At 64.4% G+C, this 57,295-nt stretch carries 49 protein-coding genes (1 of these 49 running past the window's edge); 22 read left to right on the top strand and 27 right to left on the bottom strand.

Translation table 11 applies throughout. The features are described from left to right. Window positions 1–567: the 3' portion of an enoyl-CoA hydratase/isomerase family protein gene (locus ABXS05_RS27710; RefSeq protein WP_367626092.1), read on the top strand. 204 nt of this gene lie to the left of the window's left edge; only the last 567 of its 771 coding nucleotides appear in the window; the start codon falls outside the window, past its left edge; it ends in the stop codon at window positions 565–567. A gap of 220 nt (window positions 568–787) precedes the next feature. Here ABXS05_RS27710 and ABXS05_RS27705 read toward each other — a convergent pair whose 3' ends face one another. Together ABXS05_RS27705 and ABXS05_RS27700 are read right to left on the bottom strand one after the other, a co-directional pair. Beyond that, entirely contained in the window at window positions 788–1,261 is a 474-nt protein-coding gene (locus ABXS05_RS27705; RefSeq protein ID WP_367626091.1) for a MaoC family dehydratase, read from the bottom strand. Next, complete coding sequence (locus ABXS05_RS27700; RefSeq protein WP_367626090.1) at window positions 1,258–2,274, bottom strand: aldo/keto reductase; 1,017 nt, start codon at window positions 2,272–2,274, stop codon at window positions 1,258–1,260. The genes ABXS05_RS27705 and ABXS05_RS27700 overlap by 4 nt, the downstream gene beginning before the upstream one ends. 157 nt (window positions 2,275–2,431) lie before the next feature. Here ABXS05_RS27700 and ABXS05_RS27695 point away from each other — a divergent pair, with 157 nt between their 5' ends. The 5 genes from ABXS05_RS27695 to ABXS05_RS27675 all read left to right on the top strand — a co-directional run bounded on the left by ABXS05_RS27695 (window position 2,432) and on the right by ABXS05_RS27675 (window position 7,520). Then, entirely contained in the window at window positions 2,432–3,577 is a 1,146-nt protein-coding gene (locus ABXS05_RS27695) for an acyl-CoA dehydrogenase family protein (RefSeq protein ID WP_149249484.1), read from the top strand. Beyond that, entirely contained in the window at window positions 3,574–4,356 is a 783-nt protein-coding gene (locus ABXS05_RS27690; RefSeq protein ID WP_367626089.1) for a 3-ketoacyl-ACP reductase, read from the top strand. The genes ABXS05_RS27695 and ABXS05_RS27690 overlap by 4 nt, the downstream gene beginning before the upstream one ends. A gap of 10 nt (window positions 4,357–4,366) precedes the next feature. Further along, the gene (locus ABXS05_RS27685; RefSeq protein WP_367626088.1) at window positions 4,367–5,512 is read left to right on the top strand and encodes a dihydrodipicolinate synthase family protein; all 1,146 of its coding nucleotides are present in this window, start codon (window positions 4,367–4,369) and stop codon (window positions 5,510–5,512) included. A gap of 9 nt (window positions 5,513–5,521) precedes the next feature. Further along, the gene (locus ABXS05_RS27680) at window positions 5,522–6,382 is read left to right on the top strand and encodes a sugar phosphate isomerase/epimerase family protein (protein ID WP_367626087.1); all 861 of its coding nucleotides are present in this window, start codon (window positions 5,522–5,524) and stop codon (window positions 6,380–6,382) included. Between the two features lie 358 nt (window positions 6,383–6,740). After that, entirely contained in the window at window positions 6,741–7,520 is a 780-nt protein-coding gene (locus tag ABXS05_RS27675; protein ID WP_367626086.1) for a tellurite resistance TerB family protein, read from the top strand. A 45-nt stretch (window positions 7,521–7,565) separates the two neighbouring features. Here the strand turns inward: ABXS05_RS27675 and ABXS05_RS27670 are convergent, their stop codons facing one another. Then, entirely contained in the window at window positions 7,566–8,504 is a 939-nt protein-coding gene (locus ABXS05_RS27670) for an AEC family transporter (RefSeq protein ID WP_367626085.1), read from the bottom strand. A gap of 92 nt (window positions 8,505–8,596) precedes the next feature. On the opposite strand from ABXS05_RS27670, the gene ABXS05_RS27665 reads away from it, so the two are divergent. Then, window positions 8,597–9,514, top strand: a complete 918-nt coding sequence (locus tag ABXS05_RS27665) for a LysR family transcriptional regulator (RefSeq protein WP_367626084.1) — start codon at window positions 8,597–8,599, stop codon at window positions 9,512–9,514. Between the two features lie 69 nt (window positions 9,515–9,583). On the opposite strand, the gene ureG is transcribed toward ABXS05_RS27665, so the two are convergent. From ureG to ABXS05_RS27590, 15 genes are all read right to left on the bottom strand, one after another. Then, on the bottom strand, window positions 9,584–10,219 hold the full coding sequence (ureG, locus tag ABXS05_RS27660; RefSeq protein WP_367626083.1) for an urease accessory protein UreG: 636 nt from the start codon (window positions 10,217–10,219) through the stop codon (window positions 9,584–9,586). Next, window positions 10,216–10,905, bottom strand: coding sequence for an urease accessory protein UreF (locus tag ABXS05_RS27655; RefSeq protein WP_367626099.1), 690 nt, complete (start codon window positions 10,903–10,905; stop codon window positions 10,216–10,218). The genes ureG and ABXS05_RS27655 overlap by 4 nt, the downstream gene beginning before the upstream one ends. Next, window positions 10,862–11,329: an urease accessory protein UreE gene (locus ABXS05_RS27650; protein ID WP_311936454.1), complete on the bottom strand. Its 468-nt coding sequence runs from the start codon at window positions 11,327–11,329 to the stop codon at window positions 10,862–10,864. Before ABXS05_RS27650 ends, ABXS05_RS27655 begins: the two co-directional genes overlap by 44 nt. Before the next feature lie 191 nt (window positions 11,330–11,520). Further along, complete coding sequence (gene ureC, locus ABXS05_RS27645) at window positions 11,521–13,233, bottom strand: urease subunit alpha (protein ID WP_367626082.1); 1,713 nt, start codon at window positions 13,231–13,233, stop codon at window positions 11,521–11,523. Then, a complete protein-coding gene (locus ABXS05_RS27640) occupies window positions 13,233–13,538 on the bottom strand; it encodes an urease subunit beta (RefSeq protein ID WP_068281454.1) in 306 nt (101 codons plus the stop codon). Before ABXS05_RS27640 ends, ureC begins: the two co-directional genes overlap by 1 nt. A 3-nt stretch (window positions 13,539–13,541) precedes the next feature. Beyond that, a complete protein-coding gene (locus tag ABXS05_RS27635) occupies window positions 13,542–14,126 on the bottom strand; it encodes a HupE/UreJ family protein (RefSeq protein ID WP_367626081.1) in 585 nt (194 codons plus the stop codon). A gap of 163 nt (window positions 14,127–14,289) precedes the next feature. Further along, the gene (locus tag ABXS05_RS27630; protein WP_311936445.1) at window positions 14,290–14,592 is read right to left on the bottom strand and encodes an urease subunit gamma; all 303 of its coding nucleotides are present in this window, start codon (window positions 14,590–14,592) and stop codon (window positions 14,290–14,292) included. 14 nt (window positions 14,593–14,606) lie between these two features. Further along, window positions 14,607–15,449, bottom strand: coding sequence for an urease accessory protein UreD (locus ABXS05_RS27625; RefSeq protein WP_367626080.1), 843 nt, complete (start codon window positions 15,447–15,449; stop codon window positions 14,607–14,609). Then, window positions 15,424–16,119: an urea ABC transporter ATP-binding subunit UrtE gene (gene urtE / locus ABXS05_RS27620; RefSeq protein WP_367626098.1), complete on the bottom strand. Its 696-nt coding sequence runs from the start codon at window positions 16,117–16,119 to the stop codon at window positions 15,424–15,426. The genes ABXS05_RS27625 and urtE overlap by 26 nt, the downstream gene beginning before the upstream one ends. Window positions 16,120–16,127: 8 nt before the next feature. Continuing rightward, window positions 16,128–16,877, bottom strand: coding sequence for an urea ABC transporter ATP-binding protein UrtD (gene urtD / locus ABXS05_RS27615; protein WP_367626079.1), 750 nt, complete (start codon window positions 16,875–16,877; stop codon window positions 16,128–16,130). Further along, a complete protein-coding gene (gene urtC, locus ABXS05_RS27610; protein WP_367626078.1) occupies window positions 16,874–18,040 on the bottom strand; it encodes an urea ABC transporter permease subunit UrtC in 1,167 nt (388 codons plus the stop codon). Before urtC ends, urtD begins: the two co-directional genes overlap by 4 nt. Then, window positions 18,037–19,653, bottom strand: a complete 1,617-nt coding sequence (gene urtB / locus ABXS05_RS27605; protein ID WP_437178702.1) for an urea ABC transporter permease subunit UrtB — start codon at window positions 19,651–19,653, stop codon at window positions 18,037–18,039. Before urtB ends, urtC begins: the two co-directional genes overlap by 4 nt. A gap of 177 nt (window positions 19,654–19,830) precedes the next feature. Then, the gene (gene urtA / locus ABXS05_RS27600; RefSeq protein ID WP_311937478.1) at window positions 19,831–21,078 is read right to left on the bottom strand and encodes an urea ABC transporter substrate-binding protein; all 1,248 of its coding nucleotides are present in this window, start codon (window positions 21,076–21,078) and stop codon (window positions 19,831–19,833) included. Window positions 21,079–21,363: 285 nt separating this feature from the next. Continuing rightward, window positions 21,364–23,649 (bottom strand): penicillin acylase family protein, encoded by a 2,286-nt coding sequence (locus ABXS05_RS27595; RefSeq protein WP_367626077.1) that lies wholly within the window; start codon window positions 23,647–23,649, stop codon window positions 21,364–21,366. Window positions 23,650–24,148: 499 nt separating this feature from the next. Continuing rightward, complete coding sequence (locus ABXS05_RS27590) at window positions 24,149–25,405, bottom strand: ROK family transcriptional regulator (protein WP_311936429.1); 1,257 nt, start codon at window positions 25,403–25,405, stop codon at window positions 24,149–24,151. 330 nt (window positions 25,406–25,735) lie between these two features. On the opposite strand from ABXS05_RS27590, the gene ABXS05_RS27585 reads away from it, so the two are divergent. The 4 genes from ABXS05_RS27585 to edd all read left to right on the top strand — a co-directional run bounded on the left by ABXS05_RS27585 (window position 25,736) and on the right by edd (window position 30,685). After that, window positions 25,736–26,770: a sugar ABC transporter substrate-binding protein gene (locus ABXS05_RS27585; RefSeq protein ID WP_311936426.1), complete on the top strand. Its 1,035-nt coding sequence runs from the start codon at window positions 25,736–25,738 to the stop codon at window positions 26,768–26,770. 105 nt (window positions 26,771–26,875) lie between these two features. Then, window positions 26,876–27,958: an ABC transporter permease gene (locus ABXS05_RS27580; RefSeq protein WP_311936424.1), complete on the top strand. Its 1,083-nt coding sequence runs from the start codon at window positions 26,876–26,878 to the stop codon at window positions 27,956–27,958. Continuing rightward, entirely contained in the window at window positions 27,958–28,740 is a 783-nt protein-coding gene (locus ABXS05_RS27575) for an ATP-binding cassette domain-containing protein (protein ID WP_367626076.1), read from the top strand. Before ABXS05_RS27580 ends, ABXS05_RS27575 begins: the two co-directional genes overlap by 1 nt. Before the next feature lie 133 nt (window positions 28,741–28,873). Next, the gene (gene edd / locus ABXS05_RS27570; RefSeq protein ID WP_367626075.1) at window positions 28,874–30,685 is read left to right on the top strand and encodes a phosphogluconate dehydratase; all 1,812 of its coding nucleotides are present in this window, start codon (window positions 28,874–28,876) and stop codon (window positions 30,683–30,685) included. A 7-nt stretch (window positions 30,686–30,692) separates the two neighbouring features. Here edd and ABXS05_RS27565 read toward each other — a convergent pair whose 3' ends face one another. Further along, window positions 30,693–32,036 (bottom strand): aminotransferase-like domain-containing protein, encoded by a 1,344-nt coding sequence (locus ABXS05_RS27565; protein WP_367626074.1) that lies wholly within the window; start codon window positions 32,034–32,036, stop codon window positions 30,693–30,695. 173 nt (window positions 32,037–32,209) lie between these two features. On the opposite strand from ABXS05_RS27565, the gene ABXS05_RS27560 reads away from it, so the two are divergent. The 4 genes from ABXS05_RS27560 (at window position 32,210) to ABXS05_RS27545 (ending at window position 36,230) form a co-directional block, all read left to right on the top strand. Beyond that, window positions 32,210–32,449, top strand: a complete 240-nt coding sequence (locus ABXS05_RS27560) for a DUF1127 domain-containing protein (protein WP_367626073.1) — start codon at window positions 32,210–32,212, stop codon at window positions 32,447–32,449. A 70-nt stretch (window positions 32,450–32,519) separates the two neighbouring features. Continuing rightward, the gene (locus tag ABXS05_RS27555) at window positions 32,520–33,278 is read left to right on the top strand and encodes a sulfite exporter TauE/SafE family protein (RefSeq protein WP_367626097.1); all 759 of its coding nucleotides are present in this window, start codon (window positions 32,520–32,522) and stop codon (window positions 33,276–33,278) included. Window positions 33,279–33,462: 184 nt separating this feature from the next. Further along, on the top strand, window positions 33,463–34,596 hold the full coding sequence (locus tag ABXS05_RS27550) for an HlyD family secretion protein (RefSeq protein WP_311936404.1): 1,134 nt from the start codon (window positions 33,463–33,465) through the stop codon (window positions 34,594–34,596). Then, window positions 34,593–36,230 carry an MFS transporter gene (locus tag ABXS05_RS27545; RefSeq protein WP_367626072.1) on the top strand — a complete coding sequence of 546 codons (1,638 nt, stop codon included), beginning with the start codon at window positions 34,593–34,595 and terminating at the stop codon, window positions 36,228–36,230. The genes ABXS05_RS27550 and ABXS05_RS27545 overlap by 4 nt, the downstream gene beginning before the upstream one ends. Window positions 36,231–36,457: 227 nt before the next feature. On the opposite strand, the gene ABXS05_RS27540 is transcribed toward ABXS05_RS27545, so the two are convergent. The 8 genes from ABXS05_RS27540 to ABXS05_RS27505 form a co-directional block, all read right to left on the bottom strand. After that, entirely contained in the window at window positions 36,458–39,289 is a 2,832-nt protein-coding gene (locus ABXS05_RS27540) for an autotransporter outer membrane beta-barrel domain-containing protein (protein ID WP_367626071.1), read from the bottom strand. 656 nt (window positions 39,290–39,945) lie between these two features. Continuing rightward, complete coding sequence (locus ABXS05_RS27535) at window positions 39,946–41,601, bottom strand: glycerol-3-phosphate dehydrogenase/oxidase (RefSeq protein ID WP_367626070.1); 1,656 nt, start codon at window positions 41,599–41,601, stop codon at window positions 39,946–39,948. A 40-nt stretch (window positions 41,602–41,641) separates the two neighbouring features. Next, the gene (locus ABXS05_RS27530) at window positions 41,642–43,165 is read right to left on the bottom strand and encodes an FGGY-family carbohydrate kinase (RefSeq protein WP_367626069.1); all 1,524 of its coding nucleotides are present in this window, start codon (window positions 43,163–43,165) and stop codon (window positions 41,642–41,644) included. A gap of 69 nt (window positions 43,166–43,234) precedes the next feature. Further along, window positions 43,235–44,101 carry a DeoR/GlpR family DNA-binding transcription regulator gene (locus ABXS05_RS27525; protein ID WP_367626068.1) on the bottom strand — a complete coding sequence of 289 codons (867 nt, stop codon included), beginning with the start codon at window positions 44,099–44,101 and terminating at the stop codon, window positions 43,235–43,237. Window positions 44,102–44,240: 139 nt separating this feature from the next. Then, window positions 44,241–45,188: a D-ribose ABC transporter substrate-binding protein gene (locus ABXS05_RS27520; RefSeq protein ID WP_068281436.1), complete on the bottom strand. Its 948-nt coding sequence runs from the start codon at window positions 45,186–45,188 to the stop codon at window positions 44,241–44,243. Window positions 45,189–45,294: 106 nt separating this feature from the next. After that, a complete protein-coding gene (locus ABXS05_RS27515) occupies window positions 45,295–46,338 on the bottom strand; it encodes an ABC transporter permease (protein WP_367626067.1) in 1,044 nt (347 codons plus the stop codon). 129 nt (window positions 46,339–46,467) lie between these two features. Further along, window positions 46,468–48,012, bottom strand: coding sequence for a sugar ABC transporter ATP-binding protein (locus tag ABXS05_RS27510; protein ID WP_367626066.1), 1,545 nt, complete (start codon window positions 48,010–48,012; stop codon window positions 46,468–46,470). Then, window positions 48,009–48,665 (bottom strand): DUF2291 family protein, encoded by a 657-nt coding sequence (locus ABXS05_RS27505; RefSeq protein WP_149249581.1) that lies wholly within the window; start codon window positions 48,663–48,665, stop codon window positions 48,009–48,011. Before ABXS05_RS27505 ends, ABXS05_RS27510 begins: the two co-directional genes overlap by 4 nt. Before the next feature lie 725 nt (window positions 48,666–49,390). Between ABXS05_RS27505 and ABXS05_RS27500 the strand changes: the two genes are divergently transcribed. From ABXS05_RS27500 to curA, 7 genes are all read left to right on the top strand, one after another. After that, on the top strand, window positions 49,391–50,992 hold the full coding sequence (locus tag ABXS05_RS27500) for an FGGY-family carbohydrate kinase (protein WP_367626065.1): 1,602 nt from the start codon (window positions 49,391–49,393) through the stop codon (window positions 50,990–50,992). After that, window positions 50,989–52,527, top strand: a complete 1,539-nt coding sequence (locus tag ABXS05_RS27495) for a glycerol-3-phosphate dehydrogenase (protein WP_367626064.1) — start codon at window positions 50,989–50,991, stop codon at window positions 52,525–52,527. The genes ABXS05_RS27500 and ABXS05_RS27495 overlap by 4 nt, the downstream gene beginning before the upstream one ends. A 7-nt stretch (window positions 52,528–52,534) precedes the next feature. Beyond that, entirely contained in the window at window positions 52,535–53,467 is a 933-nt protein-coding gene (locus ABXS05_RS27490) for a sugar phosphate isomerase/epimerase family protein (RefSeq protein ID WP_367626063.1), read from the top strand. Continuing rightward, on the top strand, window positions 53,460–54,449 hold the full coding sequence (locus ABXS05_RS27485) for a sugar-binding transcriptional regulator (protein WP_367626062.1): 990 nt from the start codon (window positions 53,460–53,462) through the stop codon (window positions 54,447–54,449). Before ABXS05_RS27490 ends, ABXS05_RS27485 begins: the two co-directional genes overlap by 8 nt. Before the next feature lie 64 nt (window positions 54,450–54,513). Next, window positions 54,514–55,281 (top strand): triose-phosphate isomerase, encoded by a 768-nt coding sequence (locus ABXS05_RS27480; protein WP_367626061.1) that lies wholly within the window; start codon window positions 54,514–54,516, stop codon window positions 55,279–55,281. A 45-nt stretch (window positions 55,282–55,326) separates the two neighbouring features. Beyond that, window positions 55,327–55,764 (top strand): D-erythrulose-4-phosphate isomerase, encoded by a 438-nt coding sequence (derI, locus tag ABXS05_RS27475; RefSeq protein WP_149249587.1) that lies wholly within the window; start codon window positions 55,327–55,329, stop codon window positions 55,762–55,764. Window positions 55,765–56,088: 324 nt separating this feature from the next. Further along, window positions 56,089–57,123 (top strand): NADPH-dependent curcumin/dihydrocurcumin reductase, encoded by a 1,035-nt coding sequence (curA, locus tag ABXS05_RS27470; protein ID WP_367626060.1) that lies wholly within the window; start codon window positions 56,089–56,091, stop codon window positions 57,121–57,123. The last annotated feature ends 172 nt before the right edge of the window (window positions 57,124–57,295 follow it).

Below are 57,295 nucleotides of genomic sequence, written 5' to 3'. Positions count from 1 at the left end.
GAGGCCTGGAGCCGGGAGACACCCGAGGATTTCGGCCGGTTCTGGGTGCGCGAGGGGCACGCGGCCTTCGACGCGCTGGCCCGGCTGCGCCAGCCCCTGATCGCCGTGCTGAACGGCCATGCCTTGGGCGGCGGCCTGGAGCTTGCCGCCTGCGCGGACTATCGCATTGCGGAGGCTCACGCCAAGATCGGGCAGCCGGAGACCGGGCTCGGTATCATTCCGGGTTGGTCGGGCACCCAGCGCGCGACACGCCGCTTCGGTGCCCAGGCCGTGCGGCGCATGGCTATCTTCGGCGAGATACTGACCGCGAAGGAAGCGCGCGAACTCGGCATCGTGGACGAGGTGGTGGAGAGCGGCCAGGGGCTTGCCCGGGCCATGGAGGTCGCGGAAAAGGTGTGTGCGCGCGCCCCCCTGGCAACCGAGATGACGAAGATGCTGGTGAACGCCGCCGAAGCGGAGGAGACGGAACGGGTCTTCGATTGCCTGGCCGGCATGGCCGCCGCGCAGTCGAAGGAGTTGCAGGCTGGCCTCGCCGCCTTCCGCGAAAGGCGGCCGCCGAAATTCTGAAGGCTGGATTTACCCTCCCCTGGAGGGGTCGACCATTCCTCTTGGAATGGTCTGGGGTCGACGCGTAGCGGCGGGGTGGGGTGACGTTCTTGCTGAGACCCTTTTTCCTCATCGGAATCTTTGCCGTTTTCACCCCACCCCGGCCTTTCAGGCCGACCCTCCCCCTCCAGGGGAGGGTAAGACATTCAGATCGTCGATAAGAGCTATCTTTGCCGTCGTCTCAGCGATAGACTATCAGCTGGTTCTCCCCGGATTGGACGGTCTCCCCGGTCTGCTTGCGCACGCAAAAGCCCAATGTGAGGATGCCCCGGTCCGGCCGGGATGTCGTCCGCTTGTCCTTGATGCGGACGCGGGCGGTAATCGTGTCACCGGCCAGGATCGGACGCTCGAAGCGAAAGTTCCAGCCCAGCGAGGCGATGGCGAGGAAGCGGGCCTGCGCCTGGTTCTTCAGCCCGTCGACGAGGGACAGGATCAGGAGGCCGTGGGCGACACGCGAGGGAAAGCCATGCGCGCGCGCCGCATCGTCATCCATATGGATTTCGAAGCGGTCGCCGGTCAGTTCGGCGAAGGCATCGATCAGTTCGGTGCCGACATGCCTTGCCGGTGTGTCGAACCAATCCCCGATGGACACATCCTCATAGCGCAGTCCGGTCGCCGCCAGGCGGCGACCGGTGTCGGGTGCGATGTCGTTCATGCCGGCACCGGCGCGTCCTCGCGCAGCAATTGCTTGCTTTTCAGCTCGGCCCAGAAATCCGGGGGGATGGGGTGGCTGAACCATGCCAGGTTCTGGTCGAGCTGCTCCACCGTGCGTGTTCCCGCGCAGAAGGCCGGGATGGCGGGGTGGGCGACGACGAATTGGAGCGCTGCGGCGGCAAGCGGCACCTTGTGGTCCCGGCACACCGCCTCGATCCTGGCGACCTTTTCCATCACCGCGGCCGGGGCGGGGGCGTAGTTGTACTTCGCACCGGGTACCGCCCCGGTTGCGAGGATCCCGGAATTGAAGCCGCCGCCGACCAGCACGGCAGCGCCGCGCTCCTGGCAAAGCGGCAGGAAGCCGTCGAGGGCCTCCTGTTCGAGCAGCGTATAGCGACCGGCCAGGAGGAAGCAGTCGAAATCGCGCTGCTTGAGTGCCTCGTGGCAGACTTCCCATTCATTGACGCCGACGCCGATCGCCTTCACCGCGCCTTCCGAGCGCAGGCGCTCCAAAGCGCGCCAGCATCCGTCCATGGCCTGCCGGAAGACTTCGGGCTGGTCGTCGCCGCGGGTGAAGCGGTCGATGTCGTGGATGAACAGCATGTCGATGCGTTCGAGTGCGAGCCGCTGCAGGGAATCCTCGAAGGCCCTCATCGTGCCGTCATAGCTGTAGTCGAAGCTCATCACATTCGGCGCCGCATTCACCCAGGGCGCGAAGTCGATCTGGGAGCGCCGGGCCGGGCGCAGGACGCGCCCGACCTTCGATGCGACGACGAAATCGTCGCGGTTCTTCCAGCGCAGCGCCTGCCCCAAGCGCAGTTCCGAAAGGCCATGGCCGTACATCGGCGCGGTGTCGTAGAAGCGCACGCCGGCATTCCATGCGTGCTGCACCATTTCGTCGGCAACCGGTTCGCTGATCTCGCGCAGGAAATTCCCGATTGGCGCCGTCCCGAAGGCAAAGGCGGTGACGTCGATGTTGCTGCGGCCGAATTTCTGCTTTTCCGATGGCTTCATGGTTTCCTCCCTTGGCATCGCTCTTTTGGCTAGCCCGACCTGACCTCGCCTCGATCTGGCAATCCACCGATCGATTTCGAGGGAATCGTCAGGCTTGACCCGTTTGATCCACGTGCGTTATAGCAGTAACTAGATAGTTACAAAAGGGGAGAAGCGCATGTATCCGAGCGAGACGCAGATGCAGGTGCGCGACATGGCGCGGCAGTTCGCCGACGAGGTCGTCAAACCGCTGGCCGAGGGGCTCGATCGCGAGGAGCGTTTCCCCCACGAGATCTATGAGCAGATGGGCGAGCTCGGGCTGTTCGGCATCGGCGTTCCCGAAGCCATGGGCGGCCCGGGGTTCGATACGCTGACCTACGCGCTCGTGATGGAGGAGCTTTCGCGCGGCTATGCCTCGGTTGCCGATCAATGCGGCCTGGTCGAACTCATCTCCACGCTGCTGGTCAGGCACGGCACGCCGGCCCAGCGCGAAACCTGGCTGGCGCCGGCGATGCGCGGAACCAAGCGCGTGGCCTATTGCATCACCGAGCCGGAAGCCGGCACGGATGTGTCCGGCATCAGGACCACGGCAGAACGGGACGGAGAGGGCTGGCGCCTCAACGGTGGCAAGATCTGGATTCACAACGCGCCGGTCGCCGATGTCGGTTTCGTGCTGGCCCGGACGGACAAGGATGCCGGCCACCGCGGCATGAGCATCTTCATCGTCGATCTCAACGCCAAGGGTGTCGAGCGTGGCCCCAAGGAGCACAAGATGGGGCAGCGCGCCAGCCAGGTCGGCGCGCTCAATTTCACCGATGTCGTGCTCGGGCCGGATGCCCTGCTGGGAGAACTCGGCAAGGGCTTCCACATGATGATGAGCGTGCTCGACAAGGGGCGCGTCGGCATTGCGGCGCTCGCGGTCGGCATCGGCCAGGCTGGCCTGGAGGCAGCCGTCGACTATGCCCGCCAGCGCAAGCAGTTCGGAAAGGCGATCGCCGAGTTCCAGGGTGTGCAATGGCTGATTGCCGACATGGCCAAGGATATCGAGGCGGCCCGCCTTCTGGTGCACAGCGCGGCGGTGAAGATCGATCGCGGGGACAATGCGACGAAGGCCTGCTCGATCGCCAAATGCTTTGCGGGCGACATGGCGGTTGCCCGCACGGCCGACGCCGTCCAGGTCTTCGGTGGTTCCGGCTACATCCGCGGCTTCGAGGTCGAGCGCCTTTATCGCGACGCCAAGATCACCCAGATCTATGAAGGCACCAACCAGATCCAGCGTATGATCATCGCCCGCGAATTGTTCAAGCATGGAGCGCTGGCATGAGCACACCACTCCGGCAGGCGGCCTTCATCACCGGCTCGAGCCGCGGGATCGGCCTGGCGGCCGCCATCGAACTGGCCAGGAGCGGGTTTGCGATCGCCTTGAACGGGCCCGTCGACGATGCGGAGCTAAAGGCTGCCGAGGAACGCGTGCGCGCTTTCGATGTGCCCGTCACCCGCGTCGCCGGCGACATCGCCGACATCGGTGCGCATGAGGCGATGCTCGACCTGGCCGAAAAGGCACTAGGGCCGCTCTCGACGCTCGTCAACAATGCGGGCGTATCGGTTCTGAGCCGCGGCGATCCGCTCGATGTCAGCGAGGAAAGCTACGACCGCTGCCAGGCTGTGAATGCCAAGGCGCAGTTCTTCCTGTGCCAGAAATGGGCGAGGCGCGTCCTCGCGCGCGACCGCAATGACGGGCGCTTCTACTCGATCGTGAACGTGTCGTCGTCGAATGCCGATGCGGTCGCCGAGCCGCGCGCCGAGTATTGCATCTCGAAAGCGGGCTCGGCCATGGTCAGCAAGATATTCGCCGTTCGCCTGGGGCGCGAGAACATTGCCGTCTACGATATCAGGCCGGGCCTGATCGAGACCGCCATGACGCAATCGGTGACCAGCCAATACCAGCGGCGCATCGATGAAGAGGGCCTGACCCTGATGCGGCGCCTGGGCCGGCCGGAGGATGTCGGCACCGTGATGGCGACGCTCGCCACCGGCAAATTGCCCTATACGACGGGCCAGGTGATCGCCGTGGATGCCGGCATGCTGGTGCCGAGATTTTGAGGAAACTACGATGATCCGTCTTCCCGACACCAAGGGCGTTTTCTCCGACTATCGGCTCAGCGGCAAGGTGATCCCGGCCGCCCGCCTGTCCGCCGGCGCGGCACGCGTCGTCTTCTCGGCGGCCCATGTCGTGGCCGATCCGTTCACCGCCAACGATCCTTCCGGCTCGGCCACGGTCGATTGGAAGGCAACGATGGCGTTTCGTCACCATCTGAACGATCTCGGCCTCGGCATTGCCGAAGCGATGGACACCGCCCAGCGCGGCATGGGCCTGGACTGGCCTCGGGCGCTCGAGCTTATCCGGCGCACCCGCGAGGAGCTTCCGCAGGCGCTGGTCTTTAATGGATGCGGCACCGATCAACTCGAGCCGATTGAGGCGCGAGGGCTGGACGACGTCCGTCGCGCCTATTTCGAACAGGTCGAAGCCATCCAGGCTCTGGCAGGGCGCCTCATCCTGATGGCGAGCCGAGCCCTTGCTGCGGTGGCCGGCTCGCCGGAAGACTATGTGAAGGTCTATGGCGATGTCCTGGCCCGCTGCGACCAACCCGTCATCCTCCACTGGCTCGGTGATATGTTCGACCCGGCGCTGAGGGGTTACTGGGGCAGCGACAGTTTCGAGGCCGCCATGGAAGTGGCGCTGCGTGTCATCGAACAGAACGCGGCAAAGGTGGACGGCATCAAGATTTCGCTCCTGGACAAGGACAAGGAAATCGCGATGCGGCGGCGCCTGCCCGCCGGCGTCAAAATGTATACGGGTGACGACTTCAACTATCCGGAATTGATCGCCGGCGACGAGATCGGCTTTTCGCACGCCCTTCTCGGCATTTTCGATCCCCTCGCGCCGGCTGCGGCCTTCGCCATCCAGAAACTGGGGGAGGGCGACAGGCAAGCCTTCCATGCGACGCTGGATCCCACCGTTCCGCTGGCACGGCTCATCTTCCGGGCGCCCACCCAGTTCTACAAGACAGGCGTCGTCTTCCTCGCCTGGCTCAATGGCTTCCAGGAGCATTTCGTCATGCTGGGCGGAGCGCAGGCCATGCGGCCGCTGCCCTATTTCGTCGAGCTCTTCAAGCATGCGGATGCCTGCGGCCTGCTGCGCGACCCGGAGCTGGCAACCGATCGCATGCGTAGGCTGCTTGCCCTTTACGGCGCCTGAGAGGTCGCGATGCGCGATTTCTCGACGGATCACTCGGCGCTCGCCCTGAATACCGCGACGCTCGGGCACAATCTGGATGGGCATGGCGCCGGCTGGTCCGTCGAGCGCGTCATCGATGCCTGCGCCGAGCGCGGCTTTGGCGGGATCGTGTTCTGGCGCCGGGAAATCGGGGACCGAGCCATCGAGATCGGCAATCGTGCCCGTCAGGTGGGCCTCGAAGTCGCAGGCCTGTGCCGCAGCCCCTTCCTGGTGGGGCCGATGGCGCCGCGGCCTCTATCCGCCCTCCGCGACGACTTCCGGGCCTCGATCGACATGGCGGCGGGGCTCGGGACGTCGATCCTCACCATCGTCGTTGGCGGGGTCGAGCCGGACAGCCTCGGGGTGGAGGAAAGCCTGAAACGCGTGGCGGAGCGGGTCGCTGAAGCCGCGCCCTACGCGGCGCAGCGGGGCGTTCGCCTCGCGCTGGAACCGCTCAACCCGGTCTATGCGGGCAATCGTTCGTGCCTGGTGACGGTGCGTGACGCGGTTGATCTCTGCGAGGTGATCGGGGAGGCCAATGTCGGCATCGCCGTCGATGTCTATCACGTCTGGTGGGACACTTCGCTTGCGCGCGAACTCCAGCGCGCCGGCAAGGAGCGCATCCTGGGATATCATTTGTGCGACTGGCTCGCCGAGACGCGTGATGTCTTGCTCGATCGCGGCATGATGGGGGATGGCGTCGCCGATCTCAGATCGCTGCGCGCGGCGGTGGAAGAGGCAGGCTATCGCGGCTTGTGCGAAGTCGAGATCTTTTCGGCCGGGAACTGGTGGAAACGTGATCCTGCCGAGGTGCTCGACACCTGCGTCGAGCGCTTTCGGTCCGTTTGCTGAAGCTTCCGCCGGTCGGCAATGGGGGCTCGAAAGGCCCTTATATTCCATCGGCAGGATTGCGCTCGAAGAGGCAATTCGCCTCCAGGCTGGTGAGGCCAGTGAATTCATCCTCGAGCCCGGCGATCCATCATCTGGACTGTCGCTCTTGCTGGCGGCGGGGACATGCCGATGCCGGCTGCCGCGAAAATTCCAGGCAAATCGGCCGTTGCATCCATGGCCCGCCCTGTTGACGCTCATGCGTCGCCCCTTCAAACATCGACCAGTCGCAATCGTCGAGGCCGATGGCCGCAGCCTTTCCGGTCCAGGGTTGCAGCCACCTGATTCCCGTCACCCGGCGCCATGTGTCGAGAGGTCACCAATGCCCCAGAGAACGGGACCTCCTCGACCGCCCGGATCCTCGCCCGATAAGGCAGGGCCGCCTTCGGGTGGCGCGGGCGTCAACGGCCTGCTCCTTGTCATCGAATATCAGGACGCGGCCGGCCGCCGACGGTTTCGGCCGGTCACGCTCTGGTCGGTCAAGCCGGGGCGCGACGGCATTCCACGTCTTCTCGGCTACAGCCACGATCGAGGCGACCTTCGCTCCTTCCGTCTCGACAGGATCCTGTCGATCGCCGACGCCGATGGCGTACTGCAGGAGCCGCTGGATGAGTTCTATCGGCAGGTGCTCGGCCTGTCCTGGCCGCAGGCGCGTGCCAGGCCTTCCACGGAGGAACAGGCGGGAGAGCGCTGGGCCGTCATTCGCAGGGTCGCGCGCGAAAGCGGCCTCGTCCTCGCCGTGGCGGTCGGCAGGGCCGACCTGCAAATGTCGGGCGAGGAGGTCAAGGTCATGCTCGATCATGTCGCGGCGGCCTGTGCCGCGGAGGGCATCGACCTGGACGCGGGCGAGATCGAGCGCGCCCGCCAATGGATCCGGCGCATGAGGCCATCGACCGACGCGGTGAAGACAAGCTTGGGCGAGCTGGACGCGGCAGCACCGGCCGTAAAGGCTAGGCTGATCGAAATCTGTCTGGCGGTGGCGGACAGCGATGGTTTTCGTCATCATCGAGAGCTCGCGCTCATCGATGAATTCTCGCGGGCACTTCTCGGCGAAAGCCTGCTGTCGCGCGGCCCGCCGCCGAGTGACGGCAAATCCGGCTGAAACGCCGAATGACGTCGAGAATCCGGTGCCGGGCGTAGAGCCTGCCTATCGTGAAACCGCGAGATACAGGGAGAGCGTCGCGACGGACAGGATCGTCGTGGCCAGGACGACACGGCTGGTGACCAGGGCCTGGCGTCCGTAGAATTCGGCCAGCATGAAGGGGCCTGTCCCGGTCGGCAGGGCCGCGAGGAGGACGGCAGTGTGGACCGCGTCCGGCGTGAGGCCGAGGATGGGCGCGGCAATCACCCAGGTCGCGACGGGGTGGGCCACCAGCTTCAGCCCGATCAGCAAGGCCTCGACCTTGCGCCCTGCCTCCGCCGCCCTGCCGGTGTTCTCCGCCAGGAAAAGGCCGAGCGCGATGAGCGCGCAGGGCGAGGCGGCGGCGCCGAGCAATTTGAGAAACCGGTCCAGCGTCTGGGGAAGGGGCCAGCCCGAAACCATCACCAGCGCCCCCAGGGCCGGTGCGACCAGCAGGGGATTGCGGATCAAGGCGAGCAGCGTCTTGCGAGCGATATCCCGTCGACGGGCTTGGGACTGCAGGCTGGCTTCGATCAGGACGATGGCGACGGCAAACAGGACACAGACGGTCACGATGGTCGCGACCAGGGTCGGTGCCATGCCGGATTGGCCGACCACTGCGAGGATCAGCGGGAAGCCCATGAAGCCGGTATTGGCGTAGCCGGCATTGAGGCCGTCGATGGCCGCATCGGCGAGATGGCAGCCCTGCCGCAGGCGGATCGTCAGGGCGAGGACGAAGATGAGGGCGCAGCCCAGGGCAAAGGCCAGAATGAAGCCGGGCTGCCAGATCCGGGCTGGGTCCGCGTTGGCCATGATGTCGAACAGCAGCGCCGGGAGCGCCAGATAAACCACGAGCCTGTTCACCTCGCGCGTGGCGTGCGGGCCGAGCGCATTGCTGCGCCGCGCGAGCCAGCCGGCGAGGATCAGGGCAAAGACGGGCAGGACGATGAGAAGGTTGGAAAGCATGGCAGGCCGATTGGGATGCCGTCTTTCATAGAAGAGGCAATCGATATAATCCAATCCAATGCATGGCCATTATCAATGCCCTGGAGGTATCGATGGATTCGCGCCAGATGCGCTATTTCGTGGCTCTCGCCGAGACCCTGCATTTCGGCCGAGCCGCTGCACGACTGCACATGACCCAGCCGCCCTTCAGCCGGCAGATCGCCAATCTGGAGCGTGAACTCGGCGTGCAACTGGTCGAGCGGAACTCGCGCCACGTCACCCTGACCCAGGCTGGGGAAAGGTTCCTGGCTGACTCACGCGCGGTCCTCGCCCAATTCGAGGATGCCTGCCGCGATGCGAGGCTGGTCGCTGAAGGCCAGAAGGGCGAGTTGCGCCTGGGCTTCATGATGCATGCCGCCCATCGCATCGTGCCGCAGATCGTCAGTTGCTATGCCGGGTTGAGGCCGGACATTCGCATCGTTCTCCTGGAGACGACGCCGGCCGAGATCGAGCACAGGCTTCTCGGCGGCGAACTCGATGCCGCCATCACCTTTGCCGGCCGGCCATTTCCTCAATTGCGGACAGTACCTGTCATCACGGACCATCTGTGCCTCATCGTTCCCCGCGAGCATGCCTTGGTCGGGCGGGACACCATTGCTCCACACGATCTGGCAGCAGAGGATTTGATCGCGGCGCCTGCAACCGTGGCGCCGACGCTCCGCGAGGCCATCACCGGCTATTTCGAGATGGCCGGCATCGTTCCGCGGTTTCGCTATGAACCGCAGTTGCAGCACACCATCGTCCGCCTCGTGGCGGCGCGGCTCGGTGTGGCCCTGGTGCCGGCATCGATATGCGACGAGTCGATCGTAGAGGTCGTGCCAAGGGCGCTCGCGGCTGCACCGGCATTGAAGGTCGTTCTCTCGGTTCCCGCTGAATCCGGCAATCCGGCCATCGCCCCCTTGATTGACATTATCCGGGAGTGGAAAGGGCCGCTCGCTGCCGCAATGCCTGTGGCCCAGCCGACGCGCTGAGTCGAAGGTTCTGTGACTACAGTCGCAATGACGCAGACCCAAGGTCTCCGTCAAATCAGGACTGCAGCGCTATGCTGTCAGGCCGCCTTGCTGTTCGATGAAGGCGACGACATCGGTGAGCCCGATGCGCCGGCGCATATCGGTGAAGACGAAGGGTCGCTTGCCGCGCTGCTTCTCGGTATCGGCACGCATGATGTCGAGGTCGGCGCCGACATGGGGAGCCAGATCCATCTTGTTGATGATCAGGAGATCGGAGCGGGTGATGCCGGGACCACCCTTGCGCGGGATCTTCTCGCCCGCCGCGACGTCGATGACGTAGAGCGTGATATCGGCGAGGTCCGGCGAGAAGGTCGCCGCCAGATTGTCGCCGCCGGATTCGATGAAGACCACGTCGAGGTCGGGAAAACGCCGGCGCATTTCGGCGATCGCCGCCAGGTTGATCGAGGCATCCTCGCGAATGGCGGTATGGGGGCAGCCGCCGGTCTCGACACCGATGATGCGGTCCTGGGGAAGTGCCTGCACCCGGTTGAGGATGAGCTCGTCTTCCTTGGTGAAGATGTCGTTGGTGACGACGGCGACCGAATAGCTTTCGCGCATCGCCTTGCACAGCATTTCGGTCAGGGTGGTCTTGCCTGCGCCGACCGGGCCGCCGATGCCTACGCGCAAAGGACCGTTGCTGGAATGGGGGCCGTTGCTGGCGTTCATGAGCGGAAGATCCTCGAATATTGAGTTTCGTGTTGCATCGAGACGATGTCGGACATCAGGGTGCAGGCGCCGAGGTCATCGAGCGTCGCGAGGCAGGCGCGCCTTGCCGTGGCCAGCATGATCGGTTCGAGCGCGGCGAGCGCCTGGACGCCGTCGCGCTGGCCGAGCGGGACCAGCCGGATGGCGGCCTGGACCAGATTGGCGGTGAAGGCGTGCAGGAAGCCGGCCAGCGCCTGTTCGAGCCCGATGCCGTGCTGCGCAGCGGCCTGGCCGACGGCGACGGCATAAGGCGCAGGCTCGATCGCCTCGCCGGTCCAGTGGGAGACGGCCTGCCCGAAGGCCTCGCCCTGCAGCGTGGTTTCGCGGTGGCGTTCGCGCGTGCCGGCCATGGCCTCGGCAAGCTCCGCGACGGTGGCGCAGCTCTCTCCCCGAGAGGCAAGGCGCCAGGCCTCGCCCAGCAAAACGGCATCGTTCCAGCCAGAACCCGACCGGACGATCTCGCCGAGCCAGTCGACCAGCGTGGCTCGATCCTCGATCAGGCCATCGTGAACGGCCCGTTCCAGGCCGTGGCTATAGGCGAAGGCGCCGACCGGAAAGGCCGGCGATAGCCAGCTGAGCAACCGCACCAGACGCGCCGTATCGTCAATCATGACCATGCCCGTGATCGTGATGGTGGCCGTGGGCATGGCCATGATAGGCGCCGTGCACGGGCTGGAAGCCGGAGACCACCTCCTGGATTTCGGCCCCGAGACCCTGCAGCATCGTCCGGATTACGGGATCCCGTTCGATCAGGATGATTTCGGTGCCGATTTCGGCGGCGAGATGGCGATTGCCGAGATGCCAGGCCAGATGCGCGAGCGGGCATTGCCGGCCGGGCCGGACCGCGTAGAGTTCCTCGGGCGCTGCGAGGATGGTGAGGGTGCGGCCGTCTTTGAGCACGAGGGCATCGCCATCGGCGAGCAGCACGGCTTCGGGCAGGTCGATCATGACGATATCGCCCTGATCGGTGATGAGGCGCTTGCGGCGCAGATGACGGCCCCTGTGATCGAGCGTGATCGTGCCGACGGGAAGTCGGCTGTCATGATGGCAATGGGAAGTGGCGTGCAGCATGGTCAGTATCCGTTCAGAAATATGCGCTCCGTCATCCCCGGCCGAGTTTCTCACGAGCGCAGCGAGAGAGGGCGAGGGGAAGGGGATCCAGAGGTCATGAATTGCACCTGCTGGCCCTGGATCCCCTTCCCTCGGCCTATGGCCTCGCCGGGGATGACAACCTCTTCAATTCGACGATTCGTGCTGTCGCCTCAAAACAGGAAATAGCGTTGGGCCATCGGCAGTTCGGTTGCCGGTGGGCAGGTCAGGAGTTCGCCGTCGGCGCGGACTTCATAGGTTTCGGGATCGACCTCCATCTGTGGCAAGGCATCGTTCAGCACCATGGAGCGCTTGGAAAGGCCGCCTCGCGTGTTCTCGACCGCCACCATCGGTTTGGCGACGCCGAGCCGCTCCTTCAGGCCGTTGGCGAGGGCCGCTTTGCTGACGAATGTCAGGGAAGAGGCTGCCGGAGCACCGCCGAAACCGCCGAACATCGGGCGGTAATGCATCGGCTGCGGCGTCGGAATCGAAGCGTTGGGGTCGCCCATCGGAGCGGCGGCGATCGTGCCGCCCACCAGCACCATCTCCGGCTTGACCGCGAAGAAGGCCGGGTTCCACAGGACGAGATCGGCGCGCTTGCCGATTTCGATCGAGCCGACATGGGCCGACAGGCCCTGCGCGATGGCGGGGTTGATGGTGTATTTGGCGATATAGCGGCGCACCCTGAGATTGTCGTTGTCGCCGCTCTCGCCGGGCAGGCGCCCGCGCTGCAGCTTCATCTTGTGGGCGGTCTGCCAGGTGCGGATCAGGACCTCGCCGACGCGGCCCATGGCTTGGCTGTCGGACGAGATGATCGAGAAGGCGCCGATATCGTGGAGGATGTCCTCAGCCGCGATGGTTTCCTTGCGGATGCGGCTTTCGGCGAAGGCGATGTCCTCGGCGATCGCCGGTGATAGATGATGACAGACCATCAGCATGTCGAGATGCTCGGCGATGGTGTTCTTCGTATAGGGCCGGGTCGGGTTGGTCGAGGACGGCAGCACGTTGGCGAGGCCGCAGACCTTGATGATGTCGGGCGCATGGCCGCCGCCGGCGCCTTCGGTGTGAAAGGCATGGATGGTCCGCCCCTTGAAGGCGGCGACCGTGTCCTCGACGAAGCCGCTCTCGTTGAGGGTGTCGGTATGGATCATCACCTGGACGTCGTAGTCGTCGGCCACGCTGAGGCAATTGTCGATGGCTGCCGGCGTCGTACCCCAGTCCTCGTGCAGCTTGAGCGAGCAGGCTCCGCCCTCGATCATCTCGACCAGGGCCTCGGGCCGGGAGGTATTGCCCTTGCCCGACAGCCCCAGATTGATCGGGAAGGCGTCGAAGGAACGGATCATGCGGGCCAGGTGCCAGGGCCCGGGTGTGCAGGTGGTGGCGAGCGTGCCGTGGGCGGGGCCCGTGCCGCCGCCCAGCATGGTGGTGACGCCCGACATCAGGGCTTCCTCGATCTGCTGCGGACAGATGAAATGGATATGGGCGTCGACGCCGCCGGCGGTGAGGATCTTGCCCTCGCCGGCAATGATTTCCGTGCCGGGACCGATGACGATGGTGACACCCGGCTGGATGTCGGGATTGCCGGCCTTGCCGATCGCTACGATCAGGCCATCCTTCAGGCCGACATCGGCCTTGACGATGCCCCAGTGATCGATGATCAGCGCATTGGTGATGACCGTATCGACCGCGCCGGCGGCACGGCTCGCCTGGCTCTGGCCCATGCCGTCGCGGATCACCTTGCCGCCGCCGAACTTCACCTCCTCGCCGGGAATGGTGAAGTCCTTTTCGACCTCGATGAACAGCTCGGTATCGGCAAGCCTGACGCGATCGCCGACGGTCGGTCCATACATTTGGGCGTAGGCGGCGCGGGAAAGAGTAGCGGGCATCACAGTGCTCCCATGATCTTGCTCTGAAAGCCGAAGATGACGCGCTTGCCGCCGATCGGGATCAGCCGCACCTGCCGCTGCTGCCCCGGCTCGAAGCGGACGGCCGTGCCGGCGGGAATGTCGAGCCGCATGCCACGCGCCGCCTCCCGGTCGAACAGGAGCGCCGCGTTGACCTCGAAGAAATGATAATGGGAACCGACCTGGATCGGCCGATCGCCGGAATTGGCGACGACGAGAACGCTCGCCTCCGCTCCGGCGTTCAGCACGATGTCTCCAGCCATCGGCAGGACTTCGCCCGGGATCATGGTTTAGCCTCCCACGATCAGGGCCAACCCGGCGAGGGCGGTCAGCCCCCCGGCGAAGCGCGTGACCAGCCGACCGGCCTTGTCACCCGCGAGGCGGGCGATCCCCGGCCCGAGCAGGACACTGGCCGCGTGCAGCAGGGCCGTCGCCAGGGCAAAGCCGACCAGGAAGGGTGTGGCGCTGGCATTGCCCAGTTCGCTGCCATGGGCGAAACCATGGAACAGGGCGAAGAACCCGACGACGACCATGCCGATCGGCGTCGGCACCTTGAATGCCATCAGGGCGAGCAAGCCGAGCACCACGACGGAGGCTGCGATCGCCGGCTCGATGAAGGGCAGGGGCATGCCGGTGAGGGAGGCGCCGAAGCCTGCCGTCATGACGATGACGAAGGTCGCGGGAACCGCCCACAGCGCACGTCCGCCGAGCTGGGCGGCCCACAGGCCGACGGCGACCATCGCCAATATATGGTCCGCGCCCGAAAGAGGGTGCAGGAAGCCCGTGGAGAAGGAGGCATGCTCGGCCGGGTTGATATGAGCCATGGCCGGCGTGGCGGTGAGCATGGCGGCGAGTGCGAACAGATATTTCTTCATTCTGGCCTCTGAAAAATTGCCCTTGTCATGCCCGGGCTTGACCCGGGCATCCAGGGATTGGGGTCTGCATTGCCCGACAGGGGGGGCTGGATTGCCGGGTCAAGTCCGGCAATGACAAAGATTGAGTTCGTTCGGTTCACCTATTCTCTGGTTCTCCGGCGGTCTATCGGATGGGCTCATGCACGGTGACCAGCTTGGTTCCGTCCGGAAAGGTTGCTTCCACCTGCACGTCGTGGATCATCTCGGCGATGCCGGGCATGACCTGCTCGCGCGTCAGCACATGCGCGCCGGCCTCCATGAGATCGGCGACCGAGCGCCCGTCCCGCGCACCCTCGACCACGAAATCGCTGATGAGGGCGATCGCTTCGGGGTGGTTGAGCTTGACGCCGCGTTCGAGGCGCCGGCGCGCCACCAGGGCCGCCATGGCTATCAGGAGCTTGTCTTTTTCGCGGGGCGTGAGGTTCATGCGGGTTCCGGTGGTTAGAGCTGCCATACTTTCGGCAGGGGACGGTCGGCGAGCAGAAAGGACAGGAGAGGCTCGAGGCGATGCCTGAGCGACAGGCTGTCTTCGGCGAGGAGGCGCACCACCAGCTTGCCGTCCCAGGCGCTGGCGCCGCCATGGCTTCCGATGATGTCGCGTACCGCCTCGATCCGTTCCTCCGGCTCCGGGCAAACGGCAAGCATTGTCGCCATGGCGCGGTGTCCGCCCAACGTCGCGGGGGCAGCAAGGCGTTTGGCGATATCGCCGTCTATGCGGAAATCATCGGCGAAGATCAGTTTTCCGTTGCTGCGTACCCGCCAACGATCCCTCAAGGCGCCGCTGCGCAACACTTCGCCCATGGCCGCGCGGCCGAACAGCACGGCTTCGACGGCAAGCAGTTGGGCGCCCTCGGCCAGGTCGACCTCGAGACGCCGGACGAGGCGGCCACCGTCGAACAGGATGGTCTCCTGCGGCAGCCAGGCGAGGCGAGAACCGGCTTCGGCGGTCAGCCGGTTGACGACAACCGCGTCCTCGCCCGTCGAGCGGTAGATGCGTTCGCAGGCCTGGGTGGTGATGGTGGCCGAACTTGCCGCCCCCGCCACGACCTCGAAGGCGAGCCTGTCGCCACCAGTCAGACCGCCCGCCGTGTTGATGAGGATAGCCTCCGGCTGAGCTCCAGGCAGTGGTCGCGGCAACCGTATCTTGGCGCATCCTTCCTGATACAGGGTCGCTAGTCTGGAGGCCCCGTCACGCTGGCGAAAGGCCAGGCGGGCGACGCCCTCGGCCCGTTCGAGGCGGAGCGGGGCCTTCCTGACGTCAAAGCAGGAGATGTCGGCGTACATCGGGCTTGTCCAGGTCGGCGGCCTCGCCGGAAAAGACGATCTCGCCGCGATCCATGATGACGACACGATCGGCCAGTTCGCGCGCGAAGTCGAGATATTGCTCGACCAGGAGGATGGTCATGCCCATCTGATCACGCAGGAACGCGATGGCCCGGCCGATATCCTTGATCACGGAAGGCTGGATGCCCTCCGTCGGCTCGTCGAGCAGCAGGAGCTTGGGTCGGGTCACCAGCGCCCGGCCGATGGCAAGCTGTTGCTGCTGGCCGCCCGAAAGGTCGCCGCCGCGGCGCTGCAGCATCTGGGCGAGCACGGGGAACAGCTCGAATATATGGCTCGGAAGGCTGCGCTCGGCGCGCTTGAGCGGCGCAAACCCGGTCTGCAGGTTTTCCTTTACCGTCAGCAGGGGAAAGATCTCCCGGCCCTGGGGCACGAGGGCGATGCCGAGCCTGGCCCTGTCATGGGCAGGGCTGCGGCCGAGTGGCTTGCCCTCGAAGCTGACAGAGCCGGCGCTCGGCCGGTGCTGTCCGGCGATGGTGCGCATCAGGCTGGTCTTGCCGACTCCATTGCGGCCGAGGATGCAGGTGACCTTGCCGGCTTCGGCCTGCAGGGAAACGCCGCGCAATGCCTGGGCGGCGCCGTAATGCAGGGTGAGATCACTGACGGACAACATCATCTGCTCTATCGCCCCAGATAGACTTCGACGACCCGCGGATCCGCCGAGACATGGTCGAACCGCCCCTCCGACAGCACGCTGCCCTCATGCAGGCAGGTCACCTTCACCCCGAGCTCACGCACGAAATGCATGTCGTGCTCGACGACGACGACCGAATGCGAACGGGCGATCTGCCTGAGGAGATCGCCGGTCTGCGCCGTTTCGGCATCGGTCATGCCGGCCACCGGCTCGTCGACGAGCAGGAGCTTGGGGTTCTGGGCCAGCAGCATGCCGATCTCCAGCCATTGCTTCTGGCCGTGCGACAGCCCGGCTGCCTTGTCGTCCCGCCGCTGTTCGAGACGGACGGTGGCGAGAATCTCGTCGATGCGCTCGCTTTCGGAGCGCGAGCGCTGGTCGAACAGGGCGGCGAAGATGCCGCGCCGGCCCTTGAGGGAGAGGGCGATATTGTCCTCGACCGTATGCGTTTCGAATACGGTCGGCTTCTGGAACTTGCGGCCGATGCCGAGATTGGCGATGTCGGTTTCATCGAGCTTGGTCAAATCATGTTCGCCGTCAAAGAAGACCTCGCCGGTATCGGGCCGGGTCTTGCCGGTGATGATGTCCATCATCGTGGTCTTGCCGGCCCCGTTCGGGCCGATGATGGCGCGCATCTCGCCGGGCTCCAGGATGAGCGAGAGATTGTTGATGGCTTTGAAGCCGTCGAAGCTGACGCTGACGCCGTCGAGATAGAGAATGCTGTGCGTTTGCTGGGTCATGAGGTCGCTTCCTCCGCGGCGTCGCTTTGGGCGGGCACGAGCGCCTTGCTCGCAGAGGCCTTGCGAGGGGATTTGGACCGGCGCCAATGCTCGAAGGCGCCGACCAGGCCCCGTGGCAGCAGGAGCGGCATGACGACGAAGAGGGCACCGAGTGCGAACAGCCATAGATCGGGCAAGGCGGCCGTGAACCAGCTCTTGGCCCAGTTGACGCCGACGGCGCCGATCACCGGCCCGATCAGGGTGCCGCGGCCGCCGATGGCGGTCCAGATCACCACCTCGATGGAATTGGCCGGCGAGAATTCGCCGGGATTGATGATGCCCACCTGCGGAACATAGAGCGCACCCGCGATGCCGGCCATTACCGCCGAGAAGGTGAAGGCGAACAGCTTGATGTTCTCCGGCCGCCAGCCGAGAAAGCGGGAGCGATATTCGGCATCGCGCACCGCGACCATGAGCTTGCCGAGCTTGGAGGCGGTGATCATGGCGGTAAGCGTGACGAACAGCGCCAGCATCAGGGCGCTGGCGGCGAACAGGGCCGCGCGCGTGCCCGGCGCCTGCAGGGAAAAGCCGAGCAGATCCTTGAAATCGGTCAGGCCGTTATTGCCGCCGAACCCCATGTCGTTGCGGAAGAAGGCGAGCATGAGCGCATAGGTCATCGCCTGGGTGATGATCGAGAGGTAGACGCCGTTGACGCGGCTGCGAAAGGCGAACCAGCCGAAGGTGAAGGCGAGCAGGCCCGGTACGGCCATCACCATCAGCGCGGCGAACCAGAACCTGTCGAAGCCGTACCAGAACCAGGGCAGTTCCTGCCAGTTCAGGAATACCATGAAGTCGGGCAGCACGGGATTGCCATAGACGCCGCGATCGCCGATCCCACGCATCAGATACATGCCCATGGCATAGCCGCCCAGTGCGAAGAAGGCGCCATGGCCGAGCGAGAGAAGCCCGCAATAGCCCCAGACGAGATCGAGCGAGAGGGCGAGCAGGGCATAGGTGAGATATTTGCCGAGCAACGCCACGAGATAGGCGGGCACATGCAGGGCGCTGTCTGCCGGTACCGCGAGGTGAAGCACTGGCACCAGCACGGCCGCCGCCACGAGAAGCGCGACGAGGATGGACAGGCGGCGGTCGAGGCCGTTCTTGAGCAGGGTTGCGAGGATCATGCTTCCACCGCCCGCCCCCGGGGCGCGAACAGGCCGCGCGGGCGCTTCTGGATGAAGAGGATGATGAAGACGAGCACGATGATCTTTCCGAGGACCGCGCCGGCATAGGGTTCGAGGAACTTGTTGGCGATGCCGAGCGTCAGCGCGCCCAAAAGCGTACCCCACAGATTGCCGACGCCGCCGAACACCACGACCATGAAGGAATCGATGATGTAACCCTGGCCCAGATTGGGCGAGACATTGCCGATCTGGCTGAGGGCGACACCGGCGATGCCGGCGATGCCGGAGCCGAGGCCGAAGGTCAGCGCGTCGACCCTGGGCGTGCGGATACCCATCGAGGACGCCATGCGCCGGTTCTGGGTCACGGCGCGCATCTGCAAGCCCCAGCGGGTGCGATTGAGGATGAGGCGCAGGGCGATGAACACCGCGATCGAGAAGGCGAAGATCCACAGCCGGTTGGCGGTGATGGTCAGTTCGCCGACGCTGATGCTGCCGGACATCCAGCCGGGATTGGCGACCTCGCGGTTGGTCGGTCCGAAGATCACGCGGATGCCCTGCTGCAGGATCAGCGAGACGCCCCAGGTCGCCAGCAGGGTTTCCAGCGGGCGGTCGTAGAGAAAGCGGATGATGCCGCGCTCGATCACGACGCCAACGGCGCCCGCGACCAGGAAGGCCAAGGGCAGGGCGATCAGCAGCGACCAGTCGATCAGGCCAGGTGCATAGGCGCGTACGGCCTCCTGCACGACGAAGGTGGTGTAGGCGCCGATCATCACCATCTCGCCGTGCGCCATGTTGATGACGCCGAGCACGCCGAAGGTGATGGCAAGGCCGATGGCGGCGAGCAGCAACACCGAGGCCAGCGAGATGCCGTACCAGACGTTCTGCGCCAGATCCCACAGCTTCAGGCGCGCATCGATGGTGCCGATGCCCGCGGCGGCTTCATCTTTCAACGCTCCGTCGGCGCCGGCCTCGAAGCGGCCGAGCAGCGCGGCGGCCTCGCGGGTGCCGAGAGAAGCAATGAGCCCGACGGCCGCGCTCTTGTCGGCCTGGGGCCTGTCGGAGAACAAGGTCGCGGCAGCCCGCGCCGTCTCCAGCCGGGCCTTGACGGCGGTATCAGCCTCCCTGGCGATGGCGCTGTCGAGCGCCGGGAGAGCACCGGGGTCGGGGGTCTGGGTCAGCGCGTCGGCAGCCGCGAGGCGTGCCGCCTTGTCGGGGGAGGAGAGCGTGAGCGAGCCGCTCGCCTCCCTTATCGCCCGCCTGATGGCATTGTTGACCTTGATCCTGACAAGTTCCCCCTTGCCCGCCGTCCCCACGCCGGCGCCAGTGAGCGGATCGGTGATCGCGAGCGGATCGCCGCTGCCCGAAGCGATCAGGACCGCCTTGTCGGATTGGCGCCAGTAGAGATTGCCGTCTGCCAGCGCCGCGAGGGGGCGGGCCGCCAGTGCATCGCCGCTTCCGGCCAGTTCACGCACCACCGCCTCGACCTGCTGGAAATTTCCAGCAGTGGCCAACTTGGCAAGGCCGGCCCTGATGCCAGCCTCATCGGCGTGACCAAGTCCGGGCATGAGGAGGCAGGCCCACAAGGCCAGGACGAGGAGACGAGACCCGTGCATGGCGGAGCGCAACCGGAGACGGGAAGGTTCACAGGACAGCATATTGGAGCCTTAAACCAAGCTTCGAAAATGCTGAGGCATTCTCGGCTTGAACAGCTGATGATTTTCGATGCCAAATCAGAGATTTGACGAAAATCACCAGAAAGGACCAAGGGGCATTGATAGTGCTTCTTGGCGTTAGTTCGTGCCCTGGCCGCCGCATTTGCCGGTTGCGACGTTGAAATTGCCGCAGGACAGCGGCTTGCGCCAATCGGCGATCAGATCCTTGGAGTCCGGCAGGTAGTCGGACCATTCATCGCCCACCACCAGTCCCGAACTCTGCCAGACGGTCTGCATCTGGCCGTCGGCCTGGATTTCGCCGATCAGGACCGGCTTGGTGATGTGATGATTGGGCATCATGGTCGAATAGCTGCCCGAAAGGTTGGGCACGGATACGCCGACGATGGCGTCGATCACCGCGTCGGGATCGGTGGTGCCGGCTTTCTCCACCGCCTTCACCCACATGTTGAAGCCGATGTAATGGGCTTCCATCGGGTCGTTGGTGACGCGCTTGTCGTTCTTGGTGAAGGCGCGCCAAGTCTTGATGAACTGGGCATTGGCTGGGGTATCGACCGACTGGAAATAGTTCCACGCCGTGAGGTGGCCGACCAGCGGCCCGGTATCGAGGCCAGCCAGTTCCTCCTCGCCCACCGAAAAGGCGACGACGGGAATGTCCTCGGCCTTGATGCCCTGGTTGGCGAGTTCCTTGTAGAAGGGCACGTTGGCATCGCCGTTGATGGTGGAGATGACGGCGGTCTTCTTGCCGGCGGAGCCGAATTTCTTGATGTCGGAGACGATGGTCTGCCAGTCGGACTGGCCGAACGGCGTGTAGTTGACCATGATGTCGTCCTTGGCCACGCCCTTGGACTGCAGATAGGCCTGCAGGATCTTGTTGGTGGTCTGGGGGTAGACGTAATCGGTCCCCGCCAGCACCCAGCGCTTCACGCCTTCTTGGCTCATCAGATAGTCGACGGCCGGGATTGCCTGCTGGTTCGGCGCCGCCCCGGTGTAGAAGACGTTGCGCTCGCTCTCCTGGCCCTCATATTGCACCGGGTAGAACAGGAGGCCGTCGAGTTCCTTGAAGACCGGCAGCACGGATTTGCGGCTGACCGAGGTCCAGCAGCCGAACACCGCCGCCACCTTGTCCTTGCCGAGGAGGTCGCGGGCCTTCTCGGCGAAAAGCGGCCAGTTCGAGGCGGGATCGACCACCACGGCCTCGAGCTTGCGCCCGAGCACGCCGCCTTTCTTGTTCTGCTCGTCGATCAGCATCAGCATGGCGTCCTTGAGCGTCGTCTCGGAAATCGCCATGGTGCCGGACAGCGAATGCAGGATGCCGATCTTGATGGTGTTTTCTTCGGCGCTGGCTGCGCCGCAGGTGATCAACATCGCGATGATGCTGCCCGACAAGCAATGACCGAGTCTTCCGAGCTTCGACATGACGCCTTCCCCTTGCTTCTTGTTGGATCCCGCAGGGGCTCCTGCAAGCGGCGTGCCAATCGGGGCGGGGCAGTCCTCGAAAGCGCAGAGCCTGCTGGCAGGCGGCCGGGACAAGGCGCTGAAGTGTTTCGATGGGAGGGCAATAATTTAAGCATGCCTAATAATTAGGCGAACTGCTGCCTTTCGGTGCCACCCGGTGGCGCCGAAATGGGTTCGTGGCTCCTGCCGCTGTCACTATTTCACGGGCGTATAGGTCACGATTTCGCTCGCTGCATTCTCGACCGCCGGCTTGGAATAGAGCAGGGGCACATATTGCCCGTTGGCCCATAGCGGTGCGAGATCGCGGTAATGCGGGCTGAAGGGATCGCCCGATTGCCCCGGTGTATTGATGGCGCGGCTGGCGTCCCAATTGCCGACATCCAGTACCATGCGGAAGGAGGCGCCGGAGGTCAGGCGAAAGTCCGAGCTGCGATAGCTGGCGGCATGGGGCACGTTGCTGGCGCCGCCGAGCTCGAGCGGGCCGACGCGCATCTGCGCTTGGGTCGAGGGATCGGCCAGAGGCATCAGCGCGTGATCGAATTGGGCATGGTGCAGCCTGCCCCAGCGCCATTGGCCAGCATCCTCGCCGAGAAGCTTGGAAACCTCCGCGACCGCCGTGCCGATGCTCTGCAGCAGCAGTTTGTCGCGCGCCTTGGCCGGATCGGGACCGAGGGAGGCGTCCGGCTTTTCCAGAAGCTCGAACATCGCGCCGACGCTCGGCCTGGGAATGAGGGCACGAGCGGCTTGCGGCACGCTGGCATTTACCAGGGCCGGGCCGATATGCTTGCTGATCCATACCTCGAACAGAGCGGCGGCGGCGCTGTCGCGGTCGTCGCTCGCATTCCAATCGCGCAGGAGCTGCAGTCCTTTGGCGATTTGGGGGTCATCCGACTGCAGCGGCTTGAGGAGCGCGATCAGGCGGCGGCCCAGCATGCTGGTGTCGTCATTCTGCAGATCCATCGCGTCGGCGAGGCTGAATTTCTTCTTTTCCTGCAGCACTTCGACGATGCGGTCCCAGCGGGCGGGATTGGCCCAGGAATCGAAACCGATGCGGCGCTGCTCGATGGGATAGCCCTGTGGCAGGTTCATCTGGTTGGCGGTGGCGAAATAGCCTGTCTTGGGGTTGAAGACGCTCGGCAATTCGTCCAGGCGCAAGAAGCCCTGCCATTCATAGCGCCCGTCGCCCGGTACCGGCAGCAGCCCGTCATAGCTGAGGCGGCGCGGCGCCATTCCGCCCGGCTGCCAGCCGATATTACCCTTGGTGTCGGCATAGATCTGGTTTTCCGAAGGGGCGCCCCAGCGCTTCATGGCGGCTTGGAATTGCGGCCAGTTTTTCGCCGTCATGTAGTCGGACGAGCCGAAATAGGCCGAGGTTCCCGGCTCGAACCAGACGGAGCGAATGGTGAAGGCGAGGTTTCGCTTGGCATCGCTGGCAAGCACCGGTCCGTGCCGGGTGAAGCGCATCTCGATATCCTGCGGGGAGCCGCCCTTGACCTCGACCTTTTCGCGCATGATCCGGACCGGCTCCCAGTTCCCGTCGAACTTGACCTGATCTGGATTGCTCGGATTGAGCGCCTCGACATAGAGGTCTTCCTGATCCATGCCGAAGATCGTCAAGCCGAAGGCGATGCGGCCATTATGGCCGATCGAGATGCCGGGAAGTGCCGGTTCGCCGGCGCCGATCACGTTCATGCCCGGTGCAACGAGATGAACGATATAGCGAAGGGACGGCACGCTGTGGTCGCGATGCGGATCATTGGCCAGGATCGGGCGCCTGGTGGCCGTGCGCTTGCCGGAGACGACCCAATTGTTGGAGCCGATCGTATCGACCTTGTCCTGTGCCTGCGCCAACAGGGCGTCGGGGTCATAGGCCTGTGCGGCCTTTTTGGCCGGTCCAAACTTCACCGGATCGGTCGCAAGTGTGTAGTCTTTCAGCACGTCCCGTGGAATGGAACAGGGGTCGAGGCCGTCGGGCAGCTTCGTCGTCCATTCGGGCTCGAGCTGGGCCTGGAGCTTGTCGGCCTCGAGCCCGGCTGCGCAGGCAATTTGCGCGCGCTGCACTTCGAGTTCGACATTGCGCGTCAGGCCATGGCTGCGGATGCGCACGATATCGTCGACATGCCACAGGTCAGGACGCGATCCGGCGATCCTGAACTCCTCGGGCAGGGGCTGCGTGCCGTCCCGGGTTTCCTGGACATAGGCATTGACGCCGGCGATGAAGGCGTTCGCATAGTCCTTCGCGTTGGGGCCATAGGACTGCCATTCCCTGTCCATGTCACCGCGATAGAGGAACAGGCGTGCCGCACGGTCCTGTTCGACATAGGCCGGACCGAAATCCCGGGCTAGAAGGCCAAGGCCGCGCTTGCGCCACAGGTCGATCTGCCACAGGCGGTCGCGCGCGGCATTGTAGCCCTGCATGAAGAACGCATCGCGCCGGCTGGCAGTATAGAGATGCGCGATGCCCCAATGATCGACGATCATCGTGGCAGGTTGCTGCAAGCCTTGGATATTGTGGCTCTGTTGCCGTACGCCTGATGAGATTTCCGCAAGAGCAGCTGAACCCCAGGCGACCAAAGAAACGGAACTCAGAAAGATTGCCAGGCTGCGAACCATATCAATGACCTTATTTTTCTATGCGGTACACTTTTAGAAAATTATGATTATTTTTAATGAGACGCAGATAGTGGCGCCATTTCTAACGTCAGACAAGAAACTTATCTTCGCCGCCCAGGAACGTCTACCGTCATGCCGTTGCGTTCTGGCTGGCGCCAGACGGGCGGTGGGAGCGCGAGGTCGGCCCTCGCCATCCTGCGTCGATGGCGTTCGAGAGCGCAGCTGAGACCGGATATATTGCGCAGAAATGCGCATTGGATATTTTTAAAAAATAAGCAATATTAATTACTTGTTTTATGATCTTAAATTTATGATCGAGCATCGGCGCTGTGGCAGTGAGGTGCCTCATGCCACCATTCGCGCTGGCTTATCGGCTATGCAGGTCGCCGCTCTTGACCGTGTTGCTCTCTTTGGAACTATCGGCGAGCAGGAGGAAGCGGGCCGATAGCGGCAGGCTGGCGCCGCCGAGCGCGCGGGCATGGATGCCCACCGTTCCCTCGCGCACATGGGGCGTTCTCAGCCCTTCCACGTCGATCCTGCCGAGTGCCTCGCGTACGGCGCCGACCAGGCGCGCCCGGACATCGGTCGGCATCCAGCCGTCGATGACGGCTGCTTCGAAATCGATCACGGCGCAGGAAGAGACGATGGCATAAGCCAGGGCATCGGCCGCCTGGTTGATCCAGATCTCGACGTCCTCACCCAGGTCGCCCCACGCCTCGGGCGAGGTCCAAAGATGCGCAGCATCGATGCCGCGTGCCTTCAGGGCCTTCTCCAGCATGGCGATGGAGGCGACGTCGATGAGCTGTGTCGGCCTGCCGTCGGGGCCGGGGACCGGCATGGAGCCGAGCGCGCCGGCATTGCCGGTCTGCCCGCCGAACAGGCGGCCATTCAGCACGATGCCGCCGCCGGCAAAGGCACCGATATAGAAATAGACGAAGTCGCGCACGCCCGAGAACTGGCCGAAAACGAGTTCCGCGCCACAGGCGGCAGTGGCATCGTTCTCCAGATAGACCGGAAAATCGCAATTCGACTGGAGGTCGGCCTGGATGCTGCGATGGCGCCATTCGTCGAGGACATCGGGTGGGGCGCCCGCCGCATCGGCCCAGTTCCACAATTCGAAGGGCATGGCGATGCCGAGCCCCGCAATACGTCGGTTCGCTGCCGGGCTGAGCGTGGCCCTGACGGATGCGATGCCGTCGAGCGCGAAGCGGATCGTTTCGCCCGGGGCAGGGTAGCGGTAGGATTTGTGCAGCATGGCACGCACATTGCCCAGGAAATCGATCAGCACCAGATCGGCGCTGCGCCGCCCGATCTTCAGGCCGAGGAAATAGGCACCTTCCGGATTGAGTGCCATCGGGATCGAGGGCTGGCCGATGCGCCCGCGCACCGGCTCCTGGCGCGTCAGCAAACCCGCTTCCTCCAGCTCGCGCATGATCACCGAAACGGTCTGCAGCGACAGGCTGGTCATGCGGGCGATGTCGGATTTGGCCAGGGCGCCATGCTCCCGGACGAGCGAGAGGACGATACGCTCATTGTGGTCGCGCATGCCGCTCTGATTGGTGCCGCGATGAAATCGGCTCTCGGCCAGTTCGGACGAACCGGCCTTCTGGGTGCCAGCCTCCATCCCGTTTCCTCCCCGTCGGCAGAATGTCTCGATTGGCTGTGAACAGGCAATGGCAAGAAAATTCTGCAAGTGTCTGAAATTTTACAGCTTTCACTCGCTTGAGCTTGTGACTCGAACGGGGGAGGCTGCATTGGGCAACATTGTTTCTTTCGCCCACAATGAGTGCTTCGTGCAAGGGCGTCAATAAATAACTAAATAAGACTTATTTATTTATTGACAGGGTAGGCGGGGATGGTGTTTTTTCATGTCCAGGCGCCGACACGGCAATGAGGGGCGCCCCGAAAGCGAGGCCCGGCTAGCCGGCCACGCGTTCCAAAAGGGAGGAATATGATGAAGAAACCGGTCCTGAAGTCGGCGCTGCTGTGCGCCAGCGTCCTGTCTCTCGGTATTTTTGCAACCCCGGGTTTTGCGGCCGATGTCGGCGCCTGCCTGATCACCAAGACCGACACCAATCCCTTCTTCGTCAAGATGAAGGAAGGTGCCAGCGCCAAGGCCAAGGAGCTCGGCGTCAACCTCAAGGCCTATGCGGGCAAGATCGACGGCGACAATGAGAGCCAGGTCTCGGCCATCGAATCCTGCATCGCCGACGGGGCCAAGGGCATTCTGCTGGTACCTTCGGACTCCAAGGCCATCGTCGACTCCGTCAAGAAGGCCCGCGCTGCCGGCATCCTCGTCATCGCGCTCGATACGCCGCTGGAGCCGATCGACGCGGCCGACGCCACCTTCGCCACCGACAATTTCAAGGCCGGCGAACTGATCGGCCAGTGGGCCAAGGCCACGCTCGGCGACAAGGCCAAGGAGGCCAAGATCGCCTATCTCGATCTCAATCCGAGCCAGCCGACCGTCGACGTCCTGCGTGACCAGGGCTTCATGAGCGGCTTCGGCGTCTCCAAGATCGAAAATCCGACCAAGATCCAGGATTGGGGCGATGCCCGCAACGTCTGCCACGACGTGACCAACGGCAATGAGGAGGGCGGCCGGGCTGCCATGGAGAACTGCCTCCAGAAGGACCCGACGATCAACGTCGTCTACACCATCAACGAGCCGGCTGCCGCGGGCGCCTATGAAGCGCTCAAGGCCGTCGGCCGCGAGAAGGATGTGCTGCTCGTCTCGGTCGACGGCGGCTGCCCGGGCGTGAAGAACGTCGCGGAGGGCGTCATCGGCGCGACCTCGCAGCAATATCCGCTCAAGATGGCCGCCATGGGCATCGAGGCCATCAAGAAGTTCGCCGATGGCGGCGAGAAGCCCAAGCCCACCGAAGGCAAGGCGTTCTTCGACACCGGCGCCACCCTCGTCACCGACAAGCCGGCTTCCGGCGTCGAGTCCATCGACACCAAGAAAGGCAAGGATCTGTGCTGGGGCTGACCTGAGGCCAGCCCGGCCAGCGTTCAATCTTGTTCTTAGGGAGGAGCGGCCGCCGCGCCGCTCCTTTTACGAGGGGCGACCGCCCCACGGGAGGAGACCAAAGATATGACCGATCCTTCGGCAAATGTCGGCCGTCCACAGGACTTCGAGAAAGTCCTCTCGGGCAGCGACACCAGCGTAGCCAGCTTCGACGTCCACAACAAATCCGCCCTGGAAAAGGCGCAGCACTTCCTGCACGGAAACCCGGCCATGGTGCCGCTGATCGTGCTGGTGCTGTCCACCGCCGTCTTCGGCATCCTCCTGGGCAGCAAGTTCTTTTCGGCCTTTTCGCTGACGCTGATCCTGCAGCAGGTGGCCATCACCGGCATCGTCGGCGCAGCCCAGACCCTGGTCATCCTGACGGCCGGCATCGACCTGTCTGTCGGTGCGATCATGGTGCTGTCATCGGTGGTGATGGGGCAGTTCACCTTCCGCTACGGCCTGCCGGCGCCGCTCTCAATTCTCAGCGGCTTCGCCTGCGGTGCGCTGTGCGGCTACATCAACGGGCTGCTCGTCTCCCGCATGAAGCTGCCGCCCTTCATCGTCACGTTGGGCAGCTGGCAGATCATCCTGGCCGCCAACTTCCTCTATTCGGCCAATGAGACGATCCGCAGCCAGGACATCGCGGCTCAGGCCCCGTTGCTGCAGCTCTTCGGCGCGAGCTTCCGCTTCGGCGGTGCGGTCCTGACCGCCGGCGTGATCGCCATGGTGCTGCTGGTCGCGGTGCTGTGGTACGTGCTCAACCACACCGCCTGGGGCCGGCATGTCTATGCCGTGGGCGATGATCCCGATGCGGCCGAGCTTTCCGGTGTCGGCACCAACAAGATGCTGCTCCAGGTCTACACGCTATCAGGCATCATCTGCGCCCTGGCGGGCTGGGTGCTGATCGGCCGTCTCGGCTCGGTTTCCCCGACCTCCGGCCAGTTTGCCAATATCGAGTCGATCACCGCAGTGGTCATCGGTGGCATCTCGCTGTTCGGCGGCCGGGGCTCGATCCTGGGCATGATCTTCGGCGCCCTGATCGTCGGCGTGTTCCAGCTCGGCCTCCGGCTGGTGGGCACCGACCCGCAATGGACCTACCTGCTCATCGGCGTGCTGATCATCGGCGCCGTGACCGTCGACCAGTGGATCAGAAAGGTTGCAGGCTAATGGCACAGGAACCCATTCTCTCAGGGCGTGGTCTGATCAAGCGCTATGGCCGGGTCACCGCTCTCAACAATTGCGACTTCGACCTCTATCCCGGCGAGATCCTCGCTGTGATCGGCGACAACGGCGCCGGCAAATCCTCGCTGATCAAGGCCTTGTCGGGCGCAGTCACGCCCGATGAGGGGGAAATCAGGCTGGACGGCAAGGTCGTCAACTTCAAGTCGCCCATCGATGCCCGCGAGGCGGGGATCGAGTGCGTGTACCAGAACCTTGCCTTGTCGCCGGCCCTGTCCATCGCCGATAACATGTTCCTGGGTCGGGAGATCCGCAAGTCGGGCATCCTCGGCCAATGGTTCAAGATGCTCGACAGGCCGGCCATGGAAAAGCGGGCCCGCGAGAAGCTGACCGAGCTCGGCCTGATGACCATCCAGAACATCGGCCAGGCGGTCGAGACCCTGTCCGGCGGCCAGCGCCAGGGCGTCGCGGTGGCGCGTGCAGCTGCCTTCGGATCGAAGGTGGTCTTCATGGACGAGCCGACTGCCGCTCTCGGCGTTAAGGAAAGCCGCCGCGTGCTGGAGCTTATCCTCGACGTCAAGCGGCGTGGGCTGCCGATCGTGCTGATCTCGCACAACATGCCGCATGTGTTCGAGGTGGCCGACCGTATCCATATCCACCGACTCGGCCGGCGGCTCTGCGTCATCAATCCACGCGAATACACGATGTCCGACGCGGTCGCCTTCATGACCGGCGCCAAGGCCCCGCCCGAGGAGTTGGTTGCGGCCTGACAGAGACGAGGGCCGGGGGGCTTTGTCCCTCCGGCTGGCGTGTTTCTTGCTTCGCCTCATTATCGACGAAGCCCTCCGGAGACGATGCGCCGTATCAACGCCGGCATCGTCTCCCAACCCGAGAAAGGTCACCATGGCGCTGAACCCAACGCTCGCACGGGTTACCGATCGGATCGTGGCGCGGTCCGTGGCCCTTCGCCGCCCCTATCTCGAGCGCATGGCGCGCGCCCGTGCCGCCGGCACCGTGCGAGCCCATCTGTCCTGCGGCAACCAGGCCCATGCCTACGCCGCGATGCCGGTGGATGACAAGGCGGCCCTGGTCAAGGGCGGCGCGGGCAATCTCGGCATCATCACGGCCTATAACGACATGCTCTCGGCCCATCAGCCCTATGAAAGCTACCCCGACCTGATCCGCGCGGCGGCGCGCACGGCCGGCGGCACCGCGCAGGTCGCTGGCGGCGTGCCGGCGATGTGCGATGGCGTCACCCAGGGCCAGGCCGGCATGGAATTGTCGCTGTTCTCGCGCGATGCCATTGCCATGGCGGCCGGTATCGCGCTCAGCCACAACACCTTCGATTCCACCGTCTATCTCGGGGTCTGCGACAAGATCGTGCCTGGCCTCGTCATTGCAGCGGCCGCTTTCGGCCATATGCCGGCGGTCTTCGTGCCGGCCGGGCCGATGGCGAGCGGCATTGCCAATGACGAGAAATCCAAGGTGCGCCAGCTCTTCGCCACCGGCCAATGCGGGCGCGACAAGCTGATGGAAGCGGAGATGGCGGCCTATCACGGGCCGGGCACCTGCACTTTCTACGGCACCGCCAACACCAACCAGATGCTGATGGAGTTCATGGGCCTGCATCTGCCGGGTTCGAGCTTCGTCAACCCCAACACGCCCCTGCGCGATGCACTCACCGTGGAAGCCGCAAGGCGGGCCCTGGCGATCTCGGCGCTCGGCAACGACTATACGCCGGTTTGCGACGTGCTCGACGAGCGCGCCTTCGTCAACGGCATTGTCGGGCTCAACGCCACCGGCGGCTCCACCAACCTGCTCATCCACATGATCGCCATGGCGCGGGCGGCCGGCATCGTGCTCGACTGGCAGGATTTCGCCGATCTTTCGGAGGTGACGCCGCTGATGGCGCGCGTTTATCCGAACGGGCTTGCCGATGTGAACCATTTCCACGCTGCCGGTGGCCTCGGCTTCATGATCGGCGAACTGCTCGAAGCCGGGCTCCTGCATCCCGATACGCGCACCGTGGCCGGCGAGGGGCTCGCCCGCTATACCAGAGAGCCGAAGCTCATCGACGGCGCCCTGGTGTGGTCGGAGGGGACGAGCGCCTCCCTCAATCCCAAGGTGCTGCGACCGGCCGGAGAGCCGTTCCAGCCGACGGGTGGCCTCAAGCGGCTCCAAGGCAATCTCGGCACCGGCGTGATGAAGGTCTCGGCCGTGGCGCCGGAGCGCCATGTCGTCGAGGCGCCGGCACGCGTCTTCGCCGACCAGGAGGCGGTCAAGCAGGCCTTCCGGGCCGGCGAGTTCACCGGGGATACCGTGGTGGTGGTGCGTTTCCAGGGGCCGAAGGCCAATGGCATGCCGGAACTGCACAGCCTGACCCCGCTGCTTGCCGTGCTGCAGGATAAGGGGCTGAAGGTCGCTCTGGTCACCGATGGGCGGATGTCGGGGGCGTCGGGCAAGGTGCCCGCGGCGATCCATGTCAGCCCCGAGGCGCTCGACGGAGGACCGCTTGCCAGGCTCAGGGACGGTGACCTCGTGCGCGTCGACGCGATTGCGGGCACGATCGACGTGCTGACGGCGGGAGCGCTCGAACGGGAGAATGCCGAGCCGGATCTCGACGGCAACGAATTCGGTGTCGGCCGCGAACTCTTCGGCCTGTTTCGCCGGCAGGTCTCGGCCGCGGAACATGGTGCTTCGCCCTTGTTCGGCTGATTGAGGCTCATTCGGTCGAGTCGAAATCATCCTCCCGCATGACCAGCATCGCGGCCAGCGTCGCCAGGCCGCTATCGAGCTGATCCATCGACGGGCTGGCCAGCGCCAGCCGGACGGCGTTGGGCGCATGGCCTGGCGTTACGGCGAAGGTCGTGGAGGGAGACAGGGCAATGTCGCGCCTGGCCGCCGCCGCGACGAAGGTTTGCGAGCGCCAATGCGCCGGCAATGTCAGCCATAGATGGTAGCACTTTTCGTTGGTTTGAATCTCGAAGCCCGAAAGGCGCTCGGCCGCCAGCTTCTGGCGCGCGCGGGCATCCAGGCGTTTCAGCCTGGAGAGTTCGGCAGCGGTGCCATCGCCCATCAGTCGCTGCGCCGCCGCAAAGGCAAAGCCGGAGGCGGTCCATCCGCCCGAGCGCACCGAAGCCATGATGGTTTCACGCAGGTGCTGGGGCGGCACGATGAAGCCCAAGGACAGGCCCGGCGCGACCTTCTTGGACAGGGAGTCGATGACGATGCACCGTGCCGGCGCGAGAGCTGCGAGCGGCGGCACGTCGTCGAGGAAGCCGTAGACATTGTCCTCGATGATCGGAAGGTCGAGCTTTTCGGCGACGTGCAGAAGGTCGGCCCGGCGCGCCGCGCTCATCGTCATGTTCAGCGGGTTTTGGACAGCCGGCTGGACGTAGAGCGCCGAAAGATGGGCTTCATGGTGCGCCTTTTGCACCGAGTCGGGACGCAGGCCGCCCTCGTCCATCGCCAAGGGCACCAGCGTGATGCCGAGCCGCGCGGCAACGCCCTTGATGAAAGGGTAGGTCAAGGCCTCGACGCCGCAGCGCCCGCCGGTCGGAACGATGGCGGCAAGGGCGGCCGCCAGGCTCTGGCGGCCATTGCCGGTAAAGACGAGTTGCTCCGGGGTTGGCGACCAAGCGTCCCGCGAAAGGAAGGAGGAGGCAAGGGTTCGCAGCGCCGGCGTTCCGATACTGGTCGCCTGTCTGAGTGCCATGTCGAGGGCGGCAGGCTGTTCCAGGCCATCGAGGCTCCGGGCAATGAGGGCGGTCTGATCGGGTAGCAGCGGATAGTTGAACTCGAGATCGATACGAATGCCGCTCGGCTCGCCCGGTGCCGCCACGCCGCGCCTGGCATTGCCCGAAATGAAGGTGCCTCGCCCGGTTTCGCCGACCACCAGGCCCCGACGCAGCAGCTCCGTGTAGACGCGGCTTGCCGTCGAGGCGGCGATCCCGCGCTCATAGGCGAAATTGCGCTGCGGGGGCAGGCGATCGCCCGGCATGAGCCTGCCGCCCGATATATCGGCAGCAATCTCGTCGGCCAATTTCAGATATTCGGACTTCGACATTATTGCACCGAGAGCAATGTTATAATTGCACCGAGAAAAATATCAGAGCATTTTGCCTATATCAACCGGATTGTACCGGGCTCTGTGGAAATTTCTACCATTCATGTCGGCCGGCACATCATGGTTTGCGGCAACGGCGTCGCTTGGCCTGACCTCATCACTGGAGATTGGAAATGCCTGTTTCCTTTTCGACCGTCGTCCGTCCCGAGTTCGTGAAGAAGCGCGCCACCCGGTATCGGGCACTCGGTGCACTTCGCGATGCAATCGTGCGTTTCCTGGCCCGGCGCGCCGCCCTTGCTGACCTTCGCGACCAGGATGATTTCGCGCTGCGCGACATCGGCCTTGCACGCGGTGATATCGAGGCCGCGGTCTATGGCCGGCCCATCCCCCCCGGTGGGACCAAAGCGTCATGATCCCCGATTGCGCCACGACGGCCCTGCACAGGCGGGAATGCTCATGTCCGTCGGCGATGCAGGCGTCACCATGGACCTGAGCGCTGCCACCATCCTCGTCGCCTTTGCCGGCGTATTCCTGATCAGCTTCATGAGGGGCGCCTTCGGCGGCGGCTTTGCCATCGTCGGCATTCCGCTGCTCTCGGTGGTCATGGATCCCGTCATCGCGGGCGGATTGCTGGCGCCTCTCTTCATCGCGATGGACCTCTACGCCTTGCGCTACTGGAAGCCGTCGACCTGGTCGAAGCCGGACCTCATGGTGCTGCTGCCCGGGCTTGTGATCGGTATCGGCTTCGGCTTCCTGCTGTTCCGCGTGCTCGACCATCGCGCCATTGCGATCATGATGGCTGCCGTCATCCTGGTCTTTGTCGGCCTCTGGCTCGTGCGGGGCGGGGAATTGACGCATCGCCCGCGCTCCATGCCGAAGGCAGTCGCCGCCGGCCTCACTTCGGGCATCACCACCATGGTGGCGCATTCGGGAGGGCCGCCGCTTGCGATGTATCTGTTGCCTCTCGGGCTGGGGAAGGAGATCTACGCGGGAACCACAAGCCTGTTCTTCACCGTCGGCAATGCGACCAAGCTGGTGCCATGGCTGCTGCTGGTACAGCCTGCGGCCACGACCTGGGCGCTGATGGCGATCTGCCTGCTCGCCATTCCCATTGGTGTCTGGTCCGGCTGGCGGCTTCATGGCGTGTTGGATCAGCGTCAGGTTTATCGTGCCTGCTATGGCTTGCTCGCCGTGACGGCGTTGAAATTGCTGTGGGACGGCGTTTCCGGCTTCTCGGGATGAATGTGAATGCCAGGCATGCCCGCAAGGCTCGGGGATGACGCCGATTTCCGCGCCCTGTAGAGCCCCACCAGGATAGGCTCGATCGAGCCCGGCAAGTCCGGTGTGCGTATTGGAATATTTTTGTATCGCCATCCAAAATCCTTCGCCAGGATCGGCAGCGTTGGAATATGGGTGTGAGGATCAGATGTCGGATGCTGCGGAAAAATCGACCGTATCCGAAACGCCGCCGCCCGCGCGCAGCATGCGGTCACGTTGGCTCTATCCGGCCTTGCGCGTCGGCTTTCTTCTGCTCGCCGCCTGGCTGGTCTGGTACGTCGCCGGCAATTGGAACCGCTGGACCGGTGCTGCCCGCCTCGCGGAAACCGACAATGCCTTCATCGTGGGAGATGTCACGCCCTTGTCGGCGCGTGTCTCCGGCTACATCAAGGAAGTCCCCATCCACGACTATCAGGCGGTGGAGGCCGGCGATCTCATCGCCGAGATCGAACCGTCGGACTATCAGGCACAGCTCGCTTTGGCCCAGGCCAATCTCGCCGCGGCCGAAGCCAGTCTCGCCAATGTCGCCAATCAGAAGAACGTCCAGAATGCCCTGATCCGGCAGGCCGGTGCCAATATCGATGCGGGCAGTGCGGATGTGCGGCGCTACCAGCTCGAAGCCACGCGCCAGCGCGACCTGCTCAAGACCGGCACGGCCGGCACCCAGCAATCGGTCGAGCAGGCCGATGCCAATGCCCAACGCGCTCTGGCCCAGAAGACGCTCTACGAGGCCCAGCTCGACCAGCAGAAGGCCCTGCTTGTCGGGCTTGACGTGCAGGAGCAGCAGGTCAGGGCCCAGATCAAGGCCGCGGAGGCGCAGGTCACCCTCGCCACCAACAATCTAGGCTACACCAAGATCCGGTCGCCGGCGAAAGGGCTCGTCGGCCAGCGCCAGGTTCGCCCGGGCCAGTTCGTCAATGTCGGCACGCAGGTCATCGCCGTGGTGCCGCTGCCCAATATCTGGGTGGTGGCGAACTACAAGGAAACGCAGATGACCAATATCCGTCTTGGTCAGCCGGCGCATGTTACCGTCGATGCCTTTCCCGACCTGGTTCTGACCGGACGGGTCGAAGCCTGGTCGCCCGGCACCGGCAGCACCTTCGCCCTGCTGCCGCCCGACAATGCCACCGGCAATTTCACCAAGGTCGTGCAACGCATTCCGGTCAAGATCGCCCTCGATCCCAATCCGGCGCTGGGAACCCTGATCCGGCCCGGCATGTCGGTGGTTGCGACCGTCGATACCGGTGACAGGCCAGGCACCGGCGCGGCGGCTTCGCCATGACGACGGCGGGCGTGACGATGGCGGGCATGACGGCGACGGCCGCCCCGCTGACAGCGGCCGGGGCAGCCCTCGAACCGGCGACGCACGCCCCGCCGCGTTTCCGCGCCGATACGCTGCGTCCCTATATCGGCATCCTCGGCGTGCTGCTCGGCTCCATCATGTCCACGCTCGGCAGCCGCGTCACCAGTTTCGGTCTTGCCGATCTGCGCGGCGGGCTGCATCTGGGCTTTGACGAGGGGGCCTGGATGACCACCACCTTCGCCGTCGGCCAGATGCTGGTCGGCGTGGCCTGTCCTTATCTCGGCGCCATTTTCGGGGTGCGGCGCATGCTGCTGCTGGGCATCACCCTGCTCTTCGTCGCCAGCCTGCTGGCGCCCCTCTCTCCCAATCTCGGCGCCTTCCTGGCCGCCCAGTTCCTGGCCGGGGTCGGATCGGGGACGTTCATTCCGCTGACCATCAGCTTCATCGCCCGCAGCCTGCCGCCGCGCCTGATCATCTATGGCATCGCTGTTTACGCCATGAATTCGGAGCTTTCGCAGAATGTCGCGGCCTCGCTGGAAGGCTGGTATGCGGACAATCTGTCCTGGCGCTGGATCAGCTGGCAATATTGCGGCCTGCTGCCGCTGATGTTCACCTGTGTATGGTTCGGCATTCCGCGCGAGGACGTGAAGACCGAACTCCTGCACCATTTCGACTGGCCGGGCCTGGTCTATGCCGGCGCCGGTTTCAGCCTGCTCTATGCCGGGCTCGACCAGGGCAACCGGCTCGACTGGACCAACAGCGGCCTGGTCAACGGCCTGCTGATCGCTGGCGGCCTGGTGACGGCGGCCTTCGTCGTGCGCGAGCTGTGGGTCAGCCGCAGGCCCTTCCTCAACCTGCGGCTCCTGATGCAGCATCATCTCCTGCTGTTGCTGCTGCTGCTGGCGGGCTTTCGCTTCATCATCCTGTCGACCGCCTACATCATTCCCAACTATCTGCAGTCGGTGCAGAACTTCAGGGAATTGCAGGTCGGCGCCGTGCTCTTGTGGATCGCCTTGCCCCAGCTCATCATCGTGGTGCCGCTCGGCTATGTCCTCAAGCGCGTCGACGGACGATGGGTGCTGGCTGCCGGCACGGCCCTGGTCGGCATCGCCTGCCTGATGGCAGCCCAGCTCACCAGCGCCTGGGCCACCGACGATTTCCTGCAATCCCAGATCCTGCAGGCCCTCGGCCAGTCCTTCGCCCTCACGGCGCTGGTCGTCCTGGCGGTGCAGTCAATCAATCCGGCCGACGCGCTGACGATCGGCGCCCTGCTGCAGATCAGCCGCATGTTCGGCGGCGAGATCGGCACCGCCTTCATGCAGACCTTCGTGCGCGTGCGCGAACAGGTCCATTCCAATCTGATCGGCCTGCATGTCGACAGCCTTGCCGGTGCGACGGTCGACCGCCTCGCCGCTTATCGCAATGCCGTCAGCGCCCACACGGCGGACGTGGCGATCGCCAGCGCCCGGGCGACGAGCCTGTTGTCCTCGGCCATCGCCAAGCAGGCGGCGGTGCTGTCCTATATCGACGGCTTCCTGGCTGCTGCCGGCGGTGCCTTCGTCTGCCTCCTGCTGATTGCCCTGCTGCCCAGACCCAATCGACTTCCCATCTAGATGGGATTTATATTTCTCTATATATTTCTTTATTTTATCTAACAATTCTAATCTAATTTCTTAGTTGTTCCACTCCAATGATGTGCCTTGCCACGAACGAAACAGGCGAGTGGTCGAAGGCCATATGATCGGAATATCGTCGGGCTGCGAATGAGGTTCTTGCGCCTTGCATCCAGAAGACAAATGCTTGGCGCGATGTCCAGCAACGCGCCCCGTTTCTTCCGTGGTCAGAATCTCCAGACGAAATTGCCCCTGACGCTCTGGTCGACGGCCTTTTCGCCGAATTGTCCGCTGTAGGACACGCCGAGGCTGACCGCGTGGGACAGAGCCACGCTGATGCCCGTGTCGACCACCAGGGCGTCGCGGGCGATCGGCGTGCCGCTGGCGTTGAAGACGGAGCCATTGGCCAAGGCGAGCGCGGTCGTCGGCCTGACATCGCCGAAGGCGTGCCGCCAGCCCAGGGTGGCCTGGAGGGTGGTGCTCATGCCTTCGGTGAGATCGAAGCTGGTGGCCGCACGCAGCCCCAGGGTGGTGAAGCCCAGATTGCTGGTATCGCCTCGGCCGCTCAGAGCCGCATCGCCGCCTGTCTCCCGGAAGCCATCGGTGTGCAGGTTGAGATAGGCGGCGTTGACGAAGGGCTCGAAGCGGAAGGCCTGGGTATCGATGCGATAGCCGAGCTCACCGAAGAGCTGGGCCGTGCCGGCGTCGTAGCTGGTGCTGAGCCTGTCGGCGAAACCCGGCAGCGCCACGGTACGGTCGCTGTCGATGTCGTGCCAAGTGTAGCTTGCGCCCAACCGCAGGGCGAGGGCGTTCCACTGCCGCCCGGCATAGAGACCGGCGTGATAATTGTCGGCCGTACCAGAGGCGGCGCGCGCATCGACGTCGAAGCTGGAATGGCTGTAGCCGGCAAAGGCGCCGAGGCGCCAGTCCTGCAGGAACGAACCCTGGACGAGGGTATCGAAGCCGATGAGGAAGCCGCCGGTATCGTGATCGACCCGGGCGTCGCGGCCGCCGCCGCCGAGATGGCCCCAGGATCCGAAGCCCTGGGCCCAGAAGCCGGACAGGGCCACCGGGGTGGCTGAGCCGAACGGCGCCGGCGTGGTCGCCGGCACATTCTCGGCATAGGCGATCGGGCCCGAGAGCATGGCCGCAGGTGCGATGGCACCGAGATCAGCGGTGTAGAGCCGGTTCAGCACGGCATCGCGGATGAGGCCGCTATCCTGGACCAGCACGCTGCGGGCCGAGGCATGGATGTCGCCGGACAGGGTCGAGAAGGCCTGGCGGGCGCTGGCGACGTCCGGCGCCTTGGCGACGGCCTGATAGAGCGTGCTGCCGTTCGCCAGCGTCTCCACGCTGTCGGCCACGGCGCGCTGGCTCTCGCTGCTGGCGACCGAGGCGAAGGAGGTGTCGTTGCGCGTGACCTTCAGATAGACGTTGTTGGCATTCTGGGACAGGCCGAGATCGACGAACGGGGCGTTGTCGACCACCTTGGCGAACTGGCCGGTGATGCCGCCATTGGCGGTGAGGATCTTGTAGGTCTGGCCGATCGTGTAGTCGCCCGTGGCAGGGATGACGGAAACCGTGCCGCCATTGATGGTGGCGGTGCCGGTGGCGTGAATGAAATCGTTCTGCCCGGCGGCGTTGATGTTCACCTGGATGGTGCCGCCTTCATTGACGAAGTTGCGTACCGTCAGCGTGGTCGGGCCACCGGCCTGGAAGGCGATCTTGCCGGCATTCTTCACCGTGCCGGTGACGGTGGAATTGCCGCCCCCGGGGATCGCCCAAAGGGCCGTGGCGGAACTCAGCACGACTGTGCTGGCGTTGGTGGCCGAGCCTATCCAATGGGCAGAATCGGCCAAGGTTACATTGCCCCGCGAGGCGCCATTCACAGTGAGATTGCCGGTCCATGTCGTGGTGCCGCGCAGGCTGGCCGACAGGGTGTTTGCTCCATCCGCGGCAGGTGCGTCCACTGCCATGTCTCCGGAGAGCGTGGAATCGATTGCGGTAAGGCTGAGCGCGCTGGGCAGATGGAAGATCCGACCCGTTCCGACATTGGCGAGCAGGCCGCCGCTGCCTTTGAAGGCCGTGACGCCCGAGCCGGTCAGACGCACCGAGGCTCTTCCGCCATCGGCATAGATGGCCGCGCCGGCCGAGTTCATCGTAAGCTGGCTGTTGTCCAGGACGAAGGTCGCGTTTTCCGTCACGGCGTTCGAGACGTGGATGCCCCAGATCGCTCCCCCTGAATTGGCGCCATCCAGCTCGCTGTTGGAGACCCTGATGGTGCTGACACTGCCGCCGCTCAGCAAGGAGGTGCCGCTGCTCTGGTTGGTATCGGCATGGATCTTCATGCCGGTCGCCGTCAAAACTCCGTCGGCGACCGCCGAAAAAACGCCTTGGCCTGCTCCCGTCAGTGAAATGGTTCCGCCGCCTTTCAAATCGACCCGGCTGCCATCGCTGCTGTTGGCGACGTAGAGCCAGGCACCACTGGCATTGATCGGGCCATTCACAGTGATGGTGCTGTCGAACTGCGCAGAAAGGCCATCCGACCAGGCACCGTGGCCCACCAGGGTGGTTTGGCCGCTGAACGTCATGCGGCTGCTCCGGGAGGCTATCGCACCCCTGGCGACGTCAGCGACGTCAAGGCTCAGATCGGTTGCATAGATCGTGGCCCCCGCTACGTCTCCCCAATTGGCTTGCAGCCCCGTCGAGCTCCCGCCGACGCGAACGGTTCCTCCGCCCTTCAGATTGATGGTCGCCCCATCCTCGGCAAAGATGCCGATGTCGTAATCGTCGCCATTCGAGGCAGGCGGTACCGTGACGTCGATGGGTGTGTCGGCATTGCTGTAGAGCAACGAGCCCTTGTCGATGGCGTGAAAGCAGATTTCGTTCTTGCAGGTTGCCTGGGCAGGCGTGATGCGCACCGTCTGTCCGCCGCTGGCCGTTACCTGGGCATAGGCAGACTGGCACAGCATGACGGCGCTCGATGCCAACAGGAAACTCAGAAGCGAGCGCCTGGTCAGGTGGGAGCGAACGCAAGCGTTTCCGATCGACGACGTCATGGGATTCCTCCTTCCACGTTGCCGTGTCAGTTCAGGTCTGCGCAACCGCCTGACGGGGCCTGTCGGGCGCCTTTGACGCAGGCGCACCGAATGTTAGGAATATGAGATATATCTCATTATTCTTTAGAATATGAGTCAAAATTTTCTTGTTTTGATGATACATTCAAGTGTGTGAGTTTTATACATTAAGTTGATATGAAAGAATTAATTCTCCTGGAATCGCCGACTATGAGCAATATGTGCATATTGAATTGATACAATTGACGGGTGTCTACGAATCGTTTGCCGAGAGTAGAAGTTTTTGTTGAGATCGGTATATCTCTAGCTATGTTCTGTTGCGAGAAGCAGGGCCTGCCACCGTCGCTACGGATCGATGCAAGTGTGGAAGGTCCGGTCTTGCCGATCCCTGAAGGCAGCCGCAACGGTTCCGGCCGCGCGGTGAGAGCGCGGTTGCCGGCGCCACCCTTGGATAGAGTGCGCTTCACCGTCCGGATCAGGTCGAGGGCAAAAGGGAGCTAAAGCGTTTTGCGATTTGGTTGAATCACCAAGAATCGCAAAGACGCGTCGAATCAGAGAGTTAGAGTAAAAAAGCGTTCACGCCTGAACGCGCTTTGCTCTAGGGAGGACGACCCCGGTAGTCCCTCGACGGAAGCGGGCTATTTTTCGAACCGACTGCGATGGCGCGCCGCGAGTATCTCCCGCGTTTTTGCCAGCTGTTCGTTGCGTTGCTCTTCGTTCCATCCAAGGGCCCGGGCCGCGATGTCGGCAATCGTCGCGAGGTCACGGCTGCTGAGGCGGCCGGTGATGGCCAGGGTACTGCGCCGCATCACGATGTCCTCGAGTGTCACGACCTTTTCATGGCGCGTCAGCCAGTCGATTTCGCCCCAGGAATAGTCGTCCGCATCGGCCAATCGGGCTGCCTGCGGTCCCTCATGGGTAAGGATGGCCCGCGCCGTCGTGCCATAACGCCCGAGCAACTCGGCGACGCGTTCGGCGGACGCACCGGTTGCCTTTGCCGTCTGATCGATCCAACGGGCATGGCTGGCCGGTTCGCCCGGATAGTCGCGTCCGCCGCCGATGGCGAGGTCCCGCGTGCCGCGCCTGCGCGCCTGGCCGAGGCGTCCCAGGACGAGATCGCAGACCTCCTCGGCAAAGCCGCGGAATGTCGTCCACTTGCCGCCGACCAGCGAGATGATCGGGTAGGGACGGTCCTTGGCGGGTTCCAGCACGGGAGCCGAATGATCGCGGCTGATCAGCCCGGCAGCCGTATTGCCGGAGGCGGGCAGGGGGCGGATGCCGGAATAGGCGTAGACGATCTGATCACGCGAAAAGGCCAGGCCGGGCAGGAGATCGCGCAGGCTCTTGAGGAAATAGTCGATCTCCTCGTCGTCGCAACGAACCGTGTCGGGATCGTCGGCGCGGATGTCGGTCGAGCCGACCAGGGCCCGGCCGAGATAGTCGTAGACCAGGCAGATGCGCCCGTCATTGGCCTCGAAATAGATCATCCGTCCCTTGAGTGCCGCGAGCAGATCGGGATGGTCGAGCAGGATATGCGAGCCCTTGGTGCCGCCGATCAGCTTGGTGGGCGAACCGAGGGCCTGGTTGACGTGATCGATCCAGGGACCGGCCGCATTGACGACGATTCGCGGGCGAACGGCCCGCTCCGTGCCGTCTGGTCCGCGCAGGCCTATGACGCCGTTCTCGGCCGACACCAGGCTCGTATAATTCAGGGCTTCGGAGCCCGGGCTGGCCGCTATGCCGTCCTGCAGCAGTTCCAGCACCAGCCGTTCCGGACAGGTGACCTTGGCGTCGTAATAGGTGCCCGCGGCGACGATCTTCGGCGTCATCGGTGCGATTTCGGTGAGCGCGCGGCCCCGGGACCACAGGGCATGTTTGGGCATGACGCGATGGCGGGCGCCATAGAAATCATAGAGCGCCAAGCCGATCTTGATGAGCACGGCGCCACGGTTGCGCGGCGCCGTGGTCGAACCGAACAAGGTGCGCAACGCCGCCGGGATGCCCTGCAGCCAGGAGAAGATCGGGATCACGGTGGACAGGGGCTCGACCAGATGCGGCGCATTGCGCAGCAGGAGGTTGCGCTCCAGCGTCGACTGGGCGACGAGGCGCAATTCCCCCGTTTCCAGATATTTGATGCCGCCATGGATCAGCCGGGACGGAGCGGCGCTGGTGCCGGAGCCGAAATCAGCCTTGTCGGCGATCAGGCAGGTCAGGCCCTGCTCGCAGAGATCGCGAAACAGGCCCGCGCCGTTGATGCCGGCGCCGAGGATGAGAACGTCAATGTCTTTGGTCATGTCAAATACCGAAAGGTCGTGCGGCGCGAGATCCGCCGCGCTAGGCCGCTTGCGAGGCGAGGGCTTCGATGCGCGGCCACAGGGGCGCAAGTTGCGTGGCGATGTCGCAATGCAGCGCGTAGCGCTCCTGCAACTGCTGGCTGCGCGTGGGATCCGGCTGGTAATGCCGGGCGAGCGCTGCGAGATCGCGCGGATCTTGCGTTGGCGACGCATAGAGGCCGGCACCGGCGCCGGCACACAGGGCGGCGCCCCAGGCGGCTGCCTCCTCCGTTTCGTTCACGGTGACGGGCAGGCCGAGCGCATTGGCGAAGATCTGGGCGTAGAGGGGATTTCTCGAAATGCCGCCCGTCAGGCTGATGGCCCGGGGGGAAAAGCCTTCGCGCAGGGCATCGACATGCACACGATGGTTGAAGGCGATGCCTTCGATCACGGCACGCAGCATGTCGCCGCGATCATGCCAGCCGCGCAGGCCGAGAAAGCCGGCGCTGGCGGTCGCGCCATGCGGTGAACCGTAGAGATAGGGGTGAAAGAGCACCGTGGAAGGCCGGGCAAGCGCGGCCTCGATTTCGGCCCCGATGGCGGTATGGATGGAGCCGTTCGTCTCATCGGCGCTGCGCCGTTCGATCGCGCAGAGCGTATCCAGGAACCAGTCGTAATTGGCGGCGGAGGCCGGCGATATGCTCATATGGTTCCATTCGCCCGGCTTGATGCCGTTGCGGCAGAACCAGCGTGCATCGGTCTTCGGCGTGCTGGCGATCGTCTCGTTGATCGAATAGGTCCCCGCGACGATCGCGACGGTGCCCTCGCGATGGCCGCCGATGCCGAGGGCGGAGGCGACGACGTCGTGCACGCCGGCCACCACCGGGGTGCCGGCCCTCAGGCCGGTCGCCGCGGCTGCGGCCTGCGAAACCGTGCCGATGATCTCGTCCGGCCGGGTAACCGCAGGCAGGGCACCGGCAAGGCCATCGAGGCCGAAGATCGAAAGGATGTCCGGCTCAAAGACCTGGCTTTGCACGGATGTGAATGAGGTGCTGGCCTCGGTGAGATCCGTGCCGAGCGTTCCGGTCAGGCAAAAGCGCAGCCAGTCCTTGCAGGCCAGGACATGGGCGATCCTGGCGAAGCGCTCGGGCTCGTGGCGTTTGATCCAGGCCAGCAGCGCCGAGGGAGCCGAGGCATGCGCGACCTGGCCGGTGCGGGCGAGGGCGGTGGCGGCGGTGCCGTCCCTATCCCACTCGGCCACGACCGAGGCAGCGCGGCTGTCGAGCGAGAGGATACCGTTGCCGAGTGGTCGGCGCTCCGCGTCGAGAAGATAGAGGCCGTCACCATGGGCGGTCGCGGCAACCGCCGCGACATCGCTCGCGGGACGCCCGGCTTTTTCGAGCGCTTCGGCAATGGCCTCGGCCGTCGCCTGCCAGAGGCCCACCATGTCGCGTTCGACATGGTGGGGATGGGGGATGATCTGGGGAATGCGCCGGCGGGCAACCGCGAGCAGCGTGCCTTTTTCATCGAAGACGGCTGCCTTGGTCACCGTCAGCCCATTATCGATTCCGATGAGGGTCGGCATTGGCAGGCACTCCGTCGCGAAGGGTTGTTGCAGATGATGCGAGACCGCCGGACGAAATGCCGGATATCGTCACGCAGGATGGGATGAGCGCAGCTTGAGCGGCGCGATCACGATGTTGATGCCGCGCGATCGCAGCAATTCGACCTGGAGCGGGGCCATGCCATCGTCGATGATGATGGCATCGAACTCGCTGAGATTGCCCATCGCATGCAGGGCACGACGCTGGAACTTGGTGTGATCGGCAAGCAGGATCCGCTTGGCCGCACTGTCGAACATGGCCCGCTTGGTCTCGACCATCTCGGCGGACTGGTGGAACACCATGTCATCGGTGATGGCGGACATCGACAGGAAGACACAGTCGGCGCGAAGACGGCGGATCTCGGCAGTGGTGGCAGGGCCCATGAAGGCGTTGCACCAATTGTAGTAGCGCCCGCCGAGGCCGAGCAGGGTGACATCGTTCATTTCCTTCAACTCGTTCATCAGCGGGATCGAGTTGGTGATCGCCGTCAGTGGCACGCGGGCCGCGATATGAGGCGCCATCTGCAGCACTGTGGTCGAATCGTCGAAAAAGACGGCCTGCCCGGCTTCCAGGAACTGGGACGCCACCTGGGCGATGGCACGCTTTTCCACGGCCTGGCGCATGGAACGGTAGACATCGCTCGACTCGACCAGGCTGGTGGGCGTCGCCGACACGATGCCCCGAGACTTGCGCAGCAGGCCGCGATTGATCAACTCGTCGAGATCGCGATGCACGGTCATCAGGCTGATGGCGAAACGTTCCGCCAGTTCCTCGATGCGCATGGTGCCCTCGGCCATTACCGCCTGCATGATGAGCTGGCGGCGGGCCAACTGTCGGGCATGGCGGCTGTCGCTCGGCACCTGATCGGCGATGATCTGTTCCAGCGTTTCGTCCTGCGTGGCTCTCGTCGATGTCATGTCGGTCTGTTTCCGGATTGTGCCGGGGCAGAATATCCCGAAGCGCGGGAATATGCCTGCCTGCAGCAATCACCGCTGTGGAAGGACGCGACACGCCCTGCGAGAGCCGGGATGGCCAACAGCCATCCCGGCTTCGTCATTACTTGGCGAGCGTAAAGGCCGAGACATACTTGTCGACATTGTCCTTGGTGATCAGGACGCAGTCGAAGAGCTGCTTTTCGGTCGCCGCGCCGGTCTTGCCGGTCTTGATGAAGGTATCGGCCTGGACCACCGCTTCCTTGGAGAAGACGGCAACCGGCTGCAGGACGGTGTATTGCAGTTCGCCAGCCTTGATGGCGGCGACCGCATCGGGCGAGCCGTCGAAGCCGCCGACCTTGACCTGCTTGAGCTTGCCGGCTTCCTTCAGCGCCGCGACGGCACCGAGGGCCATCTCGTCATTGCCGGAGATCACGCCGATGATGTCGGGATGGGCCTGCAGCATCGACTGCATCTTCTGGTAGCCCTGGGCGCGATCCCAGTTGGCGACTTCCTGGGCCGACTTGGTCAGGTCGGGATATTGCGTCAGCACGGTTTCATAGCCGTTGGAGCGGGTGGCGGCGTTGTTGTCGGCGGGGTTGCCGAACAGCTCGACATATTTGCCCGACTTGGCGACCGAATTCACCCACTGTTCTGCGCCGACAGCGGCGCCCTGCGCATTGTTCGAGACCAGCTGGGCCTTGGCCAGACCCTCCTTGTTGATCTCGGCATTGACGAGGAACACCGGAATGCCGGCATCGACGGCCTTCTTGACCGCACCGACCGATCCGTCGGCGTTGGCCGGATCGAGGATGATGGCGGCGGACTTGTTGGTGATGGCAGTGTCGATCAGCGTGCTCTCGGTGTTGGTGTCGCCCTTATGGGCGGCGACCGAGGCGGTGTAACCGAGCTGCTCGGCGGTCTTCTTGGCGACCTCGCCCTCGGTGAACCAGTAAGGATTGGCCGGATCGGTGACGATGATCGAGATCAGGCCCGCCGCCGAGGCCGAGCCGATCAGCAACGGGGTCACGGCGACGGCCGCAACCAGTAAACGCATGCCTTTTTTGAACATTGGGCATCTCCCTTGATTGGTGAAGTTGTCTGCCGTCGCAAGACGGCAACGATCCCACTGCAGATCTGTTGTTGTTGCCGAAATGGGAAAGTTTCTGCGCGGACTCCTAGCCTTGCCGGCCGCGGGCCTTGTACTGGATCGAGTTGAGCAGGACGGCGAGCACGATCACCGTGCCGGTGAAGACGGTCTGCCAGTAGGAGGATACGCCGATGATCACCAGGCCGTCCGACAGGAAGCCGATGACGAAGGCACCCAGCATCGTGCCCTGGACCGTGCCGCGCCCGCCGGTGAGGGCGGCGCCGCCGATCACCACGGCGGCGATGGCCGTGAGTTCATAGGTTGTGCCCGCCGTGGGGCCGGCCGAAGTCAGCTGCGAGGACAGCACCAGCCCGGCGATCGCCGACAGGATGCCGGAGACGGTATAGACGGTGATCTGCACGCGCTTGACCGGCACGCCCGACAATTCGGCGGCGCGGGCATTGCCGCCCGAGGCATAAAGCCAGCGGCCGAAAGCGGAGCGGCCGAGCACCAGGGCCGTGACGATGGCGAGCGCCGCCAGGATCAGCACCGAGATCGGCACGCCGAACAGGCGGTTGAAGCCCAGCCACTCGAAGCCGGTATTGCCGAGATCGGCATGGCCGGAGAGATTGTTGTAGGTGAGGCCGTTGGTCATCAGCAGCGCCACGCCGCGGGCGACATACATCACGCCCAGCGTGGCCACGAAGGCGGGCACCCGGAACCAGGCGATGAGCACGCCGTTCAGCGCGCCGACCAGCCCGCCGACCACCAGGGTCAGCACCACGATGGCCCAGACCGGCGGGTAGAGGATGACGCCGGCGACTTGCAGGGTCACGCCGCCCATCAGGAAGCCGGCGACGCAGCCGGACAGGGCCAGCACGGAGCCTACCGAAAGATCGATGCCGCCATTGAGGATCACCAGCAGCATGCCGAGCGCCAGGATGCCGTAGATGGCGACGTGCGAGGCCATCGTCAGGAAATTGCCGAGCGTGAAATAGTTGGGCGACAGGAATGAAAAGACCGCGACGATGAGGATCAGCGCGAAGAAGGCGCGTCCTTCGAGCAGCAACCGGCCGATGCCGGGGCTCGATTTCTGCCCCTTGGCGCTCGTACTTGCAGCGGTTTGCGACATGGGCAGGCCTCCTAAAAGCCTAGAGCGTTTTGCGATCTGCCGACACCGGCAGGGGTCGCAAGGTCGTGTCGAAACAAAGAGTTAGAGCAAAGGCGCGGTTTCATTCGAAGGCGCCTTGCTCCGGGGGGATCAGTGGACGACGGCTTCGCCCGAGGCGGCCATGATCTCGTCCTTGCTTGCGGTTGCGCCGAATTCGGCGGCGATGCGGCCCTTGCGCATGACGATGATGCGATGCGCGACGGAGAGGCATTCGCCGACTTCGGAAGTGGAATAGACGACGGCAAGACCCCGGCGCGCGCCCTCGGCGAGAAGCCGGAACACTTCAGCCTTGGCGCCGATGTCGATGCCGCGGCTCGGCTCGTCGAGCAGGATCACCTTGGGATTGGTGGCCAGCATCTTGCCGATCACCACCTTTTGCTGGTTGCCGCCGGACAGCGAGCCGATGGGTGCTCCGCCACCCGCCGTCTTGACCGTGACCTTGCGGATGGTGTCGTCGATCAGCTGCTGCTCGATCCTCAGCGAGGTAAACAGGCCGCGCGTGAAGTCGGCAATCGAAGCCAGGGACAGGTTCTGGCCCACGCTCATGGTCTGGACCAGGCCATCGCGCTGCCGGTCTTCGGGAACCAAAGCAAGGCCCGCCTGGATGCGCCGGGCGATGGTCAGGCCCGAGACCTCGTCATCCTCCAGCAGGATCTGGCCGGACGAGGCCTTGAGGCGCCCGGCCAGGGTTTCCAGCAATTCGGTCCGGCCGGCGCCCATCAGGCCGTAGATGCAGACGATCTCGCCGGCCTTGACGTCCAGCGACAGCTTGTCGACCACGTTGTAGCCGCCACCGGCCGGATCCGGCACCGTGAGTTCGCGCACCGAAAGCGCGGTGGCGCCGAACGCGTAGCCCACCGGCGGGGAGCCGAGATCGTAGTTCTCGCCCACCATGTTGCGCACGATCCATTTGAGGTCGATCTCGGCACGCGGGGCATAGGCCGTCATGGTGCCGTCGCGCAGGACGACGGCGTGATTGGTGATCTCGAGCGCTTCCTCGAGGTGGTGCGAGATGTAGACGATCGATACGCCCCGGCTGGTGAGGTCGCCGATGACCTTGAAGAGCACCGCCACTTCCGTTGCCGACAGGGCCGAGGTCGGCTCGTCCATGATCAGGATGCGGCTCCGGACCGAGAGGGCGCGTGCGATCTCGACGATCTGCTGCTGGCCGAGCCGCAATTCGCCGACCGGGGTCAGGGGATCGATGTCCTCTTCGAGTTCGGCCATCAGGGCGCGCGTCTCTTCTTCCTCCTTGGCGAAGTCGACGCCGGTGAGGCCCATGATCTCGCGCCCCATGAAGATATTGTCCCGCACCGACAAATTGGGTGCGAGGGAGAGTTCCTGGTGGATGATCGAGATACCCCGGTCGCGGGCATCCGACGCCGAGGAAAACACTACGGGCTGGCCATCGAGGAGGATCTCGCCCGATGTCGGCGTCACGATGCCCGACAGGACCTTCATGAGCGTCGATTTGCCGGCGCCATTCTCGCCGAACAAAGTCGTGACCTGGCCGCGATGAATGTCGAAGTTCACGCCTTTCAGGGCGTGGACATTGCCATAGGACTTGGCCACGTTGCGGGCGGCCAGCACGACCTCGGGTGCCTGCGCGTCGGAAGGAGAGGGGGCCTGGCTCATTTCACCGTCACCGCCACGGGTGTGATCAGCCAGTTTTCCGGGTTCACCAGCCGGAAGGCACCGACGATCTCCAGGGTCTTGCCGGTGAGGTTGGCGGTGTCGATGCCGGTGAGTACCTGTTTCTTCATCTCGCGATTGATGGCCGAGCCGGCGTTCTGATACTCGATCTGGTTCTTGAACTGGCCGAAGGCGATATCGCCCGGCGCGTCGCGAAGATCGGTTCCGTTGATGGCAGGGCCGGTCTGGACGCGCACGCCGATGGAGGCCGGCAGCCCATCCACCGTGAGCTTGTAGATGCCCGCCTTCTGCTCGCCGGCGACGCCGGTGAGGCGGACGGGAATGATGGAACCGGTGGAGGCTGCGGTTCCGTATTTCGTGGCGGCTGCCGCCTTGTCGGCGAGAATCTCGGGTGCGAGGGTCTTGGCCTCGACGGCGCGCTGCTCGATGGCCGCCTTGACCTGCGGGAAATGCTCGGCGCCGTAGCTGTCGGGCGAAAAGGCCGCCTGGCGCACATCGTCCTTGGAGCCGATCTGCACGATGCGGGTGTCGAAGGCGATGCCCGCGGCGACGAGAACGGCAAGCGCGGGCACGATCAGCCGACGCCAGCCAGCGGCGGCCGGTGCCCTCGCGGATGCACCATGACTATTGCTCATGACGAAGCCCACCATTTTCGCTGCATGCGACCAGGAAACGGAGATGAGGGAGTGCCCGGCCGAGGCTCGCGCCGGTCTGTGCCGCAAGCGCGGACCCGGTGCGCCGAATGCGCAGCATGGCTCCTCCCATTCTGCCGCTGATGCGACCCGCTCTCACGGGCCGGAACGGCTCTCTCGCTGATCATTGAGATATGTTATATCTGTGTTTTATAAAACGTCAACAGAGTTATAAACATGGACTCGTTGGGCCGGTGAGAAAGTTTCCTGGAAAGAGCAGTCTCTCGGTGCGTTTCCCTCGATGACGCGGGGGTGATCTCTGGCGTGGCAGTGCGATCCGCTGCGTGGCCGTCAGCCCGAAGAGTTGGCGTGTAAAATATCGGAAAATATGATTTTTATATATTAATCAATAAGTTAAATCAGTTTAATCAACTCAGGAAATTGAGAAGTCTCGCGATTTTCGGCTTCGTTTTGGCTGTGGTGTCCGGAGGGTGGTTCCGGCTTTCGGATGCACCTTCGTCTTTTAGAGGCAGGCGCAATCGAATGAAATAATATGTTATCTCAGCAATAAATTACGTGACGTATGATATCTTTGTGATATATGAAACACAGTGATCGAAGATCGATGCGCACGGCGGAAATCGTCGGCGACGTGGGAGGCCTAGCCCTGCCTGGGAGATGGTTCATGCGCGGAAGTGTCGACCCGTCAGTTCGCAAAGGATGTTGCGATGCCCGCTGATCTGCTGATCGGGGTGGATGCCGGGACCTCGGTGATCAAGGCTGTCGCCTTCGATTTCGGCGGCCGACAGGTCGGGGCCTCGTCCGTACCCAATCGCTACCAACGTGGGCCTGACGGTTCGGCCACCCAGTCACTGGAGGTGACCTGGGCCGACTGTGTCACGGCGCTGCGAGGGCTGGCCGAGAAGGTTGAGAATCTGGCGGCTCGAACGGCAGCGCTCGCAGTCACGGCCCAGGGCGACGGCACCTGGCTGGTGGGAGCGGACAATGTGCCGACGGCCGATGCCTGGCTATGGCTGGACGCACGGGCTGCGCCCACAGTGCAGGGCCTGGCGGCCTCGCCGCTGAACCGGGCACGCTTCGAGGCCACGGGCACGGGCCTCAATACCTGCCAGCAGGGGTCGCAAATGGCCCATATGGACCGTCACGACGCGTCCTTGCTCGACAGGGCCGAGGTGGCGCTGCACTGCAAGGACTGGCTCTATCTGAACCTGACGGGCGTGCGCGCCACGGACCCGTCGGAAGCCAGCTTCACCTTCGGCAATTTCCGTACCCGCCGCTATGACGATGGGGTGGTGGAGGCCCTCGGCCTGACGCATCGGCGCAAATTGCTGCCGGAGATCATCGACGGCAGCCAGATCACGCATGCCCTCACGGCGCGCGCGGCCGAGCAGACGGGATTGCTGGCGGGCACGCCGGTGAGCCTGGGCTATGTCGACATGGTCATGGCCGCGCTGGGGGCGGGTGTCTATGGTGGTTCGGGCGATGCGGCCTGCTCGACCATCGGCTCGACCGGCGTCCACATGCGGGCCAAGAAGGCGGCGGACGTTCATCTCAATGCTGAAGGCACCGGCTATGTCATCGCCCTGCCGGTGCCCGGTGTCGTCACCCAGGTCCAGACCAACATGGCGGCCACGCTCAACATCGACTGGGTGTTGACGATCGCGACCGACATCCTTGCCCAGATGGGCCAGAAGGTCACGCATCAGGACCTGGTGAAGCGCATCGATGGCTGGCTGGCCGACAGCCGCCCGGGATCGCTGATCTACCATCCCTATATTTCCGATGCCGGGGAACGCGGTCCCTTCGTCGATGCCGATGCCCGTGCCGGCTTCATCGGCCTCTCCGCCGGGCATCGCTATGCCGATCTGGTGCGTGCCGTCGTCGAGGGGCTCGGCCTGGCCATGCGCGATTGCTACGCCGCCATGGGTGACCTGCCGGCCGAGCTGCGCCTGGCTGGCGGTGCGGTGCGCTCGCGTGCTTTGCGCGGCGTGCTGTCCGCTGCGATCAACGCGCCGCTGCGGGTTTCCTCGCGCGAGGAGGCCGGCGCCGCCGGCGCGGCCATGATGGCGGCGGTTGCCGTTGGCGCCTTCAAGGACATGGATGCTTGCGTCGCCCAGTGGGTGACGCCTCTCCTGGGTGCACCCGAACCGCCCGATCCGGCCCTGGCGAGCCTTTACGACCAACTGTTCCCCGCCTTCAGGGCCTCGCGCCTCGAATTGATCCCGGCCTGGAAAGCGCTTGCGGCCGTCCGGCACGATGCCGGCGGGGCGGGCGCGGCGCCCGCCGCGGGAAGGAGCCTTGCAGTATGAGTGAGATGATCGACCTTCTGGTGATCGGCGGTGGCATCAACGGTGCCGGCATCGCCCGCGATGCGGCAGGCCGCGGCCTGTCCGTCACGCTGGTGGAAAAGGACGATTTGGCCCAGGGCACCTCCTCACGCTCGGGCAAGCTGGTGCATGGCGGTCTGCGCTATCTGGAATATTACGAGTTCCGCCTGGTTCGCGAAGCGCTGATCGAGCGCGAAGTCCTGTTGAACTCGGCCTGCCACATCATCTGGCCGATGCGGTTCGTGCTGCCGCACAGCCCGCAGGACAGGCCTGCCTGGCTGGTACGCCTCGGCCTCTTCCTCTACGACCATCTCGGCGGCCGCAAGAAGCTTCCCGGCACGCGCGTGCTGGATCTGCGGCGCGACCCTGTCGGCGCGCCGATCCTCGACCAATACACCAAGGGTTTCGAATATTCGGACTGCTGGGTGGATGATGCGCGTCTCGTCGCGCTCAACGCGCTCGGCGCCGCGGAAAAGGGCGCCACGATCCTCACTCGCACGGCGGCGATTTCAGCGCGGCGGGAGGAGGGGGGCTGGACCGTCACCACCCGCGATACGGTGACAGGCGAAACCCGCACGCACCGGGCCCGATGCATCGCCAATGCGGCAGGACCCTGGGTCTCCGACGTCATCGCACAGGCTGGCTCCAACTCCACGCGCAATGTGCGCCTGGTCAAGGGCAGCCACATCATCGTGCCGAAATTCTGGGAGGGGCAGCAGGCCTATCTGGTGCAGAACCACGACAAGCGCGTGATCTTCATCAATCCCTATGAAGGGGACATGGCGCTGATCGGCACCACCGATATCGCCTATCAGGGGCCTGCCGAGGATGTCGCTGCCGACGAGAAGGAAATCGACTACCTGATCACGGCGGTGAACCGCTACTTCAAGCAGAAGCTGCGGCGGCAGGACGTGCTGCACGCTTTCTCGGGGGTCCGGCCGCTCTTCGACGACGGCAAGGGCAATCCGTCCGCCGTCACGCGCGATTACGTCTTCGATCTCGACGAGACCGGCGGGGTGCCGCTGCTCAACGTCTTCGGCGGCAAGATCACCACCTTTCGCGAACTCTCCGAGCGTGCGCTGCACCGGCTCGGCAAATTCTTTCCCAAAATGGGCGGCGACTGGACGCGTGAAGCCAAGTTGCCTGGCGGCGAGATCGAGAATGCCGACTATGTCAGCTTCGTCGAGAGCCTGCGCACGGCCTATCCCTGGATGCCCAACCGGCTGCTCCAGCACTATGGTCGTGCCTATGGCGCGCGCACGCCTCAGGTCGTCGGCCCGGCGCGCAGTGTCGCCGATCTCGGCCGCCATTTCGGCGGCAGCCTCTTCGAGGCCGAGGCGCGCTATCTCGCCGGCCATGAATGGGCCCGCAGCGCCGAGGACGTCCTGGTGCGCCGGACCAAGCATTATCTCCATCTGAGCGAACCTGAAAAGGCGGCCTTCACCGCCTGGTTCGAGCAGGAGATGCCGACCGCAGCCGAGGCTACGCCGACCCGTTTTTCCAACGCTTCTGCCTGAGGGTCCGATGCCTCTGACGCTGTCCCTCAATACCAATCCGCTCGTGAACCGCTTCGCCGATCCCGACGATCTGATCGACACGGTGGCTGGTGATCTCAGGCTGCGCGACCTGCAGCTCACCCATGAATTCATCAACCCGAGCTGGCCGGCGCCCACCATACGGCGCCTGGTCCGCCAGATGAGCGGCGCCCTGGCCCGCACTGGTGTGCGTGTGACCAGCGGCATGACCGGGCCCTATGGCCGGCTCAATCATTTTGGACATCCCGATCCGGATGTGCGGCGCTATTATGTCGACTGGTTCAAGACCTTCGCCGACATCATCGGCGATCTCGGCGGCACGTCGGTCGGCACGCAATTCGCCATCTTCACTTTTGCCGATTACGACGATGCCATCAGGCGTGAGGAGCTGATCCGGATCGCCATCGACTGCTGGGCCGAGGTCGCCGAGCACGCCAAGACCGCCGGCCTGACCTCCGTCTTCTGGGAGCCGATGAGCATCGGCCGCGAATTCGGCGAAACCATCGAGGCCTGCCTGTCGCTGCAGCGGCGGCTGACGGCCGCCGACATGGCCGTGCCGATGTGGATGATGGCCGATATCGATCATGGCGACGTCACCTCGTCCAACCCCGACGACTACGACCCCTATGCCTGGGCGCGGGCCGTACCGAAGGTGTCCCCGATCATCCACATCAAGCAGAGCCTGATGGACAAGGGAGGGCATCGGCCCTTCACGGCCGAGTTCAATGCCAGGGGCCGGATCCAGCCCGAACCGTTGCTGACCGCCCTGGCCGAGGGTGGTGCCGACGACAACGAGATCTGCCTGGAGCTGAGCTTCAAGGAACGCGAGCCCAACGATCGCCAGGTCATTCCCCAGATTGCCGAGAGCATCGCCTTCTGGGCGCCCTTCATCGGGACAGGCGCGGAGGATCTTCATGTCTGACGCAAAGGGAACGGGGCGGGGAGGCGGGACCGGACGCGCCGTCACCGAGAACGAGCTGGAGGAATCCCTCGCCTGCCGCGCCGCCTGGCTGCATTATGTTGGCGGCCTCACCCAGGCGGCGGTGGCCAAGCGGCTCGGCCTGCCCTCGGTGAAGACCCATCGCCTCATTGCGCGGGCGGTGGCGAGCGGGGTGGTCAAGGTTTCCATCGACGGCGACATCGTCGAATGCGTCGAGCTGGAAGCGGAACTCTGCCGGCGCTTCCATCTCGATCATTGCGAAGTCGCGCCCGATCTCGGCGAGGAGGGCATCCCGCTGCGCGCGCTCGGCCAGGCCGGGGCGGGGTTCCTGCGGCGCGAGATCGAGCGCGGCGACCATCGCACCATCGGCCTCAGCCATGGGCGGACCCTGACATCGGCCGTCGCGCATATGTCCCGCATCGCGGCCGGCCAAATGCGTTTCGTCTCGCTGCTCGGCGTGCTTACCCGCAATTATGCCGTCAACCCGCATGACGTCATGCACTCCATCGCGGAGAAGACCGGAGCGCAGGCCTATGTGATGCCGGTGCCGTTCTTCGCCAACTCCGCTGAGGATAAGGCGGTCCTGCTCGCCCAGCGCGGCATCAGCGAGGTGCTCGCCATGGCCAATGGCGCGGAGCTGAAGGTGGTGGGCATCGGCTCGGTCGATGCCGACGCCCAGCTCGTTTCGTCCGGCATGATGCACCCGCAGGAGATCCGGGACATCAAGGCCGAGGGCGGCGTGGGCGAAATGCTCGGCTATTTCTTCGACGCACAGGGGCGGGTGCTCGAAAACCCGCTGACCGCGCGGACCCTGGGCGTGGCCCTGAACGGACGGGCCGATGACCACATCGTCGGCATTGCGGGCGGGGCGCACAAGCTCGAGGCGATCCGGGCCGTACTGCTCAGCGGTCGCCTGCGAGGACTGATCACCGACGAGGCCACGGCACGGGCGCTGCTCGGCTAGGTCTGTCTGAAACGTACCGATTTGCAAGTCGGCCGGTCGTGGTCGGCACGGAGATACTTGGAAAATGACACGTCACTGGGTCGGCACCAGCTGGAAGATGAACAAGACCCTGGAAGAGGGTCTGGCTTTCGCGAAAGTCTTGGCTCAGGCACTGGCTTCGGTCGACGATCGCCTGCAGCCCTTCGTCATCCCGCCCTTCACCCTGGTGCGCGAGGTCAAAAAGGCGCTGGCCGGGACGCGCGTGAAGGTCGGTGCGCAGAACATGCATTGGGCCGATGCGGGAGCCTGGACCGGCGAAATTTCGCCGCCGATGCTGCGGGATTGCGGCCTCGACCTGGTCGAGCTCGGCCATAGCGAGCGGCGGGAGCATTTCGGCGAGACGGATCGTACCGTCGGCCTGAAGACGGCGGCAGCCATCAAGCACGGCCTGATACCGCTGGTCTGCGTCGGCGAGACCCTGGTTGAGCGCGAGAGCGGTAGGGCCGAAGAGGTGCTTGCAACCCAGGTCGAGGGCGCGCTCGCGCAGCTTGGCGACGGCAAGCCTGCTGCCGAGATCATCTTCGCCTATGAACCGGTCTGGGCCATCGGCGAAAACGGCATTCCAGCCAGCGCCGACTATGCCGATCGCCAGCAGGCCTTGATCAAGCAGGTGGCGGCGAACCGGCTCGGGACATCTCCTGCGGTTCTCTATGGCGGCAGTGTCAATCCGGCCAATGCCGCCGACCTCATCGGCCAGCCCCATATCGACGGGCTCTTCATCGGGCGCTCCGCCTGGCAGGCCGAAGGCTATCTCGACATCCTCGAACGCACGGCCCGGGCCCTGTCGGCATAGCCCCTAGTGCAACCGATCTCACTTATACAAGGAAGGAAGACCGTCATGAAAATCGCACTTGGAGCCGACAGCGCGGGCAAGCCCCTGCTCGACGTCATCGCTGCGCATCTGGCCAATCGCCCGGACCTGGAGGTCACAGATCTCAGCCAGTCGGGCTATTACGCAGACCTCGCCGCAAAGGTCGGGCAGGACGTCGTCGATCACAAGCATGATCGCGCCATCCTGTTCTGCGGCACCGGCATCGGCGTGTGCATCTCCGCCAACAAGGTGCCAGGCATCCGGGCGGCTCTCACCCATGACACCTATTCGGCGGAACGCGCAGCCAAGTCGAACAACGCCCAGATCATCACCATGGGTGCGCGCGTCGTCGGTCCGGAACTCGCCAAGGCCATCGTCGATACCTGGCTGTCGTCGAATTTCGATCCTGAGGGCCCTTCGGCCGGGAACGTGCAGGCTATCGACCAGCTCGACGCCCGAAAGTGATCGACGATCTGCGGTGAGAGACGGAAGCCTCCTGGGCTTCCGTCTGAAATGCATCAAAAAGGATGGGAAGCAGGCAGCCGAAGGAGAGATGATGCGCGGGACACAAGGGCCGTCTCCCGCTGGTCGTCATCCTGGCGTCGGCTCGCGGCTTGGGTGATCCGTCATCCGGGCCGGTGCTCCATCGCACGAAAATATGAGCGGGACCGGCGATGACATTTCCGCAAGCGCGCTTAAATGCAACTGGCGTCCTGTTGCCGGCGCCTGACATTCGGTAGCCGGAAAACGGGCGTTCTTGAAACACACAGAACGGAGGCCGGCTCGAGCATGACGACGTCAACCCTCATCAATCGGCGAATAGTGCTTGCCTCCCGGCCCGTCGGCGCGCCTTCCCCGAACGATTTCAGGTTCGAAAATGTGCCGGTCAGCGAGCCTGCGGACGGGCAGCTCCTCCTGCAGATCCTCTATCTCTCGCTCGATCCCTATATGCGCGGCCGCATGAGCGCCGCCAAATCCTATGCCAAGCCCGTGGCGATCGGGGATGTCATGGAGGGAGGTACCGTCGCCCGCGTGATACGTTCGCGCCATCCCGATTACCGGGAGGGCGATATCGTGCTCTCCCATTCCGGCTGGCAGAGCTTCGCGCTGTCCGATGGCGTGGGGTTGCGCAAGCTCGACCCCAAGGCGGCGCCGTTGAGTACGGCGCTCGGGGTGCTCGGCATGCCCGGCTTCACGGCGTACGCCGGGTTGCTGACCATCGGCCAGCCCAAGCCCGGCGAGACCGTCGTCGTTGCTGCGGCATCTGGTGCTGTCGGCTCGGTCGTCGGCCAGATTGCCCGGATCAAGGGCGCCCGGGCCGTCGGGATTGCGGGTGGTGCCGACAAATGCGCCTTCGTGCGCGATGAACTCGGCTTCGACGCCGTGGTCGATCACCATGCTCCCGATTTCGCCGCCCAGCTCGCCGCTGCCTGCCCCAAGGGGATCGACATCTATTTCGAGAATGTCGGCGGCCGCGTATGGGATGCGGTGTTTCCGCTGCTCAACGATTTTGCCCGTATCCCCGTCTGCGGCTTGATCGCGCAATACAATGCCGGCCCGGATGCCTTTCCTGGTCCCGATCGCTTGCCCTCGATGATGCGGGATGTCCTGAGCAAGAGCCTTCTCATCCGCGGTTTCATCCAGCGCGAATTCGCCGACCAGCGCGCCGCCTTCTATCGCGAGGCGGCGGAATGGATCGCCTCGGGGCGCCTCCGCTACAAGGAGGATTTCGTGGACGGTCTCGACAGGGCGCCGCAAGCCTTCATCGGCCTGCTCGATGGCCGCAATTTCGGCAAGCTCGTGGTGCGTGTCGCTCCCGAATAGCAGCGCCTTTTCCGGGTGCGCGGACGTCTCGTCCGCCTCTTCCCGCCAACCGGACGCAACGTTTCCAAGAGCGGACGAGACGTCCGTGCGCCCCGAAAAGGCTCGCTCGTAGGATAAAATTGACTAATTCAATAGACTTTCTATATTTGGAGGAATTTCCAGCGACGAACGG

It is taken from the genome of Labrys neptuniae, from assembly GCF_040797145.1.
GTDB lineage: Bacteria > Pseudomonadota > Alphaproteobacteria > Rhizobiales > Labraceae > Labrys > Labrys neptuniae.
This window is presented reverse-complemented; position numbering and strand designations above follow the sequence as displayed.

Bases quoted from the DNA above. Each gene is read 5' to 3' on its own strand.
- ABXS05_RS27705 (WP_367626091.1), bottom strand. From the start codon at position 1,261: ATGAACGACATCGCACCCGACACCGGTCGCCGCCTGGCGGCGACCGGA.
- ABXS05_RS27700 (WP_367626090.1), bottom strand. From the start codon at position 2,274: ATGAAGCCATCGGAAAAGCAGAAATTCGGCCGCAGCAACATCGACGTC.
- ABXS05_RS27695 (WP_149249484.1), top strand. From the start codon at position 2,432: ATGTATCCGAGCGAGACGCAGATGCAGGTGCGCGACATGGCGCGGCAG.
- ABXS05_RS27690 (WP_367626089.1), top strand. From the start codon at position 3,574: ATGAGCACACCACTCCGGCAGGCGGCCTTCATCACCGGCTCGAGCCGC.
- ABXS05_RS27685 (WP_367626088.1), top strand. From the start codon at position 4,367: ATGATCCGTCTTCCCGACACCAAGGGCGTTTTCTCCGACTATCGGCTC.
- ABXS05_RS27680 (WP_367626087.1), top strand. From the start codon at position 5,522: ATGCGCGATTTCTCGACGGATCACTCGGCGCTCGCCCTGAATACCGCG.
- ABXS05_RS27675 (WP_367626086.1), top strand. From the start codon at position 6,741: ATGCCCCAGAGAACGGGACCTCCTCGACCGCCCGGATCCTCGCCCGAT.
- ABXS05_RS27670 (WP_367626085.1), bottom strand. From the start codon at position 8,504: ATGCTTTCCAACCTTCTCATCGTCCTGCCCGTCTTTGCCCTGATCCTC.
- ABXS05_RS27665 (WP_367626084.1), top strand. From the start codon at position 8,597: ATGGATTCGCGCCAGATGCGCTATTTCGTGGCTCTCGCCGAGACCCTG.
- ureG (WP_367626083.1), bottom strand. From the start codon at position 10,219: ATGAACGCCAGCAACGGCCCCCATTCCAGCAACGGTCCTTTGCGCGTA.
- ABXS05_RS27655 (WP_367626099.1), bottom strand. From the start codon at position 10,905: ATGCCCACGGCCACCATCACGATCACGGGCATGGTCATGATTGACGAT.
- ABXS05_RS27650 (WP_311936454.1), bottom strand. From the start codon at position 11,329: ATGCTGCACGCCACTTCCCATTGCCATCATGACAGCCGACTTCCCGTC.
- ureC (WP_367626082.1), bottom strand. From the start codon at position 13,233: ATGCCCGCTACTCTTTCCCGCGCCGCCTACGCCCAAATGTATGGACCG.
- ABXS05_RS27640 (WP_068281454.1), bottom strand. From the start codon at position 13,538: ATGATCCCGGGCGAAGTCCTGCCGATGGCTGGAGACATCGTGCTGAAC.
- ABXS05_RS27635 (WP_367626081.1), bottom strand. From the start codon at position 14,126: ATGAAGAAATATCTGTTCGCACTCGCCGCCATGCTCACCGCCACGCCG.
- ABXS05_RS27630 (WP_311936445.1), bottom strand. From the start codon at position 14,592: ATGAACCTCACGCCCCGCGAAAAAGACAAGCTCCTGATAGCCATGGCG.
- ABXS05_RS27625 (WP_367626080.1), bottom strand. From the start codon at position 15,449: ATGTACGCCGACATCTCCTGCTTTGACGTCAGGAAGGCCCCGCTCCGC.
- urtE (WP_367626098.1), bottom strand. From the start codon at position 16,119: ATGTTGTCCGTCAGTGATCTCACCCTGCATTACGGCGCCGCCCAGGCA.
- urtD (WP_367626079.1), bottom strand. From the start codon at position 16,877: ATGACCCAGCAAACGCACAGCATTCTCTATCTCGACGGCGTCAGCGTC.
- urtC (WP_367626078.1), bottom strand. From the start codon at position 18,040: ATGATCCTCGCAACCCTGCTCAAGAACGGCCTCGACCGCCGCCTGTCC.
- urtB (WP_437178702.1), bottom strand. From the start codon at position 19,653: ATGCACGGGTCTCGTCTCCTCGTCCTGGCCTTGTGGGCCTGCCTCCTC.
- urtA (WP_311937478.1), bottom strand. From the start codon at position 21,078: ATGTTGATCACCTGCGGCGCAGCCAGCGCCGAAGAAAACACCATCAAG.
- ABXS05_RS27595 (WP_367626077.1), bottom strand. From the start codon at position 23,649: ATGATCGTCGATCATTGGGGCATCGCGCATCTCTATACTGCCAGCCGG.
- ABXS05_RS27590 (WP_311936429.1), bottom strand. From the start codon at position 25,405: ATGGAGGCTGGCACCCAGAAGGCCGGTTCGTCCGAACTGGCCGAGAGC.
- ABXS05_RS27585 (WP_311936426.1), top strand. From the start codon at position 25,736: ATGAAGAAACCGGTCCTGAAGTCGGCGCTGCTGTGCGCCAGCGTCCTG.
- ABXS05_RS27580 (WP_311936424.1), top strand. From the start codon at position 26,876: ATGACCGATCCTTCGGCAAATGTCGGCCGTCCACAGGACTTCGAGAAA.
- ABXS05_RS27575 (WP_367626076.1), top strand. From the start codon at position 27,958: ATGGCACAGGAACCCATTCTCTCAGGGCGTGGTCTGATCAAGCGCTAT.
- edd (WP_367626075.1), top strand. From the start codon at position 28,874: ATGGCGCTGAACCCAACGCTCGCACGGGTTACCGATCGGATCGTGGCG.
- ABXS05_RS27565 (WP_367626074.1), bottom strand. From the start codon at position 32,036: ATGTCGAAGTCCGAATATCTGAAATTGGCCGACGAGATTGCTGCCGAT.
- ABXS05_RS27560 (WP_367626073.1), top strand. From the start codon at position 32,210: ATGCCTGTTTCCTTTTCGACCGTCGTCCGTCCCGAGTTCGTGAAGAAG.
- ABXS05_RS27555 (WP_367626097.1), top strand. From the start codon at position 32,520: ATGGACCTGAGCGCTGCCACCATCCTCGTCGCCTTTGCCGGCGTATTC.
- ABXS05_RS27550 (WP_311936404.1), top strand. From the start codon at position 33,463: ATGTCGGATGCTGCGGAAAAATCGACCGTATCCGAAACGCCGCCGCCC.
- ABXS05_RS27545 (WP_367626072.1), top strand. From the start codon at position 34,593: ATGACGACGGCGGGCGTGACGATGGCGGGCATGACGGCGACGGCCGCC.
- ABXS05_RS27540 (WP_367626071.1), bottom strand. From the start codon at position 39,289: ATGACGTCGTCGATCGGAAACGCTTGCGTTCGCTCCCACCTGACCAGG.
- ABXS05_RS27535 (WP_367626070.1), bottom strand. From the start codon at position 41,601: ATGACCAAAGACATTGACGTTCTCATCCTCGGCGCCGGCATCAACGGC.
- ABXS05_RS27530 (WP_367626069.1), bottom strand. From the start codon at position 43,165: ATGCCGACCCTCATCGGAATCGATAATGGGCTGACGGTGACCAAGGCA.
- ABXS05_RS27525 (WP_367626068.1), bottom strand. From the start codon at position 44,101: ATGACATCGACGAGAGCCACGCAGGACGAAACGCTGGAACAGATCATC.
- ABXS05_RS27520 (WP_068281436.1), bottom strand. From the start codon at position 45,188: ATGTTCAAAAAAGGCATGCGTTTACTGGTTGCGGCCGTCGCCGTGACC.
- ABXS05_RS27515 (WP_367626067.1), bottom strand. From the start codon at position 46,338: ATGTCGCAAACCGCTGCAAGTACGAGCGCCAAGGGGCAGAAATCGAGC.
- ABXS05_RS27510 (WP_367626066.1), bottom strand. From the start codon at position 48,012: ATGAGCCAGGCCCCCTCTCCTTCCGACGCGCAGGCACCCGAGGTCGTG.
- ABXS05_RS27505 (WP_149249581.1), bottom strand. From the start codon at position 48,665: ATGAGCAATAGTCATGGTGCATCCGCGAGGGCACCGGCCGCCGCTGGC.
- ABXS05_RS27500 (WP_367626065.1), top strand. From the start codon at position 49,391: ATGCCCGCTGATCTGCTGATCGGGGTGGATGCCGGGACCTCGGTGATC.
- ABXS05_RS27495 (WP_367626064.1), top strand. From the start codon at position 50,989: ATGAGTGAGATGATCGACCTTCTGGTGATCGGCGGTGGCATCAACGGT.
- ABXS05_RS27490 (WP_367626063.1), top strand. From the start codon at position 52,535: ATGCCTCTGACGCTGTCCCTCAATACCAATCCGCTCGTGAACCGCTTC.
- ABXS05_RS27485 (WP_367626062.1), top strand. From the start codon at position 53,460: ATGTCTGACGCAAAGGGAACGGGGCGGGGAGGCGGGACCGGACGCGCC.
- ABXS05_RS27480 (WP_367626061.1), top strand. From the start codon at position 54,514: ATGACACGTCACTGGGTCGGCACCAGCTGGAAGATGAACAAGACCCTG.
- derI (WP_149249587.1), top strand. From the start codon at position 55,327: ATGAAAATCGCACTTGGAGCCGACAGCGCGGGCAAGCCCCTGCTCGAC.
- curA (WP_367626060.1), top strand. From the start codon at position 56,089: ATGACGACGTCAACCCTCATCAATCGGCGAATAGTGCTTGCCTCCCGG.